50 protein-coding genes, 1 tRNA gene and 1 pseudogene (1 of these 52 running past the window's edge) are annotated in these 56,137 nt (G+C 64.7%); 14 read left to right on the top strand and 38 right to left on the bottom strand.

Annotated features, from left to right (window positions below; all coding sequences use genetic code 11):
* The 8 genes from ACVJ19_RS26325 to ACVJ19_RS26290 all read right to left on the bottom strand — a co-directional run.
* On the bottom strand, positions 1-218 hold the beginning of the coding sequence (locus tag ACVJ19_RS26325) for an ABC transporter ATP-binding protein (RefSeq protein WP_453952012.1). It extends 502 nt beyond the left edge of the window; only the first 218 of its 720 coding nucleotides appear in the window; the start codon lies at positions 216-218; the stop codon falls past the left edge of the window.
* A complete protein-coding gene (locus ACVJ19_RS26320; protein ID WP_453952011.1) occupies positions 215-982 on the bottom strand; it encodes an ABC transporter ATP-binding protein in 768 nt (255 codons plus the stop codon). The genes ACVJ19_RS26325 and ACVJ19_RS26320 overlap by 4 nt, the downstream gene beginning before the upstream one ends.
* Positions 972-1,973 (bottom strand): branched-chain amino acid ABC transporter permease, encoded by a 1,002-nt coding sequence (locus tag ACVJ19_RS26315; protein ID WP_453952010.1) that lies wholly within the window; start codon positions 1,971-1,973, stop codon positions 972-974. Before ACVJ19_RS26315 ends, ACVJ19_RS26320 begins: the two co-directional genes overlap by 11 nt.
* Positions 1,973-2,836: a branched-chain amino acid ABC transporter permease gene (locus tag ACVJ19_RS26310; RefSeq protein WP_453952009.1), complete on the bottom strand. Its 864-nt coding sequence runs from the start codon at positions 2,834-2,836 to the stop codon at positions 1,973-1,975. The genes ACVJ19_RS26315 and ACVJ19_RS26310 overlap by 1 nt, the downstream gene beginning before the upstream one ends.
* A 64-nt stretch (positions 2,837-2,900) precedes the next feature.
* Positions 2,901-4,166, bottom strand: coding sequence for an ABC transporter substrate-binding protein (locus tag ACVJ19_RS26305; RefSeq protein ID WP_453952008.1), 1,266 nt, complete (start codon positions 4,164-4,166; stop codon positions 2,901-2,903).
* Between the two features lie 267 nt (positions 4,167-4,433).
* A complete protein-coding gene (locus ACVJ19_RS26300) occupies positions 4,434-4,796 on the bottom strand; it encodes a DUF1428 domain-containing protein (RefSeq protein WP_453952007.1) in 363 nt (120 codons plus the stop codon).
* A gap of 174 nt (positions 4,797-4,970) precedes the next feature.
* Positions 4,971-5,044, bottom strand: a tRNA-Gln gene (locus ACVJ19_RS26295).
* Positions 5,045-5,218: 174 nt separating this feature from the next.
* Positions 5,219-5,536 (bottom strand): hypothetical protein, encoded by a 318-nt coding sequence (locus ACVJ19_RS26290; RefSeq protein ID WP_453952006.1) that lies wholly within the window; start codon positions 5,534-5,536, stop codon positions 5,219-5,221.
* Between the two features lie 556 nt (positions 5,537-6,092).
* On the opposite strand from ACVJ19_RS26290, the gene ACVJ19_RS26285 reads away from it, so the two are divergent.
* Genes ACVJ19_RS26285 through ACVJ19_RS26275 form a run of 3 tightly spaced genes read left to right on the top strand, consistent with a single transcriptional unit; the run spans position 6,093 to position 10,112 of the window.
* Complete coding sequence (locus ACVJ19_RS26285; RefSeq protein ID WP_453952004.1) at positions 6,093-8,126, top strand: BTAD domain-containing putative transcriptional regulator; 2,034 nt, start codon at positions 6,093-6,095, stop codon at positions 8,124-8,126.
* A gap of 35 nt (positions 8,127-8,161) precedes the next feature.
* Positions 8,162-9,121, top strand: coding sequence for a phosphatase PAP2 family protein (locus tag ACVJ19_RS26280; RefSeq protein WP_453952003.1), 960 nt, complete (start codon positions 8,162-8,164; stop codon positions 9,119-9,121).
* Positions 9,108-10,112 carry a G1 family glutamic endopeptidase gene (locus ACVJ19_RS26275; RefSeq protein ID WP_453952002.1) on the top strand — a complete coding sequence of 335 codons (1,005 nt, stop codon included), beginning with the start codon at positions 9,108-9,110 and terminating at the stop codon, positions 10,110-10,112. The genes ACVJ19_RS26280 and ACVJ19_RS26275 overlap by 14 nt, the downstream gene beginning before the upstream one ends.
* Positions 10,113-10,202: 90 nt before the next feature.
* On the opposite strand, the gene ACVJ19_RS26270 is transcribed toward ACVJ19_RS26275, so the two are convergent.
* Genes ACVJ19_RS26270 through ACVJ19_RS26245 form a run of 6 tightly spaced genes read right to left on the bottom strand, consistent with a single transcriptional unit; the run spans position 10,203 to position 16,910 of the window.
* Complete coding sequence (locus tag ACVJ19_RS26270) at positions 10,203-11,174, bottom strand: Bug family tripartite tricarboxylate transporter substrate binding protein (RefSeq protein ID WP_453952001.1); 972 nt, start codon at positions 11,172-11,174, stop codon at positions 10,203-10,205.
* 58 nt (positions 11,175-11,232) lie between these two features.
* Entirely contained in the window at positions 11,233-12,363 is a 1,131-nt protein-coding gene (locus ACVJ19_RS26265; RefSeq protein ID WP_453952000.1) for an iron-containing alcohol dehydrogenase, read from the bottom strand.
* A 13-nt stretch (positions 12,364-12,376) separates the two neighbouring features.
* Positions 12,377-13,414, bottom strand: a complete 1,038-nt coding sequence (gene pdxA / locus ACVJ19_RS26260) for a 4-hydroxythreonine-4-phosphate dehydrogenase PdxA (RefSeq protein ID WP_453951999.1) — start codon at positions 13,412-13,414, stop codon at positions 12,377-12,379.
* Complete coding sequence (locus ACVJ19_RS26255; protein WP_453951998.1) at positions 13,411-14,517, bottom strand: four-carbon acid sugar kinase family protein; 1,107 nt, start codon at positions 14,515-14,517, stop codon at positions 13,411-13,413. The genes pdxA and ACVJ19_RS26255 overlap by 4 nt, the downstream gene beginning before the upstream one ends.
* A gap of 2 nt (positions 14,518-14,519) precedes the next feature.
* Complete coding sequence (locus ACVJ19_RS26250) at positions 14,520-15,959, bottom strand: FAD-binding oxidoreductase (RefSeq protein WP_453951996.1); 1,440 nt, start codon at positions 15,957-15,959, stop codon at positions 14,520-14,522.
* A gap of 27 nt (positions 15,960-15,986) precedes the next feature.
* Positions 15,987-16,910: a dihydrodipicolinate synthase family protein gene (locus tag ACVJ19_RS26245; protein WP_453951995.1), complete on the bottom strand. Its 924-nt coding sequence runs from the start codon at positions 16,908-16,910 to the stop codon at positions 15,987-15,989.
* A 120-nt stretch (positions 16,911-17,030) separates the two neighbouring features.
* Between ACVJ19_RS26245 and ACVJ19_RS26240 the strand changes: the two genes are divergently transcribed.
* Positions 17,031-17,864: an IclR family transcriptional regulator gene (locus tag ACVJ19_RS26240; RefSeq protein ID WP_453951994.1), complete on the top strand. Its 834-nt coding sequence runs from the start codon at positions 17,031-17,033 to the stop codon at positions 17,862-17,864.
* Positions 17,865-17,976: 112 nt separating this feature from the next.
* Here the strand turns inward: ACVJ19_RS26240 and rnz are convergent, their stop codons facing one another.
* The 5 genes from rnz to ACVJ19_RS26215 all read right to left on the bottom strand — a co-directional run bounded on the left by rnz (position 17,977) and on the right by ACVJ19_RS26215 (position 23,738).
* A complete protein-coding gene (gene rnz, locus ACVJ19_RS26235; RefSeq protein WP_453951993.1) occupies positions 17,977-18,879 on the bottom strand; it encodes a ribonuclease Z in 903 nt (300 codons plus the stop codon).
* Positions 18,880-18,931: 52 nt separating this feature from the next.
* On the bottom strand, positions 18,932-19,915 hold the full coding sequence (locus ACVJ19_RS26230) for an antibiotic biosynthesis monooxygenase (protein WP_453951992.1): 984 nt from the start codon (positions 19,913-19,915) through the stop codon (positions 18,932-18,934).
* Between the two features lie 11 nt (positions 19,916-19,926).
* Positions 19,927-21,324: a guanine deaminase gene (gene guaD / locus ACVJ19_RS26225; protein WP_453951991.1), complete on the bottom strand. Its 1,398-nt coding sequence runs from the start codon at positions 21,322-21,324 to the stop codon at positions 19,927-19,929.
* 15 nt (positions 21,325-21,339) lie between these two features.
* Positions 21,340-22,557: a multidrug effflux MFS transporter gene (locus tag ACVJ19_RS26220; RefSeq protein ID WP_453951990.1), complete on the bottom strand. Its 1,218-nt coding sequence runs from the start codon at positions 22,555-22,557 to the stop codon at positions 21,340-21,342.
* A 407-nt stretch (positions 22,558-22,964) separates the two neighbouring features.
* Complete coding sequence (locus tag ACVJ19_RS26215; RefSeq protein ID WP_453951989.1) at positions 22,965-23,738, bottom strand: alpha/beta fold hydrolase; 774 nt, start codon at positions 23,736-23,738, stop codon at positions 22,965-22,967.
* A 143-nt stretch (positions 23,739-23,881) separates the two neighbouring features.
* On the opposite strand from ACVJ19_RS26215, the gene ACVJ19_RS26210 reads away from it, so the two are divergent.
* The 4 genes from ACVJ19_RS26210 to ACVJ19_RS26195 all read left to right on the top strand — a co-directional run bounded on the left by ACVJ19_RS26210 (position 23,882) and on the right by ACVJ19_RS26195 (position 29,266).
* A complete protein-coding gene (locus ACVJ19_RS26210; protein WP_453955211.1) occupies positions 23,882-24,532 on the top strand; it encodes a GntR family transcriptional regulator in 651 nt (216 codons plus the stop codon).
* Positions 24,529-26,058, top strand: a complete 1,530-nt coding sequence (locus tag ACVJ19_RS26205; protein WP_453951988.1) for an aldehyde dehydrogenase — start codon at positions 24,529-24,531, stop codon at positions 26,056-26,058. The genes ACVJ19_RS26210 and ACVJ19_RS26205 overlap by 4 nt, the downstream gene beginning before the upstream one ends.
* 74 nt (positions 26,059-26,132) lie before the next feature.
* A complete protein-coding gene (locus ACVJ19_RS26200) occupies positions 26,133-27,500 on the top strand; it encodes an MFS transporter (protein WP_453951987.1) in 1,368 nt (455 codons plus the stop codon).
* Between the two features lie 269 nt (positions 27,501-27,769).
* Entirely contained in the window at positions 27,770-29,266 is a 1,497-nt protein-coding gene (locus ACVJ19_RS26195; protein WP_453951986.1) for an amidase, read from the top strand.
* Here ACVJ19_RS26195 and ACVJ19_RS26190 read toward each other — a convergent pair whose 3' ends face one another.
* Positions 29,267-29,872, bottom strand: a complete 606-nt coding sequence (locus ACVJ19_RS26190; RefSeq protein ID WP_453951985.1) for a TetR/AcrR family transcriptional regulator — start codon at positions 29,870-29,872, stop codon at positions 29,267-29,269.
* Between the two features lie 200 nt (positions 29,873-30,072).
* Here ACVJ19_RS26190 and ACVJ19_RS26185 point away from each other — a divergent pair, with 200 nt between their 5' ends.
* Together ACVJ19_RS26185 and ACVJ19_RS26180 are read left to right on the top strand one after the other, a co-directional pair.
* Positions 30,073-31,314 carry an efflux RND transporter periplasmic adaptor subunit gene (locus ACVJ19_RS26185; RefSeq protein WP_453951983.1) on the top strand — a complete coding sequence of 414 codons (1,242 nt, stop codon included), beginning with the start codon at positions 30,073-30,075 and terminating at the stop codon, positions 31,312-31,314.
* A gap of 166 nt (positions 31,315-31,480) precedes the next feature.
* Entirely contained in the window at positions 31,481-34,681 is a 3,201-nt protein-coding gene (locus tag ACVJ19_RS26180) for an efflux RND transporter permease subunit (protein ID WP_453951982.1), read from the top strand.
* Here ACVJ19_RS26180 and ACVJ19_RS26175 read toward each other — a convergent pair.
* The 8 genes from ACVJ19_RS26175 to ACVJ19_RS26140 all read right to left on the bottom strand — a co-directional run bounded on the left by ACVJ19_RS26175 (position 34,678) and on the right by ACVJ19_RS26140 (position 40,757).
* Positions 34,678-34,848: a hypothetical protein gene (locus ACVJ19_RS26175; protein ID WP_453951981.1), complete on the bottom strand. Its 171-nt coding sequence runs from the start codon at positions 34,846-34,848 to the stop codon at positions 34,678-34,680. The two genes, ACVJ19_RS26180 and ACVJ19_RS26175, sit on opposite strands and share 4 nt — an antisense overlap.
* 1 nt (position 34,849) lies before the next feature.
* On the bottom strand, positions 34,850-35,359 hold the full coding sequence (locus tag ACVJ19_RS26170; protein ID WP_453951980.1) for a hypothetical protein: 510 nt from the start codon (positions 35,357-35,359) through the stop codon (positions 34,850-34,852).
* Between the two features lie 88 nt (positions 35,360-35,447).
* Positions 35,448-35,894 (bottom strand): MaoC family dehydratase, encoded by a 447-nt coding sequence (locus tag ACVJ19_RS26165; protein ID WP_453951979.1) that lies wholly within the window; start codon positions 35,892-35,894, stop codon positions 35,448-35,450.
* A 457-nt stretch (positions 35,895-36,351) separates the two neighbouring features.
* The gene (locus ACVJ19_RS26160; protein WP_453951978.1) at positions 36,352-36,774 is read right to left on the bottom strand and encodes a hypothetical protein; all 423 of its coding nucleotides are present in this window, start codon (positions 36,772-36,774) and stop codon (positions 36,352-36,354) included.
* Between the two features lie 12 nt (positions 36,775-36,786).
* The gene (locus ACVJ19_RS26155; protein WP_008137329.1) at positions 36,787-37,008 is read right to left on the bottom strand and encodes a hypothetical protein; all 222 of its coding nucleotides are present in this window, start codon (positions 37,006-37,008) and stop codon (positions 36,787-36,789) included.
* Positions 37,009-37,166: 158 nt separating this feature from the next.
* Positions 37,167-37,982 carry a lytic murein transglycosylase gene (locus ACVJ19_RS26150; RefSeq protein ID WP_453951977.1) on the bottom strand — a complete coding sequence of 272 codons (816 nt, stop codon included), beginning with the start codon at positions 37,980-37,982 and terminating at the stop codon, positions 37,167-37,169.
* Between the two features lie 121 nt (positions 37,983-38,103).
* Positions 38,104-38,907, bottom strand: coding sequence for a shikimate dehydrogenase family protein (locus ACVJ19_RS26145; protein ID WP_453955210.1), 804 nt, complete (start codon positions 38,905-38,907; stop codon positions 38,104-38,106).
* A gap of 5 nt (positions 38,908-38,912) precedes the next feature.
* The gene (locus ACVJ19_RS26140; protein WP_453951976.1) at positions 38,913-40,757 is read right to left on the bottom strand and encodes a flavin-containing monooxygenase; all 1,845 of its coding nucleotides are present in this window, start codon (positions 40,755-40,757) and stop codon (positions 38,913-38,915) included.
* Between the two features lie 176 nt (positions 40,758-40,933).
* Here ACVJ19_RS26140 and ACVJ19_RS26135 point away from each other — a divergent pair, with 176 nt between their 5' ends.
* The 3 genes from ACVJ19_RS26135 (at position 40,934) to ACVJ19_RS26125 (ending at position 45,025) form a co-directional block, all read left to right on the top strand.
* Entirely contained in the window at positions 40,934-42,559 is a 1,626-nt protein-coding gene (locus ACVJ19_RS26135; protein ID WP_453951975.1) for a long-chain fatty acid--CoA ligase, read from the top strand.
* A 102-nt stretch (positions 42,560-42,661) separates the two neighbouring features.
* Positions 42,662-43,780 (top strand): glycoside hydrolase family 172 protein, encoded by a 1,119-nt coding sequence (locus ACVJ19_RS26130; RefSeq protein ID WP_453951974.1) that lies wholly within the window; start codon positions 42,662-42,664, stop codon positions 43,778-43,780.
* Positions 43,781-43,813: 33 nt separating this feature from the next.
* Positions 43,814-45,025 (top strand): acyl-CoA dehydrogenase family protein, encoded by a 1,212-nt coding sequence (locus ACVJ19_RS26125; RefSeq protein ID WP_453951973.1) that lies wholly within the window; start codon positions 43,814-43,816, stop codon positions 45,023-45,025.
* Between the two features lie 659 nt (positions 45,026-45,684).
* On the opposite strand, the gene ACVJ19_RS26120 is transcribed toward ACVJ19_RS26125, so the two are convergent.
* The 9 genes from ACVJ19_RS26120 to ACVJ19_RS26080 all read right to left on the bottom strand — a co-directional run bounded on the left by ACVJ19_RS26120 (position 45,685) and on the right by ACVJ19_RS26080 (position 54,634).
* The gene (locus ACVJ19_RS26120; protein ID WP_453951972.1) at positions 45,685-46,551 is read right to left on the bottom strand and encodes an efflux RND transporter periplasmic adaptor subunit; all 867 of its coding nucleotides are present in this window, start codon (positions 46,549-46,551) and stop codon (positions 45,685-45,687) included.
* Positions 46,548-46,754 (bottom strand): DUF1656 domain-containing protein, encoded by a 207-nt coding sequence (locus ACVJ19_RS26115; RefSeq protein WP_211403254.1) that lies wholly within the window; start codon positions 46,752-46,754, stop codon positions 46,548-46,550. Before ACVJ19_RS26115 ends, ACVJ19_RS26120 begins: the two co-directional genes overlap by 4 nt.
* Positions 46,751-48,799: an FUSC family protein gene (locus ACVJ19_RS26110; RefSeq protein ID WP_453951971.1), complete on the bottom strand. Its 2,049-nt coding sequence runs from the start codon at positions 48,797-48,799 to the stop codon at positions 46,751-46,753. The genes ACVJ19_RS26115 and ACVJ19_RS26110 overlap by 4 nt, the downstream gene beginning before the upstream one ends.
* Positions 48,800-48,801: 2 nt before the next feature.
* The gene (locus ACVJ19_RS26105; protein ID WP_453951970.1) at positions 48,802-49,305 is read right to left on the bottom strand and encodes a MarR family winged helix-turn-helix transcriptional regulator; all 504 of its coding nucleotides are present in this window, start codon (positions 49,303-49,305) and stop codon (positions 48,802-48,804) included.
* 130 nt (positions 49,306-49,435) lie between these two features.
* The gene (locus ACVJ19_RS26100; protein WP_453951969.1) at positions 49,436-50,344 is read right to left on the bottom strand and encodes an amino acid ABC transporter substrate-binding protein; all 909 of its coding nucleotides are present in this window, start codon (positions 50,342-50,344) and stop codon (positions 49,436-49,438) included.
* A gap of 141 nt (positions 50,345-50,485) precedes the next feature.
* The gene (locus ACVJ19_RS26095) at positions 50,486-51,919 is read right to left on the bottom strand and encodes an amidohydrolase family protein (protein ID WP_453951967.1); all 1,434 of its coding nucleotides are present in this window, start codon (positions 51,917-51,919) and stop codon (positions 50,486-50,488) included.
* Between the two features lie 16 nt (positions 51,920-51,935).
* Positions 51,936-52,961 (bottom strand): ABC transporter substrate-binding protein, encoded by a 1,026-nt coding sequence (locus ACVJ19_RS26090; protein ID WP_453951966.1) that lies wholly within the window; start codon positions 52,959-52,961, stop codon positions 51,936-51,938.
* 39 nt (positions 52,962-53,000) lie between these two features.
* Complete coding sequence (locus tag ACVJ19_RS26085; RefSeq protein ID WP_212339035.1) at positions 53,001-53,777, bottom strand: ABC transporter permease; 777 nt, start codon at positions 53,775-53,777, stop codon at positions 53,001-53,003.
* Entirely contained in the window at positions 53,777-54,634 is an 858-nt protein-coding gene (locus tag ACVJ19_RS26080; protein WP_453951965.1) for an ABC transporter ATP-binding protein, read from the bottom strand. The genes ACVJ19_RS26085 and ACVJ19_RS26080 overlap by 1 nt, the downstream gene beginning before the upstream one ends.
* Positions 54,635-54,825: 191 nt before the next feature.
* Between ACVJ19_RS26080 and ACVJ19_RS26075 the strand changes: the two are divergent.
* Positions 54,826-55,588 (top strand): annotated as a pseudogene (locus ACVJ19_RS26075) (GntR family transcriptional regulator).
* Here ACVJ19_RS26075 and ACVJ19_RS26070 read toward each other — a convergent pair.
* The gene (locus ACVJ19_RS26070) at positions 55,585-56,001 is read right to left on the bottom strand and encodes a nuclear transport factor 2 family protein (protein ID WP_453951963.1); all 417 of its coding nucleotides are present in this window, start codon (positions 55,999-56,001) and stop codon (positions 55,585-55,587) included. The pseudogene ACVJ19_RS26075 and the gene ACVJ19_RS26070 sit on opposite strands and share 4 nt — an antisense overlap.
* Positions 56,002-56,137: the final 136 nt, after the last annotated feature.

Below are 56,137 nucleotides of genomic sequence, written 5' to 3'. Positions count from 1 at the left end.
TTCTGGCCCGCGATCTCCTCGCCGCGGAAGCTGATCGAGCCGGAATGCACGGGAATGAGGCCGGCGATGGCGTTCAGCGTCGTGGTCTTGCCGCCGCCATTGGAGCCGAGCAGCGCGACGACGCTGCCCTCCGGCACCTCCAGCGAGACGTCGGAGACGCCGATGAGGTCGCCATAGCGCACCTCGAGGTGCTCGATCCTGAGAAGCGCCCCGCTCATAGGTCCGGCCCGCCCATCAGCTCGACCGGCGTATGGCCGGCGGCGGCTTTCGCGGCGCGTTTTCCGAGATAGGCTTCGATCACAGCCGGGTTCGAGGTGACCTCGCGGGGCGAGCCGCGCGCGATCTCCTTGCCCTGGTGAAACACCATCACGCGGCTCGCCAGCGACATGATCACTTCCATGATGTGCTCGACGATGACGAGCGTGATGCCGGAGCGGTGGATGTCACGGACGAGATCGATCGCGAGCCTCACCTCATGCGCGTTGAGGCCGGCCATAGCCTCGTCGAGCAGCAGCACCTTCGGTTCGGTCGCAAGCGCGCGTGCGATCTCGAGCCGCTTGCGGCCGGGCGTGCCGAGCGAGCGCGCCGGCGCCTCCGCAAGCCTGATCATGCCGACGCGCTCCAGCACGGCGCGTGCCCTGGTCTCGGCCTCCTTGCGATGCGCGGTGCGCAGGAAAGCGCCGATCATGACGTTCTCCAGCACCGTCATGCCCTCGAAGGTCTGCGGCACCTGGAAGGTGCGGGCGAGCCCGAGCCCGGCGCGCTGCTCGGGCGCGACGTCGGTGATGTCGCTCCCCTCGAACAGCACGCGGCCGGAGGTGGTCTTGAGGTCGCCGGTGAGGCAATTGAAGAAAGTGGACTTGCCGGCGCCATTCGGGCCGATCAGGCCGAGGATGTCGCCCTGCTCCAGGGTCACGGAGGCGTCGTCCACCGCCTTGAAGCTACCGAACGCCTTGGTGATGCCGCGCGCTTCAAGGAGCATGGCTTGCTCCCGTGTCGGTCTTCGACGTGTCAGTCTTCAACGTGTCGGTCTTGGGCTTGCCGCGCCGCATGAGCAGGCTGAGCAGCCCACCCGGCTGGAAGCGCGCGATCAGCACGATGATCGCGCCATAGACCACGAAGGTGAGCCCGGCGCCCTTGCCGCCGAGCCAGCTGTTGGAGATCTCCTCCAGCGGCACCAGGATCGCGGCGCCCAGCAGCGGTCCGAACAGCAGCCCCGCCCCGCCCAGCGCGGCCATGATCAGGATCTTGACCGAGATCAGGATCCCGAGCCCGGACTCGGGATCGACGAAGCCGAACATCATCGCATAGAGCGCGCCGGCAACGCTGGTCAGCGCGGCACTCAGCACGTAGGCGTAGAGTTTCGTGCGGCTGGCGGGTGCGCCGAGCGAGCGCGCGGCACGCTCGGAATCCTTGATCGCCCGCAGGTAAAATCCCATCCGGCTGTTGGTCATCCACCAGGTGATCGCAAGCGTGATCGCGAGGATGGCGAGGAAGAGATAGTAGTAGGGCAGCGCCGACAGGAACGAGAGATCGAAGATGTTGCGCGGCACGGTCGGACCGGAAAGGCCGACGGCCGCGCCAAGCCATTCGGTGTTGGTCACGATCAGCCGCATCGTTTCGGCGACCGCGATCGTCGCCATGCTGAAATAGTGGCCTGACAGCCGCAGCGTCGGCACGCCGACGATCGCGGCGAGCCCGACCGCCAGCACGATGCCGCCGGGAATGCCGAACAGCGGCGACAGGCCGAATTTGGCGTAAGCGCCCATCGCGGCATAGGCACCACAGCCGAAATACACGACATGCCCCACCGACACCTGCCCGGCATAGCCGCCGACGATGTTCCAGGCGGAGGCCGCGATCGCATAGAGCAACACCAGCGCGCCGAGGCGTTGCTGGAACGGCGAGGACAGCAGCAGCGGATAGGCGATCGCAAAGGCTGCGACGACCGAGAGCCAGATCCAGCGCCGCATCACATCTTCCCCATCAGGCCCTGTGGCCGGAACCAGAGGAAGAACAGGAACAGGACGTAGACGACGATGTCCTTGTAGATCGCACCGATCAGATAGCCGGAGAGCGACTCGATGACGCCGATCAGGAGTCCTGCGACAAGCGCGCCGGGCACGCTGCCGAAGCCGCCGAGCGACACCGTGACGAAGGCGACGATGCCGAGCGTCTCGCCCACGGTCGGCACGATGTAGAAGAAGTTCGCGATCAGCGCGCCGGCAAGGCCGGTGGCGCCGGCCGCGATCGCCCAAGCGATCGCCTGCATGGTGTCGGGCCGGATGCCCATCAGCTGCGCCGCGGTCGCATCCTCCGCCACCGCCAGCATTTTCGAGCCGAGCGAGGTGCGCGTCAGCAACAGATGCAGGCCGAGCGTCACCAGGAGCGCGACGATGCCCGCGAGCAGCCGCGAGGCCTCGATGCGCAAGCCGGCAAAGGCATAGGTGCCGCCCACGATGTTCGGCGGCATCGACAGGAAGTTGGCGCCGAACCACCAGAACACGGAATAGCGCAGCAAAAGCGCGAGGCCGAAGGTGCCGAGAATCTGCGCCAGCATCGGCCCCTTCATGATGTCGCGGATCAGGCCGAAATAGACCACGATGCCGAGCGTGGCGAGCACCAGGGTTGCCAGCGGCGCACCGAGCAGCGGCCCTCCTCCCATCAGGGTGTAGACGACATAGGCGACGTACATGCCGAGCATGACGAAGTCGCCATGCGCGAAATTGACGATGTTCATCATGCCCCACACCAGCGTGAGGCCCGAGGAAAACAGGGCGTAGACGGCGCCAAGCAGAAGGCCGCCGACGATCACCTGCACGAGAACAAAGGACATGAGCTGCGTTGCTCTACCAAGCCTTGTGAAAAAGGCGGGACCAGCAGGTCCCGCCTTCGCATGATCACCAGCCCTTGTAGGGCAGCAGCGGCGCCTTCTGGGCATTGGCCTTCGGCCACACCGAGACGTAGTTCTCGCCGTCCTGAAGCTGGATGATGTAGGCCGAGGCCAGGATGTTCTGGCCCTTGTCATCGAACTTCACGCCCTTGTAGCCCATGATGAGCTGCTCGGGCTTGAGGTCGGTCGCCTTCAGCGCGGCCTGGATCTTGGCGGGATCGGTCGAGCCGGCGCGGTCGATGGCGTCGACCAGCACGAAGAAGCCCTGCATCTGGCGGCCGACAGTGTCGTCCATCTCCTCGCCGCTCTTCTTCTTGTACATGTCGGCGATGATGGCAGACGGCGATCCGGGCGGACCCACCGCCCAGGACGAGCGATTGAAGACACCTTGCGAGAGCTTGCCGACCGCCTTGATGAAGGACGGATCGGAATAGCCGGCGTCGTCCGCGAGCAGCAGCGGCGGCTTGTAGTCGAGCGACTGCATCGTCTTGGCGAACAGGATCGCGTCTGACGTGTAACTGATCATCAGCACGACATCGGGCTTCTTCTCCTTGAGCTGAAGCACCTGGGCCTGCACGTCGGTGGCGTTGACGGCATAGGCGATGTCGATGACCCCGTTGCGCTCCTTCGCCTTGAATCCGGAAGCGATCGTGTTGGCGACCGAGGTGCCGTATTCGGTGTTGTCATGGACCAGCGCGATGCTGTCGGTCTTGGCGCCGGCCGCTTTCATGTCGGTGAGGAATTCGTCATAGATGCGGACGAAGTCCGGCGCGATCGGCGTGGTGCGGAAGAACCATTTGAAGCCGCGCTCGGTGAGATTGGCGGCAACCGATTCCGGCGTGAGGAACGGGATGCCGTATTTCTCGGCGATCGCGCTCGATGTCAGCGTGATGCCGGACTGATAGGCGCCGAGGATCGCGGCGACCTTCTCTTCGGTGATCAGCCGCAGCGCCTGGTTCTGCCCCGTCGCCGGGCTGCCCTGGTTGTCGGCGAACACCACCTCGACCTTGGCGCCGCCGAGTCCGGCAAGGCCGGCATTCTTCGCGAGCGGGAGACTGCCGAGCTCCGGATGCGCGTTGTTGATGATGTCCATGGCGACCTCGAGCGCCGCCTTGGCGTGCGCGCCGATCGAGGCTGTGCCGCCGGACATCGGCAGGATCGCGCCGATCTTGACGACCTTGTCCTGGTTCTTTTCCTGCGCCTTTGCGCCCGAGACGAGCGCAAGGGACATTGCGGCCGCGCAAAGCAGCCCCGTGACCTGCTTCAATGTCATGAAATCAGACCTCCCAAAGGGTTTCCCCAACCAAGATTTTTTGGAGAGCCTGGGCGAAACGCCCGCCTCCGTTTGATTATGCCTGGCTGCGGGAGGATGGCATGCCAGCTGGCGACCGGCAAGGTGAAACGGTCTGCGACGATGCTGCATGGGGGAGCAGCGATACGTGTCGCCCGGGTGAGCGAAGCGACACCCGGGACAACAGCGGCCGCATCCCCGGATGTCGCTTCGCTCATCCGGGCTACGGGTCTCCCCGATCCACTTCGCTCAACTGATTACGTCGCTTGCCCGCAGCAGTGTCGTGAAGCCGCCATAGATCATGCGCTTGCCGTCGAACGGCATATCGCCGAGCTTGAGCCGCGGGTCCGCCATCACCTTCTTGTTGACGGCGTCGCGCGTCTCCCGGTCGCGATAGACGATCCAGGCGAACACCACGACCTCATCTTCCTTCGCCATCACCGCGCGCGGAAACGACGTCAGCTCGCCATAGGGGACGTCGTCGCCGATGCACTCGACATAGTCGAGCGCACCGTGCTCCATCCAGACCGCGCAGCCCGTTCGCGCCATGGCCTTGTAGGCCTCGATCTTGTCCTTCGGCACGGCCAGCACGAAACCATCGACATAGGGCATCAGGAATCTCCTTGGGTTGTATGTGTCCCAAGGACGACGGCGCCCGCAGCGGGCCGACATCGAAGGCGCGACTTCCACTGAGGCAAACCGTCGCGAGCCCGGCACGACACGCCGGTTTCCAAAATGGTACGGAGCCGCGGCCGACAAAATCAGGACCTGGGAAAGCGCCGGAACTGGCTGGGGAACCTGGATTCGAACCAAGACAAACAGAGTCAGAGTCTGTTGTGCTACCGTTACACCATTCCCCAACGGAATAGTCGAACAAATTCAATGGCTTACTGATTTGTCCGACTGTGGCCGGAAGCGCGTTTGGCGCAAATCACGGCTCAGGCGTGGCAGCGTTCTACCCGCTCACATCTGGGCTGGCAAGCGCTCCGGTGGATGGCTCGTCAGCCCAATGGCGGGACCGGATCGAACGTCCGCTAATGCACGCGGCCGATGCTGACGACGATTTCGCCCCGGCCATGTGCGATCATCACCTGACCATATTCGTCCTGCGGCGGGCTCTCCTCGTAGCGGAGCGGGATCGTGGTGATCTCCTCCCGCGCCGCGCCGGCCGGCTGCTCCGCATTCACATCGAGGATCAGGATCTTCGGATTGATCCCCTGCGGTGAGCGCCTGGTCAGGCGGGCTTGGCCATTGCCCGGGACCCGCACGTCGCCGATCATGATCAGCCTGGGCGGCGCCCCCGGCGCACGGTCAATCCAGGCCTTGAAGGTGTTTCTCAGCAGGACAGTCATGATGCACCTCTCCCTCGCCAAGTTGCGCGATCCTTCGATCGCGGGCGAACCATAGGCGGGCGAAGCGAAGCGAAACGTGAATGGCCCGTGAATCGGGCGAGCCGGCGGGCTCCCGCAGCGAAGACCAGGCCCCTGCCACCACACGATACCGACCGGGCCGAGCTTGTGCCGGACCGCGACACATGCCGGCCGGCGACCAAGTCAGACCGGACTCGCGCGTGGGTTGCCGATTGCTTGCGACCGCATCGCGCGCTTGGTGCAGTTGAGCGAAAACTCGCCATTCACGCTCATTTCACGCCCGTCGGCTCCAAGTGAGGAACGATTTTCATTTCGCCCGCAAGGTCGCATTCCGATCGTTCAGCAACCCTTGACCGTCTGACAACCCAAGATGTACCATTTCTGCATTGCACCAGATCCGGCGGGCTGCATTCCTGAGCTCACGAGTCATTGGCTTCGCGGACAACGCGAGCCGATTATCAGCATTTCACCAAGCCTCAGCTCCCGGGACCTGCCCTCCTGTATTGTCGTCGACGATGTCGACGGGGGATGGGACGAGATGTCGGGAGTTGGCGGCGACAAGGCGGCAGGCGGGAGCACGACCGGCCGCCTGCGGCTGAATATAATCGAAGCATTTTCAGCATCGGTGGACGGACACGAGATCGCGCTCGGCCGAAAAGCGCAAGCGCTTCTCGGCTACATGGTGCTCTCCTCCGCACGCCAGTTGCCCAGAACCAAACTGGTCGGCCTGCTCTGGAGCGAGAAGGAAGATCCGCTTGCCAAGGGTTCGCTGCGTCAATCGCTGAGCCAGATCCAGCGCGAACTGAAGACACACGGCTGCACGCATTTCCATGCCGATCAGATGCACGTGGCACTCGATATCGAACGGGTGGCGTGTGACCTGACGGAAATCATCGCGGATGCCGAGCGCGGCATCGTCCATCCCACCCTGCTCGCACACGAACGCCTGACCGACAACATTCTCGACGACCTGGAAGGTGTCGATCCCGCGTTTTCGGATTGGCTTGCAGAGACGCGACCGCTGATCCACGAACGGCTGATCGATGCCCTGACGAGGCTGCTTCCCGACGAGGGCCAAGCCGATGTCACGGCCACCGCGGAGGCTGCAGCGAAGGCCATCTACCGGCTGGATTCCGAGAACGAGCGTGCCATTCGCGTTCTCATCAGGAGCCACATCGCGGCCGGAAGCATCGGTGCCGCGCTCGCGATCTATGCGCGGCTCTGGCGCCAGCTCGAAGACACCTACGACATCGAGCCGCACAAGCTCACGCAGGAGCTGATTGCCGGCCTGCGACAGCAGCAACCCGAGACGGTCACGCGGCCGGTCGTGTCGGCGGCAACAGCCCCCGCGGTCAGCCTGGCCGGATTTGCCGTCAGCCGGCCATCGGTCGCCGTTCTGCCCTTCCGCGCGCTGTCGCCGACGCTCGAGCCGCAATTCACGATCGGTATCGTCGACAGCGTCGTGCAGGCCCTGTCGAGCCTGAAAGAGCTGTTCGTGATCTCGCGCGGCTCGACCATGATTCCGATGTCGCAGACACCGGATCTGCGCGCGATCGGCCGCGATCTCAATGCGCAATATCTGCTGCACGGAAGCATTCAGCGCGCCGGCGACCAGATTCGAATCTCGACCGAGCTCGTTGCCGCCGAAACGGTCGAAGTCGTTCGTGTCGATCGCCTCAGCGGGACTGCAGCCGACGTCTTCGACCTGCAGGACCGCATCGCCGTCGAGGTCATACGCTCGCTGGCGCCTCAAGTTCGCGACCGGGAGCTACATCGCGCAATGCAAAAGAGGCCGGACGATCTCGACGCATACCAGTTGGCCCTGGTCGGCTACGACCAGATGTTCAGCCCGGACTACACGACCTTCGTGACGGCGCGAACCAACTTCGAGCGTGCGCACATGCTCAGCCCCAATTGGGCTCCGCCGCTGTCCTACAGCGCGATCTGGCACATGCAGCGCGTGGCGCGCGGATGGTCCGCGAATGCGTCGATCGAGCTCGAAACGGCGCGGGGGCTCGCCGAACGAGCGCTCGAGCGCAACTCGGCCGATCCGCTCGCCAATGCCGTGGGCGGCTACGCGCTGTCGCAATGCAGGCATGACCATGTCGGCGCTCTCAAACAGCTCGACCGCGCCATCGAGCTCACCCCGAACCTCGCGCTCGCATTCGCATACCGGGCTGCCGTGCATGTTCGCTGCGAAAGATATGCGGACGCACTCGGCGATGCGGCCATCAATCTACGCCTGTCGCCGCGAGACCGGCACGCCTGGTTCGCAGAGATGATTTCGGCTCAGGCCCACTTTGCCATGAACGATTTGAACCCGGCCATCGAACACGCGACACGGGTCGCGACGCTGCTGCCCAGCAACCAGGTGAACCTGCGCGTTCTCGTTGCTGCGCTCGTGGAAAGCGAACGTCTCGACGATGCACAGACTTTTGCGCGGCCGCTGATCACGGACGGCCATCTCGACCTGAAATGGATCGCGACGTCGCCATGGCCAAAGCCGACCCTGGCGCGCATCGAAGCAGCACTTTCACGGCTGGCGTCGACACTCCGGCACGGAAACACCTGAGGCAGCACCGACAAATCGCAACAGAGGAGGCACATATGGCGGGCGGATATGGCGGATATGGCGGATATGGCGGTTATGGCGGATACGGGGGGTATGGCGGGTATGGAGGATACGGCAGTACGGGCGGATCGGGCGGCGCCATGTTCGCCGACCGCGTCGATCGCCCGTTCGTAAGCGAACGCGACGTCAAAGGCGCCAGGTTCGACGCCACCGGCTTTGGCATGAGGCTCTGGTCGACCCGGTGGTACGCGTGGGTCGTGATGTCCGATCTTGCCAGTCAGGGCGATTGGCTCAAAAGGCTCGGCGGTTTTGCCCTGCTCGGCAAAGGCCCAACCCCATGGAAGGCGACTCTCGACGACGACATTGCCATCTTGAGAAACATGGCCGTCAATGAACGCGCGACTGCCATGGATGAAATCGTCACCGAGGCCGACGAATTCATCAGCAAATTCCTGCATCTCGTGTCAGCGACGGCGACGACACACCCGGCGACCTCGCGCATGCTGATCGTCGCCGACGCGCTCACCGCGCTGATCACGATGCACTACAAGGCGCATTTCAATCGCCCGCGCCCCACGCAGGTGGTCCCCGGATTCATGTCGCCGATCCAGCACGGTGGACATGCCTCATTCCCGAGCGGTCACGCCACTCAGGCCCACGTCTTCGCAGCGCTTCTGACCAAAGTCATGCCGCGAACACTTGGTATTTCCGATCCGAGCGCCGCGGGTCGCACAACGATCGACAAGACACTCGGCGCTCTTGCCGACAGGATTTCGCGAAACCGGGAAATCGCCGGCCTTCACTATCCGTTCGATACGAAGGCCGGAGTGAAACTCGCAAAGGCAATCATCGACAATATTCTCCTGGACGAGGCCTACCTGCCGAAGTTCACAAAGCTCGTCGAGAACGCCAAAGCCGAGTGGGAGAACACCGGCGTCTTCGACGAAGAGAAGGACACCGGCATCTCCGCGGGAGAGAAATATGTCCGAGATTGATCGGTGTGGCCTCTACGAAGTCGTGCCTGACGGCTTCGACCTGCGCAATGCGTCCCCCGCCGAGCTCGATCGCTACGGCATTCCGCAAAAGCCGGATGCCGTCACGGAGCCGGAACTGTTCCAGTTCTGGACAGAGCTTGTCTCGGAGCAATTTTCGGCGAAGCAGCCGACCTTCGCCAGCATCGATCCCCCGTCCAGCGGGGGAGCGCTTCAATCGATGCTGAATTGGTCGGGGGCGCTCATTTCCACGCCCTGGCCCCAGCAGATCGTCTTTGCGGCAGCCGGATGGAATGTGCCGGACGTGCGCCAGCCATCCGCGTCGGCCCTGGGCACGCACGCGGACGATCCAAAATCGCTGCTGTGGGTGGGACTCGACGGCCGCAACGGCGTGCTGCCGAATATTTCCCTGCCTCAAATCGGCACCGGCCACTGGCCCAACCGCAAGCCCAAGCACTTTGCGTGGTGGGATTGGTGGCATAACACGCAGCCGGATGAGGCGACCGGCAAGTCAGCAGCGCCTCCGGAGCCACAAGCGATTACGTTGATCGACAATCTGCCAATCAAGGAAGGCAACAAGATCCTCGCCGGTCTGGCGGTTCAGGTCAGCGGAGACATTCTGTATTTCATCAAGAACCAGAGCACCGGCGAGTTCCGCTCGTTCCTCGTCCCACCGCCACCCGGCGAGATCGAACCGCTCGGATCATCCGTGGAATGGGTGATGGAGCGGCCGACGGACCCGAAGAGCCGCGACCTGTTCCCGCTTCCGGAATACGATCCCGTGAACTTCAGGTACTGCGTGGCCCGAGCTGCGGATGGGGCGATTGAAGCAGGCCGTCTGATGACGCTCGAAGACAACGCGCTCATGATCGAGATGCGGGAGTCGTTTGCCAATCCTGACCGTACCGTCATTGTGTCCCGCCCGGAGCTGCGGCAGGAGATTCCAAACGGGCCGATCGGCGTCACCTGTACTTTCCAGGATCCCCTGATGTGAACGAACGGAACGCGTTTCGGGCCGGACCGCGCAGAAGCGGCCAAGTCGTGATCCGGCCCATCTCAGGTATCGCAAGATTAGCGATGCGCCCTACTCCAGCTTGATGTTCGCCGCCTCGATCACCTTCTTCCAACGCGCCGTCTCGGAGGCGATGTAGGCCGCGAAAGGCTCGGAATCCACCGCAACCGCGGCGGCGCCGAGCTCGGCCATCTTCTGCACCGTCTCCGGCTGCTGCATGAAGGCGCGGATCTCGGCCGAGAGCTTTTCGACGATCGGCTTCGGCGTGCCGGCCGGAACGAAGAAGCCATGCCAGGCCACGGCCTCGAAGCCCGGCAGGAATTCGGCGACCGCGGGGACCTGCGGATCGAAGTCGGCGCGCTTGGGCGTTGCGGTCGCGAGCATCGCGAGCTGGCCGGTCTTCACCTGCGGCAGCAGCAGCGGCACGTTGTCGAAGGCGAGATCGATCTGGCCGCTGAGCAGGTCCGTCAGCATCTGGCTCGAGCCCTTGTAGGGCACGTGCACCATCCTGGTGCCGGTCATCTGCTGAAACAGCTCGCTGGCGAGATGCTGCGAGGTCCCGACGCCGGCAGAGCCGAACGAGACCTTGTCCGGGTTGGCCTTCAGGTAGGCGATCAGCTCCGGCACGGTGCGCGCCTTGATCTTGTTGGGATTGACCACGAGCACGTTGGGCACGACGCTGATCTGGGCAACCGGGATCAGATCCTTGTCCGGCTGATAGCTCAGCTTCGGGCCGTAGAGCGACGGGTTGATCGCGAGCGCGGAGGTGCTGGCAAGGCCGAGCGTGATGCCGTCAGGCGCCGACTTCGCCAGCCGCGTCACGCCGAGGATCGAGCCGGCGCCGCCGACATTCTCGACCACGAAGGGCTTGCCGAGCTTCACCTGCAAATGGTTCGACACCATGCGCGCAAAAATGTCAGCGGTGCCGCCGGCGGCGAAGGGAACGATCACCGTCACCTGCTTGGATGGATAGCCGTCCTGCGCCTGCACCGGTGACGTCGCCAGCAGCACTGCCGACACAAGACCAAGCCACATCGATCTCATCGAAGTTTCCTCTGTTTTCACTGTGTTGTTGATTGGCTGCCGCGCGCGGCCGAGATGGCTAGAACGCGACCTCGTACATGTTCAGAATCGCATCCCGGCTCAAATCGCGCGGGTTGTTGTCGAGCAGGCGGCGAATGGCGTGAGCCTCATCCGCCATCACGCCGAGATCGTTCCTGGGTACGCCGAGTGCGGACAGCCGCATCTCGATGCCGAGTTCGTTGCAGAACTTGTAGGTCGCGTCGAACGCGAATTTCTGATCGCGTTGCTCGGGCAGCCCCAGCGCACCCAGCACCGCAACTGTCTTCTCTTCTACCGCCGGCATGTTGAAGGCGAGCGTGTGCGGGAAGATGACCGCGCAGGCGAGACCGTGCGCGACATGGTGGCGTGTGCCGAGCGGATAGGCCACCGCGTGGCCCGCGGTGGTATTCACCGGCCCGAGGCAATAGCCGCCATAGAGCGAGGCCAGGGACAGGCCCGCGCGCGCCTCGCGGTCGCTGCCGTCGGCCACCGCGCGCTTGAGATAGCGTCCGACCAGCCGCGCGCCTTCGAGCGCGTAGAGGTCGATCGTCGGATGCGCCTTGCGGCTGGTGTAGGCCTCGACACAATGCGCCAGCGCGTCGACACCGGTCGCTGCAGTGACCTCCTTCGGCACGGTCATGGTCAGGTCCGGATCGACGATGGCGATGTCGGCGAGCATGAAGCGGCTCTGCACCGCCTGCTTGTTCTGGCTGACGGGATCGGTGACCAGCGCGCGGGTGCCGGCTTCGCTGCCCGTGCCCGACGTGGTCGGGATCTGCATCAGCGCGACGCTGCGGCCGGCGACCTTCTCCGGCCCGACGATGTCGGCAAAGGGCACGTCAGAGGTGCACATCACCGCGACCAGCTTGGCGAGATCCATGGCGCTGCCGCCACCGAAGCCGACGACGAGATCGGGCTTGGCCTCCTTCGCCATTCCCACCGCCTTCTCGAGATTGGGCAGGTCCGGCTCGGGCTTGACGTCGCCGAACACCTTCACGGCCCCCGGCAGCGCCAGCGTGTCGACGCGGCGCGCATTGAACGGATCGGAAATCACCAGCGGCCGCCTGGCGCCGATCCGCTCGGCAAAGCGCGCCGCAGCGGTGATCGTGCCGTTGCCGAACTCCAGGATGGTGGGGCGTTGGATTTCGATGGGCGTGAAGGCGTTGGTCATCGTGCGTTCGATCTCATGATTTGGCTGCGGAGGCGCCGGCAGCGAGCCGCTCGGCATAATCGATGGCCTCGATCAGGCTGTGCTCGTTGGCGATGCCCTTGCCGGCAATGTCGAAGGCGGTGCCGTGATCGACGGAGGTGCGGATGATCGGAAGGCCCAGCGTGATGTTGACACCGGAGAGCTCCTGCCAGCGGCCGGTCGCCGGATCGACCTGGAAGCCGAGCAGCTTGACGGGAATGTGCCCCTGGTCGTGATACATCGCGACCGCGGCATCGAACTGGCCGGCACGCAGCTTGACGAAGATGGTGTCGCCCGGCACCGGGCCGACGACGTCGAGGCCGTCTGCGACCGCTTTCGCGATCGTCGGCGCAGATACGTCGATATCCTGGCGGCCGAACAGGCCGCCCTCGCCCGCGTGCGGATTGAGCGCGGCGATCGCGATCTTGGGCTTTGCAATGCCGAGCCGGCGCAATGCGTCATTGGTGAGATCGATCACCATACGCAGGCGCTCCGGCGTCAGGCGCTTCGGCACGTCTTCCAAGGCAACATGGGTCGAGACATGGCTGACGCGCATGTTGCCATGGGCCAGCAGCATCACCGAGCCGCGCACGCCGGTGAGATGCGCCAGCATCTCGGTATGGCCAGGGAAATGATAGCCGGCCTTGTTGAGGGCTTCCTTGTTGAGCGGCGCGGTCACGATCGCCGCGGTGCGGCCGGCCTGCGTCAGGCGCACGCCCTGTTCGATCGCCTTGTAGGCAAAGCGGCCGCCATCGGCGCTGAGCACGCCCGGCTTGATCGGATCACCCTCGGCGTCCGCTTGCAGGTAACAGAGGTTTGGCCATTCGCGATCGTCGGCCGTCACCTCCGGGATCGCGACGTCGACGCCGAGTGCGGCCTTCGCGCCTTCCAGCGCCGCGCCGCTGCCGATCACGAGCAGGCGCAGATCGCCTTTCGCGATCCGGTCCTTCAGCCCGACACAGGCCTTGACGATGATCTCCGGCCCGATCCCGGCCGGATCGCCCATGGTGATGGCAAGGTGACGAGAGGTCATATCGGACTCTCCATTTTGAGCAGATGATTGTCCCGGAGCAGGTCACGCCACAGCTCGCTGGGCCCGAATGCACCGGATTTCGAGATGACATCTACGCCGGACCAGCGCCCGCCTTGCAGGATCGAGCGCGGCAATCCCGGCACGATGCGTCCTGTCACCTGGAGCGCATGCGCGCCAAGGGCAACACATGCGGCTTTCAGGGTCTCGCCGCCGGCGACGATCAGTGTACCGGGCGGATCGAGCGCCGCAATCAATGCCGCCATTTCGCGCGCAATCCGCCGCGCCGCTTCAGTGCGTGACAGGCCCTCAGCGAGAGCGAATTTGACCATGGCTACACCGTCGTCGCCGAGCTTGCGCTGGACGCGCGTCGCGCCCTCGCCTTCCGCAAGCGCAATCGTCGCCTCGCCGCACGCAGCCAGCTGCGAGGCGGTGGCGGGCTGGTCGGAGCCGAACAGCCCCAGCACCGGCAACTTCAATTGGCTCGGCGCATCGGCACGGTGACTACGCGCAAGCGCGCCGGCCAATCCGCCGCTTCCGCACCACAGCACAGGCCCCGGCATGCGCCGCCCCATCTCGACGACGCGGTCCAGGTCGAAGTCGCTCTCGGCATCGAACACCTGAACACCGCCCTGCGACAGCGTATCGGAGCTACCCTGCCGCGCCTCGATGCCGTCTTGCCTCAACTGATCCACCAGATTGTCGCCGACCCGATGCCACTCGCCTTGCACCGTGCGTGCGAATTGCTGGCCGCCTGCGGTGCGGCGCCCCTGATAGTCGAACGCGGGCGCGACCACGCAGGATGCCCAATGGCCGCCGTGCAGGCAGGCGCCGAGCTCGGCCGCCCACGCCCCACGCAGGAGGCTGTCGACCTTCTTGTAGGCGATCGTCGCCCCCTCAAGCTGCGGCGCCAGCCGCCCGACGATCTCGACGCTCTCAGCCTTCGAGCGCTCGCGGGTACCGCTGTCGATCGCAAGGCTCCGCGAGCCATGCGCCGCCGGAGCTTCCGGCCAGGTGACGTCGAACGGTCCGCACAAGCCGACGAACTCCGCCGCGGTGTCGAGCGCACCGGTCAGATCGTCAGCAAGCAGCCGGACGTTCGTCATCGTCATCTCGCTCCCGCGGCAAAAATCTTGCCGGGATTCATCAACCCATTCGGATCGAGCAATTGCTTGATGTCGCGCATCAGCTCGATATCGAGCGGATCGGCAACGCGGGCAAGCCTGCCGCGATTGGTGATGCCGATGCCGTGCTCGGCACTGATCGCCCCGCCTTGCGCCGCGGTCTCGTCATCGACGATCTCGTTGATATCAGCCACGAGCCGCGCCGTCGCATCCGGGTCCTGGCAATGCCCCCGGTCGATCAGAGCCACGACGTGGATGTTGCCGTCGCCGATATGGCCGTGCATCACGACGTTCGCATGCGGGACCGCCGACTTGATCCGCGCCTCGACATTGTTGACGAAGACCGCCTGACGCTCCAGCGGCACCACGCTGTCATGCGAGACTACATAGCCGCTGCGCTTGTTGCCTTCGGACACGCTGTGCCTGACAGCCCAGATGGCTTTTGCCTGTGCCAGATTGGAAGCCAATATGGCGTCTTCAGCGAGCCCCGCTTCCATGGCATCCGCGAGGACGGCAGCCAGTGGCTCGTTGAGGTCAACGCCTGCGAGCGTGTCGGTCAGCTCGACGATCAGATACCATGGCGTCGTCAGCTCGAAGGGAATGGTGACATGCGGCACCGTCGCGGCGATCGCCTCGATCTGCGAGCGCGACATGATCTCGAGGCTGCCGAGCCGGTCGCCGACTGCGCCGCGCAGGCGCTGCATGATCTCGAGCGCCTGCTCCACGCCTTGCAGCTTCAACAGCGCCAGGGCCGAGCTGCGCGGCGGCGCGAACAGTTTCAGCACCGCCGCTGTGACGATGCCGAGTGTGCCCTCCGCGCCGATGAAGAGCTGCTTGAGCGCGTAGCCCGTGTTGTCCTTGCGCAGCGCACGCAGGCCGTTGAAGACACGGCCATCGGGGAGCACGACCTCCAGCCCGAGCACGAGATCGCGCGTCGGACCGTAGCGCAGCACGGCAGTGCCGCCGGCATTGGTCGAGATGTTGCCGCCGATCTGGCAGGAGCCCTCGGCGCCGAGGCTCAAGGGAAAGTAGCGATCGACGTCGCGCGCCGCCTTCTGCACCTCGGCAAGGATGCAGCCGGCCTCCACCGTGATGGTGTTGGCGAGCGGGCTGACGTCACGCACAGTGCGCATGCGATCGAGCCGGATCACGACATTACCCGCGTGATCGTCGGGCGTCGCCGCCCCGCACATGCCGGTGTTGCCGCCCTGCGGCACGATTGCGAGCCGCCTAGCGGCGCAGAATTTCACGACAGCGGCGACCTCGGCGGTCGAGCCCGGCTTTACCACCGCGACCGCACGTCCGTGATAGCGCCCGCGCCAGTCCACCACATAGGGCTCCTGGTCGGGGCCGGACGCGATGACGTGCTTGTCGCCGACGATCGCGGCGAGCCCGGCCAACGCATCCTGGAAAGAATCGGACATCGGTTCGCCTCGTCGCCCGGTCCAGGTCTAGACGGCCGCGGCAGCGAATGCTGCAGCATCCGCAAGCAGCTCTTTCGCTTGAGCCGGCGGCAGCGACTCCAGTGGCGGCCGCAGGCGCTGCCATCCGGCATGGCCGGTGCGCTCGGCGACGATCGCCTTCAGCGAGGGCATCTGCGGGAAGCGCGAGACCAGCTCGCGCGCTTTCACGATGCGCGCCTGTGCCGCCTTGAGCACCGCGTCATCGTCGCTGTCGCGAAAATGCTTGTAGACATAGGCAAGGTCGCGCGCAACGAGATTGGATGTCGCGGTGATGCACCCCGCTCCGCCCTTGCGCAGCAGCGGCAGGAGCAGCGGATCTGCCCCGACGAGAACCGAGAAGCCCGGGAAGCGCTCGACCATCGCGGTCATGTTGGCGAAGTCGCCGGAGGAATCCTTGATGCCGGTGAAAGTCGCCGGATAGGCCTTGCGCAGCCGCTCGATCAGCGCATGCGAGATCGGCTGCGCCGACATCTGCGGGATGTGATAGAGCACGACCTTGAGCCGGGCATCGCCGATGCGCTGCACGACTTCGCTGTAGGACGCGTAGATGCCGTCGTCGCTGACGCCCTTGTAGTAGAACGGCGGCAACATCACCACGGTGTCGACACCGACCGAGAGCGCGTGACGCGTCAGCGCAATGGTCTCGGTAAGCGCGGCGACGCCCGTTCCGGGGAGAAGCCGCTGCGGCGCGATGCCCGCGGCCACCACCGCCTCGAGCAGGGCCATCCGCTCGGCCGCGGAGAAGGAATTCGCCTCGCCGGTGGTCCCCAGCAGCGCGATGCCGTCGCAGCCTTCGTCCAGCAAGTAACGGCAATGCGCGACGAAGCGCGCGTGATCGGGGGCGAGCTCGGCGTCGAGGGGCGTCAACGCGGCGGAGAACACACCATGAGGGTGCAGCGATGATGTCGACAAACTTCCTCCGATCGTCAAATCGATGTTGTTCGGAATGCGAACATTTGTTATGATCTGCCCCGTTGGTAAGATCAGGCTGCCGCCGCGTCAAGGGCAGCTGTCATGGCGGGGCATTCGGGCATGGCCAAGATTGATAGCAAGGCCGCAAAGCGCAAACCTGAAGCGACACCGAAAAATCCAAAGAATTACGTCGCTTCCGTCGGCAAGGCGTTTGCCGTGCTCAAAAGTTTCACCAGCGAGGCCTTCGAGCTCACCCTGAGTGAGATTGCCGCACGGGCCGATCTCGATCGCGGGACCGCGTTCCGGCTGATCCAGACCCTGATCGAGCTCGGATACCTCCAGGCGGTTCCGCAGAGCCGCCGGTTCCGCCTCGGCATCGCCTGCCTCGAACTCGGCTACACCGTGCTGTCGCACGGATCCTTGCGGACCATCGTCGAGCCGCTGCTGCGCGAGCTCGTGCCTGCAGTGGGCGATGCCGCTTCGCTCGGCATCCTCGACGGCGGCGACGTGGTCTATCTTGCGCGCGTCGGTGCCGGCCTCGATCGCCACAAGATGGATCGCCGCCCGGGCACGCGCATCCCGGCCTACAGCGCTGCGCTCGGCCACGTCATGATGGCGCATCTGGCGCGCGACGAGCAGATCGCGCGGCTTGAGCTGCGCCCCCGCGTGAAGCTGTCGGAGCGCACGCTCACCGACCTCGATGCCCTGCTCGCCCGGCTCGATCAGGTGAAGAAGAAAGGCCACGCCGTCTCCGACGGCGAGAACGCCTATGGCCTGCGCACGCTGGCGACGCCGATCTTCGATGCCCAAGGCCTTGTGATCGCCGCATTGAGCGTCACCGTCGATGCGATGCGGATGGACATGCCGGCCTTTCGCGACCAGGCGCTGCCGCGTCTGGTGCAGGTGACGAAGCAGGCGCAGGATCTCGCGATCAAGTCGGGATTGTCGAGTTGAGCACGGTCGCGGCGAAAGCGCGATGAGATTGCGATGAATCGCCATCGCGCTTTAGGTTATTGTTTGAGCATGATCTTTCGGAAAACCGCTGCGCACTTTTCCGGATCATGCTCTAGATGACCACATGGTCGAAGTCGGCGGCGATCCGGCTGTTCGGAAAGATCCTTGCCGCTTCAGTCAGGATCTCCTCGTCTTCGTAGCGTCCTGACATATGGGTCAGCACGAGCTGGCCGACGTTATTGGCGGCTGCAAAGGATGCCGCCTCTGCCGCGGTGAGATGGCCGTAATTCCGCGCGGTCGGCGCGTCGCGATCGAGGAACGTTGCCTCGATCACCAGCATGTCGGCATCGGCGACATGTTTGGAGAGTCCATCCGTCGTCTCGGTGTCGCCGATCACGACGAGCTTTTTGCCGCCGCTCGGCGGCCCCAACACATCTTCCGGATCGACCGTGCGGCCATCGATGACGATTGGCCGGCCGGCGGCCAGCTCGCCGCGCAAGGGACCGTCGGGGACACCGAGCGTAGCGAGGCGATCGGACTGAAGATGGCGGCGAGCAGGGCTTTTGAAGACAAAGCCAAAACTGTTGGTGTCGCGGTGGCGGACCGGAAAGCAGTCGATGGTGAAGTCGCCGGCGTCGATGACCTGCCCTTCGGTGAGGGCTGCGAATTCCACCGGGATCGGCGCCCTGCCCGCGCCCCACAGGCCTGCGAGCATGCGGATGACGATGTCGAGCGTGCCTTCCCCGCCGTGAATGGTCATGACGTCGGAGGTTTGCCGCAAGCCCAGCGTCGAGAACAGGCCGGGGATGCCGAGCACGTGATCGAGATGCGCGTGCGTCAGCAGGATGCGGTCGAGTCGCCGAAAGCCAGCGCCGCTGCGCAGCAGCTGGCGTTGCGTGCCCTCACCGCAATCGACCAGAATGCGCTGGCCCGCGGCCTCCACCAGGAGGGCCGGATGATTGCGTTCCGCCGAGGGAACGCTGGCCGAGGTGCCAAGAAATGTCAGGGCGAACATAGTCGTCGATGTCCAGCGACCGCCCTTCTCCACGACAACACGGTGGACGGTCTCACCGTCCCCAATGCCACGCGAGCAGCAGCGCGTACAGGCCCATCGAGGCGGCATAGAGCACGGCAAGCAGCGCGTAGCCGGCGATCTGGCGACTGATCGCCGCCTTCGGCGTCACCCACCAGTCCAGCGCCCTGAAGGCGGCCGGCACGAGCCACCAGCCAAGCAGCTGGGTGCTGACGAGATTACCAACGAAGAGCGACAGCCAGACCGGCACGCCGTGGCTGTCGATCAGCGGATGGCTGATGAAATAACCCCAGAGATAGACCACGGGATAGAGCACCAGCAGGACGATGAGGTTGCTCTTCCAAATGAAGCCTGGCCCCTGCTCCGGAGCCTGGGTCTTGCCGGCTGGAAACCAGAAATTGAAGCCGTAGCTCGCCCGCTTCACGTTCATGCCGGCGTTGAAGCGCGCGCCCTCCTTGAGAAGGGTCTGCCGCAACGGCGAGTCGAGCCAGGCATTGAGATTGGCATCGCTGTCGAACGACAGGATGATGATCCACTCGTCATGCAGGCCGGGAATCGGCCGCTCGATCTTGTGGCGCAAAAACCCCTTGAACTCGGCTTCGGCGGCCTGGATACGTTGCTGCCATTTCAGGAACGCGTCCTCGAGCCCGTCGGGGACCTTGAAGGAGATGACGGCAGACACCGCGTTGTCGCGCTGAACGCCGGTGTCGGGCAGGATGTGAACGTCCTCCGAGCCGACAAAGAAGCGTTGCACGTCCGCGATCAGCTTCGCCCGCACCTCGCTCTGAAGCCAGGCTCGTGCTGCGGCCGGGCTCGCAAAGCGCAGGATCGTCACCCAATCCACATGCGCGGGCGGCTGCGGCGGCACCACCTCCTGGCTGAGGAAGCCAGGCCAGGTCTTGAGCACCTCGCCGACCTCACCGTTCCAACGTGCGAACGCGGCAAAGCCGTCGTCCGCGATGCGGCGCTGGATGACGAGGGCGACCGGCTGGCCGGCTGTGTCAGGAGATGCGCTCATGAGCGATCGCTTCAGCTCTTCTTGTAGAGACGCTTGCCCATCACCCAGGTCTCGTCGACGCAGCGGTCGTCGCCGACCATCATGACGGCGAACAGCATGCTCGCGACTTCGTCCATCGTGCGCGGACCGGCGCCGTCGGCGATCAGCGACTGATGCCAGGCTTGCGCGATCTGCCCGCCGTTCGGATCGAGCGCGACGAAGTCAGCCTCCTTGCCGGGCTCGAAATTGCCGAGCTTGTCGTCGATGTAGAGGCCTTCGGCGCCGCCGAGCGTGATCGACCAGAAGCCGCGATAGGGCGAGAGCTTGTTGCGCTCGGCTTCCGCAAGGTCCTTGCGCGCCGGATCGATGCTGCCGTCGAGCAGCGTGTTGTTGCACATGCCGACCTTGTAGGCGTCGTCGAGCACGGAGATCATCGAGAAGCGGTTGCCGCCGCCGACATCGGTGCCGAACGACATCTTCACGCGGTGCTCGGGATCGGTGGCGCGGCCGAGCCGGAAGAGGCCGCTGCCGAGGAACAGGTTCGAGCACGGGCAGAACACCACCGCCGCGCCCTTCTTCGACATGCGGCGGAACTCGTTGTTGGAGAGGTAGACGCCGTGGCCGCCGGAGAACTTTGGCCCCACCAGGTCGAACTTCTCGTAGACGCCGAGATAGTCCTGGCAGTCGGGATGCTCGACCAGCACACCGCTGCATTCGGCGGGGTTCTCGGAGATGTGGGTGTTGACCCAGCAATCCGGATGCTCGTGCTTGAGGCGCTGGCACGCCTTTAGCAATTCCGGCGAAGCACCGAAGGCGAAGCGCGGCGTGATGGCGTAGAGATTGCGGCCCTTGTTGTGGTACTGCGCGATCAGCCGCTTGCTGTCGCGATAGAAATTCTCCGGGGTATCGATGAAATCGGCCGGCGCGTTGCGATCGATCCCGGTGAGGCCCGCGATGACGCGCATGTTGCGCCTGCTCGCTTCCTCGAACAGCTCTTCGGTCGAGACCGGCGAGGAGCTCGTGAAGGCCTGGCAGGTGGTTGTGCCGCCGGCGAGCAACGCGTCGAGGAAACGCTTCACGCCCTCGCGCGCGTAGTTGCGATCCCGGTATTTGAGCTCTTCCGGATAGACCCACTTCTGCAGCCACGGCAGCAGCTGCTCGCCATAGGCACCGAGCACGCGGGTCTGCGGCAGATGGATGTGGCCGTCGATGAAGCCGGGGACGATGATGCGGTCCTTGATGTGGGTGATCTCCACGCCCGGATGCGCGGCGGCGATCTTGTCATAAGGGCCGAACGCCTTGATGACGCCGTCCGTGACGACCATGAGGCCGTCCTGATGAAAGCGGGCTGCGGCCTGCTCGTTGCCGACATGCTTCCAGGGGTCGTCGACGAAGTCGAAGAACGTGCCGCGAATACCAACAGTGGCCATGGTCTGGTTCCTTCCTTAAGTCTGTGTGGCCTGCCGCGCCGAGGGCAGCGAGATCGCAAGCAGCGTGCCCGCGACGGCGCAGAGGCCGAGATAAAGCCATCCGATCGGCGCTTGCGTTGCCTCCGGCAGCACCGCCGCGATCGCCATGGCGCCGCTGACGGCGAGATAGCAGAGCGCGCTGATGAGGCCGCCGATCAGACCGTGGTCGCACTCGAACAGGCCGAGCGCCATGCCGTACATCATCGGGCACAGCACGCCGCAGCCGCCGAGCACCAGCGCGCCGCCGATCGTGATCGACATGAAATCGAGGCCGAGGGTCATGCCTGTTACGGTCAGGACCACCGAGCCGGCGAGAAACAGCGCGAAGGCACCGAAGCCCATCACGCGGGCCGGCATGAAGCGCGCGAAATGCGCGCAGCCGAGCTCGCCGGCGAGATTGACGCCGCCGAGGCCGAGCGCAACGAGGCCGTAGATGGCCGCCGAATAGCCGAGACCGGTCTGGTAGAAGAACGGCGCGACGACGCCGAACGCCAGTTGCGCGCTCGCGGCTGCGGCAAACACCAGCACGAAAGCCAGGAAGCCCGGACGCACCAGTGCATCGCGCAAGATGCCGGCGGTGCGGCGCGGATCGAACGGCGCGCGCCGCTCGGCCGGCAATGTTTCGGGCAGAAGGAACACGACGATCGTGGCAACGATCGCCGCCGCGATGGCGATGACGACGAAGACGCCACGCCACGAGGTCAGCTCGACGATGAAGCCGCCGGCCGCAGGCGCAAGCACGGGTGCAAGCCCCCACGCAGCACCAAGCAGGCCGGAGATCGCGGTGAGCTCGCGGCCGCGAAAACAATCGGCGGCGACCGCATAGGCGACGACGAGACAGGTGCAGCCGCCGATGCCTTGCAGGAAGCGCAAGCCCAGCAGCAGCGAGGCGCTGGTGGCGAGCGCGCAGGCGATGCTCATCGCGATCAGCACCGACAGTCCCGCGAGCAGGACGTTGCGGCGACCGAGCGTATCGGAGGCGATGCCGACCGGCACCAGCGCCAGACTCATGCCGAGCATATAGGCGGTGACGGTGTTCTGCATCGAGGCGGGATCGGCGGCGAGATCCACCACCATCTGCGGCAGGCCGGGCGTATAGGCGTCGAGCGGAATCTGGCTGAATGGCACGACGCACAACAGGATCGGCACGATCCCACCCTTGGCGCGGCCGGCGTCCGAAGCAAGTGCTGTCATGGCTCACGCCCCCTCGATGCCCGCGGGCCCTGTCTTTTCGTGCGCGCAATGAGAGGCGACGACGCAGGTTGCGGCTATGGACGCGCGGAACGTGCCAGAACTGTGTGTAAAAACTCTTAGGGGTGGCCCTCTCGGTACGGACGTTGATGGCTGACGTTCCGCCCCGGGAACCTTCAAACAAAAAACGCGAAAACAACCCCGTGCACAGTACAAATCATTGAGGAATTTCGCGCGGCATGGCGCGAGCCCGGCGAGCACTGGCGTTTGACACGTCGGGCAAAACAGACGCCGGATGGCACGATGGCCGGTTGAGTGTTCGCCGCCGAGCCGCTCCCATTAACTCTTCGAAAGCCATCGCTGCTTCGAACGCAAGGCGCTGCGCTTTGGCACGAGGCGCCAAGCAGCGATCAAAGCAGGAAGCCCTCGAGAGCTGCGAGGAACTGCCGCGGCGACTGAAGCTGCGGCACGTGCGCGCAACCCGGAATGATCTTGAGTGCGGCCCGCGGCAATGCGGCGGCCAGCTCATGCGACATCGGCGGAGGCGTCGCCTCGTCGTGCTCTCCGACCAGAACGAGCACCGGAACCTTCACCGCGGCAAGTTCAGCGCGGAGATCAAGGCCGGCTAACGCATCGCACGCGGCGCGAAACACGTCGGGATCCGTCCGCAGAAACGCCTCACGACGGTCCCGCATCAACTCGGGGTGCCGCTCCTGAAACTCGGGTGCGAACAGGCGGCGCATCGCGACGTCGGTGATGGCCTGCAGCCCCTTTTCCCGCGAGGCCTTAGCCATGTTGCGAAACGCCTCGCGGCCGGGCTCGGAGAATGCTGCGCCGCTATCGGCGAGAATGAGCTTGCTGACGATCGCCGGATGCCGGATCGCCATCTGCAAGGCGACGAAGCCACCATAGCCGTTGCCGAGCACGATCGCCGGCGCACCGCCAGCGCCATCCCGCACAGCCTCCGCCATCCGGTCCGCGACAGCGACAAGTCCGCCCTCCACTGCGCGTGAGCGGCCGAACCCCGGCAACTCCGGCACGATGACCTGAAACGATCCCTGAAGCGCGGGCACGATCGCATCGAAGCTGGCCCGATCCGACAACAGCGAGTGGAACAGAAACAGCGGCGGTCCGTCGCCCGATTGCGCGGCGTTGACGGTCCCGTTGGCAAGAAGCCTGTCCATGTCCGGTCTTCCCTCACTTCATCGCTCGTTCGCGTGCCCCGAAGGCCCCGACTGATAAATCAACTGTCAGGGAATTCAAGCATTTGGCTCTTGACGTAAAATATCACGACTGAGATATTAGCGCCAGGGAGACCAGAACTATGATGCTTTTGCGCGAGAATATCTATGATCGTCTCAGATCTGATATTTTAGCTTGTCGCTTCGCTCCAGGCGATGAAATGCGCGAGCAGGACCTGGCCGAACGCTATGACGTGAGCCGGCAGCCGGTTCGGGATGCGCTGCTGCGGCTGCAGCGCGAGCACCTCGTCACGGTGCAGCCGCGCCAGGGCTACCGGGTCACGCCGATCTCGCTCTCGGACGCCCGCGACCTGCTGCGCTTCCGTCTTGCGCTGGAGCCGGCCTGTGTCGCCGAAGCCATCGAGAGCGCGCCCGACAGCGTCTTGAAGTCGCTCGACGAATTCCGCCGCTTCTCCGGCAACCACGAGGATTTCATCGCCTACAATCGCGCCTTTCACAGCGCGCTCGCCCATGCCTCCGGCAATCGCCGTATGGCGACGGCGTTGTGCGACCTGATCGGACAGGCCGACCGGCTGGTCCGGGTCAGCATTTCCAATCTGAAGGGCCACGATCCGGCAAAACTCGTGGCTGAGCACGTCGCCCTGATCGATGCCATGCAGCGGCGCGAGACGCGAACCGCCGCGCGCATCATCAAGGCCCATATCGGGGCCACCGAAAAACGCGTCCTGCCGGCGCTCAAGCGCAACGCCGTCATCGTGGAAGAGAGGTCGTCATGAACATCCCGTCAAAACCCGCGTCGATCGACGTCGAAGTCCACGGCAATTTCGTCGATGGCCGTGAAGTCGAAGCCGGCAACGGCGCGATGCTTGATATCCGCAATCCCGCGACCGGCGACGTGATCGCCCGCATTCCCAATTCGACCGCCGAAGACATCGACCGCGCCATGAAAAGCGCGCGCGCCGCGTTCGAAGGCAGGGCCTGGGGCGGCATGGACACGCGTGCGCGAGCCCGGCTGGTCAACAGGCTCGCCGATGCGTTCGAGGCCAATCTCGACAGCCTGTACCGGCTGGAGACCCTCAACAACGGCCGCCCGGTCAACGAGACCCGCGCCCAGCTCTCCCGCCTGCCCGATTTCTTCCGCTACTTTGCCGGCGTCGCGCTGTCGCGCCGCGACTCCGTGATTCCGGTCGAAGGCGCGTATCTGAACTACACGCTCCGCACCCCGATCGGCATCGTCGCCAATTGCACCCCGTTCAACCATCCGCTGATGATCCTGTGCAAGTCGCTTGCCGTGGTGCTGGCGACCGGCTGCGTCACCGTGGTCAAGCCGTCCGAATACACGCCGCTGACCACCTTGAAGCTCGCGCAGATCTTCACCGAAGCGGGCCTGCCGCCCGGCGTCTTCAATATCGTCCTCGGCCTCGGCCAGAGCGCGGGCAAGATGCTGGCCGAACACGGCGACATCAACAAGCTGGTCCTGACCGGCGGCACCGAGGCCGGCCGCATCGCCGGCAGCGCGGCCGCAAAGGTGTTCGCGCATCAGACCATGGAGCTCGGCGGCAAGACGCCTGTGATGGTGTTCGACGATTTCGACGTCGACCGCGCCGTCAATTACGCCGCGTTCGGCGCCTTCATCGGCGCAGGTCAGACCTGCGTCTGCGCCTCGCGCCATCTGGTCCAGGCCTCGATCTATGACGAATTCGTCGAGAAGCTGCAGGCCAAGACCCGCACGATCCGCGTCGGCGATCCCTTCGATCCCAGCACCCAGATGGGGCCCGTGATCTCCGCCAAGCAGCGCGACCGCGTTCTCACCTACGCCGGCTACGGTCACGCGGACGGCGCGCGTCTCGTTACCGGCGGCGTTGCCGCGAAGGTGCCGGGCCACGACAACGGCTATTTCGTCGAGCCGACGGTGTTCGCCGACGTCAGATCCGACATGCGGATCTTCCAGGAGGAGGTGTTCGGGCCGTTCACTTCGGTGACGCCGTTCAACGACGAGGCCGATGCGCTTCGGCTTGCCAACGACTCGCCGTTCGGCCTCGCGGCCGCGATCCGCACCCGCGACGTCGCGCGCGCCCACCGTGTCGCCGCCTCCGTCAAGGCCGGCATCGTCTGGATCAACGATCATCACCGGCTCGACCCGGCCTCCCCCTGGGGCGGCGTCGACGATTCCGGCATCGGCCGCGAATGCGGCACCGAGAGCTTCAACGACCATTTCAACACCAAGAGCGTGATGGTCGCGACCCACGAGCAGCCATTCGACTGGTACCGCGACACGGCCAATCAGAAGCGACTGAACTAGCAAAACTGCAAGCGGCTGACCGCCCACAGAAGGCGAGCCGCATCAACGGGGATAACAGTCAAGGGAGAGCGTCAATGTCGACATCGGTGAACGCAGGCGGCCGTCTGGATCGGCTTCCGATCGGGCCATTCCATCGCCGCATCATGCTGCTGATCGGCATCGGCATGTTCTTCGACGGTTTCGACATCTATATCGCCGGGACCGTGCTCAGCGTGACGCTGAAGACCGGCTTTTCGACCCTCGCCCAGAACGCGGCCTTCATCTCGGCGACCTTCGTCGGCATGATGCTGGGATCGTTCGGCACCGGCTTCCTCGGCGACCGCTACGGACGCCGCTTCACGTATCAATTCAATTTGCTGCTTTTCGGCATCGCCTCCCTCGCCGCCGCGTTCTCGCCGAACATGGCTTTCCTGATCGCCTGCCGCTTCGTGATGGGCGTCGGCCTTGGCGCAGAAAACGTCGTCGGCTATTCGACGATGACCGAGTTCGTGCCCGCGCGCACCCGCGGCAAATGGCTCGGCTTCACGGCCGTGTGCGTCGTAACCGGCCTGCCCGCGGCGCTGCTGGTCGCATCCGTGCTGGTGCCGCAATTCGGCTGGCGCTCGATGTTCGTGCTCGGCGGCGTCGGCGCGCTCGTCGTGTGGTACATGCGCAAATCGCTGCCGGAATCGCCGCGCTGGCTGGAGGCCGTGGGTCGCACCGCGGAAGCGGAAGCGCTGATGCAAGCGATCGAGAAGGAGGCGGCGCAGGGCCACCCCTTGCCGCCCCCGGCACCCACCACACCCGCCCCGGTCGCGCCCGATCTCGGCACGCTGTTCACCGCCCCCTTGCTGTCGCGGATGATCGTCGGCGCCGTCTGCCTGATCACGATCAACACCCTGCTCTACGGCTTCGTGACCTGGCTGCCCGTGTTCTTCGTCAAGCAGGGCCTCTCGATCGCAACCTCGTTCGGCTATTCGCTGCTGATGGCGCTCGGTGCGCCGATCGGCTCGGCCATCGGTGCCTTGACCGCGGACCGCTGGGGCCGCAAGCCGACCATCATTGGCGCATCGCTGATCGCGGTGGTGCTCGGCATCCTCTACCCCATGATCTCGGACCCGATCCTGCTGCCGGCCGTGGGCTTCGCGCTGACCGTGCCGATCTACGTGCTGGTCGCCCTTCTGTTCGGCATCTACATCCCCGAGCTGTTTCCGACCGAGGTCCGTCTGCGCGCTTCCGGCATCGTCAACACGCTGGGGCGCGGCGCCACCATCGTCACGCCGTTCCTCGTGGTCTCGCTGTTCGAGTCGCGCGGCGTCGCCGGCGTGATGGCGCTGATGATTGGACTGCTGGTGGTGCAGATCATCACGGTCTGGGCCCTCGGCATCGAGCCGCGGCATCGCAGTCTCGAGGAGCTGAAGGCGGAGGAAACGGCTTCGCCGGTGCTGAAGGAAGCCTCCTGAGAGGCTGCTGGACGAGCACGGCCTGCATGGTTCGAGACGCCCGCTTTGGCGGGCTCCTCACCATGAGGGTCTGATATCCTGCCGCAAAACGCGACCTCATCCTGAGGGCCCGCCGCAGGCGGGCGTCTCGAAGGATGAGCCGCAGGCGAGCTTGCCCGGATGAAGCGATAGCGTAATCCGGGTTCTGCATCCGCGTCGGGACATGTCCCGGATTGCGCTACGCTCCATCCGGGCTACAAGGTCTCGGCCGGGATACAATGGAGCGCGTGATGACCGCAGACGCAGCTTACCTGAACTATGGCTCGATCGGCGCACTCCTTGGCGCCCTGCACGCGCGCAAAATATCTGCGTCCGAGCTGCTCGCGCATACCATCGCCCGCATCGAAGCGCTGGACGGGCCGATCAACGCGATCATCGTTCGCGATTTCGACCGCGCCAGAGAGGCCGCGCGCGCCGCCGATGCCGCGCTTGGCCGCGGCGAGCGGCTGCCGTTGCTCGGCATTCCCGTGACCTTGAAGGAACCGTTCAACGTTGCCGGCCTGCCGACGACATGGGGCTTTCCGCATTTCAGGGATTTTCAACCGGCCGAAGATGCCCTCGTCGTCTCGCGATTGAAGGCGGCCGGCGCCATCATCATCGGCAAGACCAACATCCCGATCGGCTTACGGGATTTTCAGAGCTACAACGAGATCCACGGGACGACGAACAATCCGTGGGATCTCGGCCGCTCGCCCGGCGGCTCCTCGGGCGGATCGGGAGCGGCGCTGGCCGCAGGGTTCGGTCCGCTCTCGATCGGCTCGGATATCGGCGGGTCGATCCGGGTGCCCTCGCATTTCTGCGGCGTGTTCGGACACAAGCCGAGTCTCGGCCTCCTCCCGCTGCGTGGATATAGTTTGCCGCCGGCGCCGCCCGTGCCTGGCCAAGGGGATCTCGCCGTCGTCGGGCCGATGGCGCGCACCGCCCCGGACCTTGCCTTGTCGCTCGACGTGATCGCCGGCCCCGACGAAACGCGCGACGGGATCGGCTATCGCCTTGCGCTGCCGGCCCCGCGGCATGAGCAGCTCAGGGATTTCAGGATCCTCGTGATCGATACTCACCCGCTGATGCCGACGGGTGACGCTGTGCGTTCCGCCATCAGACGATTGGCCGAACGACTCGAACGATCGGGGGCGCAAGTCGCGCGCGCGAGCGCATCGCTGCCCGATCTCGCCGAGTCCGCGCGGCTCTACATGAGGCTGCTCAACGCCGCGCGAAGTCCGCGCCTGACACCGGCCGCACTCGCAGAGGCGCAAGGACATGCTGCAGCGCTCGCGCCCGACGATCGCAGCTTGCAGGCCGAGCGTGCCCGCGGCTGGGGCATGATCCATCGTGACTGGCTCGCGGCCGACGCGGCCCGCTTGCAACTTCAGCAACGGTGGCAGCAGTTCTTCCGCGAGTTCGACGCGGCGATCTACCCGGCCGCCGCCGTGCCGGCCTTTCCGCATGATCACTCCGAACCGTTCGATGCGCGGCAGCTGGACATCGATGGCAAGCCCCACAACTACTCCGATGCATGCTTCATCTGGGCCGACCCCGCTTCGACCTGCGGACTGCCTGCGACCGCCGTGCCGATCGAGCGCACGGCGTCAGGCTTGCCGATCGGCGTCCAGATCATCGGGCCTTATCTCGAGGACCGCACGACGATTGCACTGGCCGGACTGATCGAGCGCGAGTTCGGCGGCTTCGTGCCACCGCCGGCACTGGCTGCAATGCAATCTGCGAAATAGCTACGTTCTGTCCGCCGACTGAGCCTCGACCGCCTGCACGGCGACATCAGCCACCTGTCGCAGCGCTTCGCGGTCCGCGCCTGACGACGCCATCACGCCCATGCCGACGGACACCGCCGAGACATAGCGCGCGAGCGCGGCGGGATCCGACGTCGGCTTGAGATCACCTTCGGCCTTGGCCCGAATGAAACGGTCGCGGAGCTGGTCCTCGTTCTGGGCTCTCCGGGCGGCGAGCTCGAAGGGGACGTTCTCGGAGCCGGTGCCGCAGGCGATGCCGCCCTGCACGAGCAGGCAGCCGGGCGGATTGGCGGGATCGGTCTGCTTGTCGGCGATGCCCATCAGCATCCGCTCGGCGACGTCGCGGGCGGTTGGGGCAGCAACCACCTCGTCCATCCAGGCGCCGCGCAGCTTGGTGTAACGATCGAGCGCGGCCTTCAGCAGGCCTTCCTTATTGCCGAAGCAGGCATAGAGGCTCGGCGGGTTGATGCCCATGGCCTCGGTGAGCTGGGCAATCGTGGCGCCCTCATAGCCATGGCGCCAAAACACTTCCATCGCCTGGTCCAACGCCACATCGGCATCGAATTCGCGGGGGCGTCCCATGCCCATGTCTTCAGTCTCCTCACAATCGGCGCTTCGCCCCAATCAACGCCCGATGCTATCTAATTGTTCTCGCTTTATTTTCTCTTTCGCCTTCCCATTCTTGCGGTAAGCGGCTACAATTTTCTTAGCGAACGGTACATAAGTATCTTGCGCTGCGATATCCAGCTCCACATCTGTAGTGAACACTACATATCTGGAGCGCGCAAATGCCCCCCTCCCAAAATACCTCCCGCGCCGGCCGTATCCGCCGCCTTCTCGGCGGCGTCGCCATCGTGGGCGCCCTCGCCGTAGCCGGCTCGATCGCGACCGGCCACTACTTCCATGCCGCCCAGGCGACCGCAACGGCGGCCGCGGCTGAACAGGCCGTCCCCGTGACGGTCGCGCTGATCGAGCCAAAGCAGACCGTGCTGTGGGATGACTTCTCCGGCCGGCTCGAGGCGATCCAACGCGTCGAGCTTCGTCCGCGCGTGGCCGGCGCGATCCTGTCGACCAACTTCACCGAAGGCGCGCTGGTGAAGGCCGGCGACCTGCTGTTCAAGATCGACCCAGCGCCTTATGCGGCCGAGGTCGACAAGGCCGCCGCCCAGCTCGAAGCTGCGAAAGCGCGCGTCGTCTTCACCCAGAGCGAGCTCGAGCGCGGTGCGCAGCTGGTCGGCAATGCCGTGGTCACCCGGCGTGACTACGACCAGCGCGACAACGCCAATCGCGAGGCGATCGCCAATGTGAAAGCCGCCGAAGCGACGCTCCAGACCGCAAAGCTCAATCTCGACTACACCGAGGTGCGCGCGCCGGTGGACGGCCGCGTCGGCAAGATCGAGATCACCGTCGGCAATCTCGTCGCCGCCGGCACCGCCTCCCCCGTGCTGACCACGCTGGTCTCGGTCAATCCGATCTATGCCTCCTTCGATGCCGATGAAGAGGTCGTGCTGCGCGCGCTGAACTCGATCGCAGATGCATCGGGCCAGCGCGGCAAGCTCGACCAGATCCCGGTGGAGATGGCGACGTCAGGCGGACTCTCGGCGAAGGGCCACATCCAGCTCATCGACAACCAGGTCAACGGCCAGAGCGGGACGATCCGTGTCCGCGCCGTGTTTGGGAACGAGGACGGACGTCTCATCCCCGGCCAGTTCGCCCGCGTGCGCATGGGACAGCCGAAGCAGCAGACATTGGTGATGATCGACGAGCGCGCGATCGGCACCGATCAAGACAAGAAGTTCGTGATGGCGGTCGGCGACGACAGCCGCGCGGTCTACCGGCCGATCACGCTCGGCGGCGCCGTCGATGGTCTTCGCATCGTCACTACCGGCCTGAAGCCCGGCGATCGCATCGTGGTCAACGGCCTGCAGCGCGTGCGCCCCGGCGCCCTCCTCAAGACCGAGGTCGCGGCGATGGGCGCGCGTGGACAACAGGCCTCGAACCACAGCAACCAGGACGTGGTGCAACGCTAGTCTAGTTACGTCATTCCGGGGCGCGCATAGCGCGAACCCGGAATCCAGCAGTTTGGAAACTCCGACCACCTCACCTCCAGATTCCGGGTTCGCGCGCTTAGCGCGCGCCCCGGAATGACGGGGGGAGTTGGCGGAGACACGCAGGATATTGCCCAGGGGCAAAGCCATGAATCTCTCAAAGTTCTTCATCGATCGTCCGATTTTCGCCGGCGTGCTGTCGGTCCTGATCTTCCTGGCCGGCCTGATCTCGCTGTTCGCGATGCCGATCTCGGAATATCCCGATGTCGTGCCGCCCTCCGTCGTGGTGCGCGCGACCTATCCCGGCGCAAACCCCAAGGTGATCGCGGAGACGGTGGCAACGCCGATCGAGGAGCAGATCAACGGCGTCGAGAACATGCTGTACATGTCGAGCCAAGCCACCACCGACGGCGCGATGACGCTGACGGTGACGTTCCGCCTCGGCACCGATCCTGACAAGGCGACGCAGCTGGTGCAGAACCGCGTGCAACAGGCCGAGCCGCGCCTGCCGGCCGTGGTGCGCCAGCTCGGCATCATCACCAAGAAGTCCTCGCCCGACCTCACCATGGTCGTGCATCTGCTGTCGCCGAACGGCCGCTACGACATGACGTATTTGCGCAACTACGCGGTGCTCAACGTCAAGGACCGCCTCGCGCGGATCGATGGTGTCGGCGACGTCCAGCTCTATGGCGCCGGCGACTATTCGATGCGCGTCTGGGTCGATCCGCAGAAGGCGGCGGAGCATGGGCTCACTGCAAGCGACATCGTCAAGGCGATCCAGGCGCAGAACGTCGAGGCCGCCGCCGGCGTGGTCGGATCCTCCCCGAACGTTAGGGGTATCGATCTCCAGCTCTCGGTCAATGCTGAGGGCCGGCTCGCCAACGAAGAACAGTTCGGCGACATCGTGGTCAAGACCGGCACCCGCGGCGAAGTCGTCCGCTTGCGCGACCTCGCGCGCATCGAGCTCGGGGCGTCCGAATACGGCCTGCGCTCGCTGCTCGACAACAAGCAGGCGGTGGCGATCCCGATCTTCCAGGCGCCCGGCTCCAATGCGCTGCAGATCTCCGACAACGTCCGCGCCACCATGAACGAGATCAAGAAGAACATGCCGGAGGGCGTGTCCTACCAGATCGTCTACGACCCCACCCAGTTCGTGCGCTCCTCGATCGAGGCCGTGATCCATACGCTGCTTGAAGCGATCGCGCTGGTGGTGCTGGTGGTGATCCTGTTCCTGCAGACCTGGCGCGCCTCGATCATCCCGCTGCTCGCGGTGCCGGTCTCGATCGTCGGCACCTTTGCGGTGATGCACGTGTTCGGCTTCTCCATCAACGCGCTCAGCCTGTTCGGCCTCGTGCTCGCGATCGGCATCGTCGTCGACGACGCCATCGTCGTGGTCGAGAACGTCGAGCGCAACATCGAAGCCGGGCTGTCGCCGCGCGATGCCACCTATCAGGCGATGCGCGAGGTCTCCGGTCCGATCATCGCCATCGCGATGGTGCTGATCGCCGTGTTCGTGCCGCTCGCCTTCATCTCCGGCCTCACCGGGCAGTTCTACAAGCAGTTCGCGCTGACCATCGCGATCTCGACCGTGATCTCGGCCGTCAACTCGCTGACGCTGTCGCCGGCGCTATCTGCCTTGTTGCTCAAGGGGCACAACGAGCCGAAGGACAAGCTCACGATCATCATGGAGAAGAGCCTTGGCTGGTTCTTCCGCCGCTTCAACCGGGCGTTCACCTACTCCTCGCAGAGTTACAGCGGCACCGTCACCAAGGTGATCTCGGGCAAGGCCGCGGTGATGGGGCTCTATGTGGTGCTCGTCGGCCTCACCGCCCTGCTGTTCCAGCAGGTGCCGAGCGGTTTCGTGCCGGGCCAGGACAAGCAATATCTGGTCGGCTTCGCGCGCCTGCCCGACGGCGCAACGCTCGACCGCACCGAAGAGGTGATCCGCAAGATGAGCGACGTCGCTCTGACCCAGCCCGGTGTCGAGAGCTCGGTTGCCTTCCCGGGCCTGTCGATCTCCGGCTTCACCAACTCCTCCAATGCCGGCATCGTGTTCTCGACGCTGAAACCGTTCGACGAGCGCAAGGGTCCGGAACTGAGCGGCAATGCCATCGCGGCCGAGCTGAACAAGAAATACGCCGGCATCCAGGAGGCCTTCATCGCCATGTTCCCGCCGCCGCCGGTCAACGGCCTCGGCACCATCGGTGGCTTCAAGCTGCAGATCGAGGATCGGGCGGGCCTGGGCTATGACGCGCTGAACGAGGCGACCAAGGCGTTCATGGCGGCGATGCAGAAGGCGCCGGAGATCGCCGGCGTGTTCTCGAGCTTCCAGGTCAACGTGCCCCAGCTGTTCGCCGACATCGACCGCACCAAGGCGCTGCAGCTGGGCGTGCCCGTGACGGAAGTGTTCAACACGCTGCAGATTTACCTCGGGTCCTACTACGTCAACGACTTCAACAAGTTTGGCCGCACCTACTCAGTCCGTGTTCAGGCCGACGCGCCGTTCCGCGCGCGCGCCGACGACATCAGGCAGCTGAAGGTGCGCTCCTCCTCGGGTGACATGGTGCCGCTGTCGGCGCTGCTCAAGATCCGCCAGAGCGCGGGGCCCGAGCGCGCGATCCGCTACAACGGCTTCCTGTCGTCCGACATCAACGCGGCGGCTGCGCCCGGCTTCTCCTCGGGACAGGCGCAGGAGGTGGCGACGCGGATCGCGGCGGAGGTGCTGCCGCCGGGCTTTGCCTTCGAATGGACCGACCTGACCTATCAGGAGTTCATCGCCGGCAATTCCGGCATCTGGGTGTTCCCGCTGGCGATCCTGCTGGTGTTCCTGGTGCTGGCCGCGCTCTATGAGAGCCTGACCCTGCCGCTCTCGATCATCATGATCGTGCCGATGGGCCTGCTCGCTGCCATGTTCGGCGTCTGGATCACCAAGGGCGACAACAACGTCTTCACCCAGATCGGACTCATCGTTCTCGTCGGCCTGTCCGCCAAGAACGCGATCCTGATCGTCGAATTCGCGCGCGAGCTCGAATTCGCAGGCCGCACGCCGTTCCGCGCGGCGATCGAAGCGAGCCGGCTGCGGTTGCGTCCGATCCTGATGACGTCGATGGCGTTCATCATGGGCGTGCTGCCGCTGGTGCTCTCGACCGGCGCCGGCTCGGAGATGCGGCGGGCGATGGGCGTTGCGGTGTTCTCCGGCATGATCGGCGTCACCGTGTTCGGCCTGTTCCTGACGCCGGTGTTCTATGTGCTGCTGCGGACCGTCACCGGCAACAAGCCGCTGGTGCATCACGGCAGCGACATCAGCGCGGCGCCGGTCCAGGGCGTGAGCCACGAGACCGGTCACTAAATCAGGGAAATCCCCGAGATCAGCAACAGAACGAGCACGGTCTTGCGAAAGACCGTCTCGTTGACGCGGTGAAAGGCGATCCCCCCTAGCGCGGAGCCGGCGAACAGCGCCGGCAGCCCGCTGCGGCCTGTTGCATGGACGCCGATCCTGACGGCCGGCGTCGACAAGTTACTTCCGGTTCTCCTCGCAGAACTTCAGCGCGGCGAGCGCCTCGCCGGCACGCGGAATCTGCATCTCGATGCTGTCGTCGTCATCCTCGAAATCGAGCGTGAGGCGCTTGGCCTTGGAGAGGCGGTCCATGATCGACTGGTCGTACTCGAAAATGCCGCGCACGGTGGTCTTGTCCATGACCTCCCACTTCGCCTTCTTCATGATCTCGGCGTCATCGGTGCCGACATCGGCCCGGAGGATCTCGCCGACCTTGTCCCATTCCCAGCCGTCGTAGATCATCACGATCACGATCGCCTTGTCGGAATAGGTGATGACGATGACGTAGTCGCGGTTCTCGTCCTCCTTGTCCTTGTAGCCGCGACTCGCATTGCAATGCGTGTCCTGGGTACGCTTCTCGATGGTCCAGTCGCCGACCTTGGATTGTTGCGCAAGCGCGGGCCTCGAGCTCAAGGCGGCTGCGCTCAAGGCGCCTGCGAGAATTCCGGCGGCGAGAAGAGATCGTTTCATGTCGGCCTCCAGCGCGTTCCCCGCGCCGAGATGACCATCTCTGCCGGCGGCTCGCAAGGGCTTCGGGCCGGTAAGGCGAACAGCGTCCCTACCCCCGTCGCGGCACGATCGCGATCGGGGTGAAGCTGTAAACCTCCTCGCCGTTCTGGTTGAACATCGTCCATTTCACCAGCGCGATGCCCTGCGGCTTCGACTTCGAAGGCGTCAGGCTCATGACCTCGCCGACCAGATGCAGGCGGTCGTTGGGCCGAACCGGCATGGTCCAGCGCAGCCCGTCGACACCGGCGCCGATCAGCGGATGTGGGCCGAAGGGGCGGGTCTGGATCGCGAGCTTCATGGCGATCGCGGCGGTGTGCCATCCCGAGGCAGCGAGCCCCTTGAACAGGGTCTCCTTCGCCGCCTCATGGTCGAGATGCATCGGCTGCGGATCGTACTCGGCGGCGAAGCGCTTGATGTCGGCCTCGGTGACCTGAACTTCCGGGGATTTGAACCGCATTCCGATGGTGAGATCGTCGAACCACTCGACCTGCGCCATGATTTTGCCTCGCAATTTGGTGCGCCGCTGCCGGGACCGCGCGACTCAAAGAATTTAGCGAAATTGCGATCTAACGGGTCCGCGGCGCACAAACCAGCCCGGGGTTCCCCCGCGAAACCTCTTTCCCGATGCGACGAAACACGCCTGAAACAGATCGCCGGTTAAGTCGTTGTCAAAATAAATACAGGGACGGCCACCATGCAATTTCTCCTCGACCTGATCTACGACTATGCCTGCTGCCAGAACCTCGTCGCGCAATCGCCACGGGAGGACGAGCTATGATCGAGCTGATCTCCGCCCTGCTCGGACTTTGCAGCATCGGCATCTTTGCGGCGCATGCGCTGGATGCCTATCGCACCACGCATTACTGAGCGCTTGCTCTTCGTTTGAGCATGATCTTTTCGGAAAACCGCAGCACACTTTGCGCTAACGCGGCCCTTCGGGTCCGGGTCATGCTCTAGAACGGCCGCCGGTAAAAATGCTCTGAATGCGTTGCCGGCGGAAACCGGTTGGCGAGCGCGAGCGCGGCCTTTTCATCCGTCTCGAGCGCGATCTTCTGCGCGAGCATCACGTCGCCGGGCACGAGGAAGCCTGAGGGGACGAAGCACCACCCCATCGTCGCGTGACCGGCGTCATCGACCTCGTGGACGTTGGCGGCCGTGCCATAATGAATGCGATACTTCTTGCCGGTATCGCAGCCGATGACGTCGAAATACCGGTGCTGCTCGAACTGTGCGCGTTGCGCCGGCGTCAGCCACTCGGCCAGAAGCCGGCGGCCCCGCGCATCGGGCGTGTTCTCGCCGAAGAAGCGCCGGTAGAGTTCGCGCAGCGCGTGCAAACGGGCACGCGCGGGCGCGCGGAACCACAATGCCGCGAACATGAGCAGCTCAGATCAGCCGCCGACCAAGCGGGGATAGAACAGCGTTTCCTGCGCGGTCGGATCGAACGACTTGATACGGGTGACTTCGCCGGGTCCGGTTCGGAAGGCGGCGGTGAAGCCGGCTCCGGTCAGCTCCCGAAAGCGCTGCTCGGCTCGCGCCAGCGCTTCGGCATTGCCAGGATCAAACTCGTGGCGGGTGTCGCCAGTCTGGTCCATCACGATCTGGGTTGCCATAGTTGAGTCTCCTCATGCCCAGCCCTGAAACGGATCAAAGCAAACCTCGTGCCGTCGGTTCCCGATAGCAACAACTTTCTCGCACCAGTGTATCACGCCTTGCTGAGCAAGAGCGTTTTTCTAGCGGAGCGGACGCCGGTTCGCGTGACGGGCTCTCGTCAGCGCGAGGCCGCCGCCCCTCCCCCCTCGTCAATCTGCCGGCCCATCAGCGCGATTGCCTTCTGATAGACGCCGGCAGCATTCCAGGCCTCGATCGCCGCGAAATTCGGTTCGCCCGGCTGGTAACCGGCTCCCGCACGCCAGCCATGGGCCTTGAGGAAATTGGCGGTCGAGTTCAATGCATTGGCGGCAACCTCGAGATTGCCGGTGCCATAAGCCAGGATGTTCTTGGGCATGAACTGGGTCTGGCCGACCTCGCCATGCATGGAGCCGCGGGTTGATCCCGACAGCGTGCCGCGGTCGATCAGCTTCAGCGCGGCATAGAGCTGGTCGGTGAAGAATTCGGGACGGCGGCAGTCATAGGCGAGCGTCGCGATCGAGGAGAGCATGTTCTGGTTGCCGCGCTGGCTGCCGAAGCCGGTCTCCATGCCCCAGATCGCGATCAGCGGCCCGGGCGGGACACCGTAACGCTGCTGGATCGAGGCAAACAGAGCGGCCTGCGACTGCTTGAGCTGCCGCCCCTTGGCGACGATGGTGGTGGCGCCGCGCTTGGCCAGGAACTGGTCGAGCGACAGCGAGAAGCTGCGCTGGCCGCGGTCGGCGGCGATGGTCGCGCTGGCGTAATTGGTTTGCATCAGGGCGCCGATTGCGGTCGGGCCGATGCCCTTTCCTTGCGCCTCCGCGCTGAACTCGCGCTTCCAGGCCTCGAAGCCGGCCGGCGAGCTGCCGCATTGCGCGGCCTCGGCCATGGGCACGGAGAGAAGCAGCGCGGTCGCGCCAATCACTGCCGTCGCGACTGTCCTGCCCATGACCATTGCCCGTTCCTCTCCCTGACTGCACGACCGGCTCGTGCGAGCGCATGATCCTACGCCCGTTGCAATCGCTCAAGTCCCGACAGATACAATCAATCCAAGCAAGGCCCTTGACACCGGCGCCTTACGTCCCCTCCGCGCCCAGTAGAAAATCCACCATGATGCTCTGGTGCTGCTGGTACATGTCCGTGCCGGTCCCGGTCACGCAGCCGATGCTGCGGGCAGCTGCGATGAACGGTGAAACTTCAGGCTTGGTGATGACGCAGCCGCAATAGGTCGACGACGAAAGCCGCGCGACGTCGACCGGCAGCGGGTCGCCATCCTTCATTCCGGCGGGGCTGGCATTGGCGACGAAGTCGAAGCCGGCCGGATCCGCAGAGCCGGCCCGCACCGACGCTTTGCCCAGCCTGTTGAGTTGGCCGACCAGTGTGTCACGGCGCTCGATTGCACTGTCATGGATCGCAAGCTCGCGGGCACCGGCCTCGACCAGCTCAAGTGCGATCGCCGATCCCGCACCGCCCGCACCGACCAGCAGCGCCCGCATGCCCTTCGGATCGATGCCCTTCGCCCGCGCCGCGCCGACGAAGCCGAGGCCGTCCACCATGTCGCCGTGCCATGAGCCGTCGGGACGCCGGCGCATCAGGTTCACGGTCCGCAGGAAATGCGCGCGCGCCGTCGCGCTCGCACAGGCCTGGTAGCAGGCGAATTTGTGCGGGATGGTCACGACAATGCCGTCGAGGTTCTTCAGCCGCCTTGCCACGGAGAGGAAGTCGGCCAAATCCCCTGGTGCCACCTGAACAGGCACGAGAATGCCGTCGTGCCCGCGCGCGGCAAAGGCGGCCGACACGCCAGCCGGCGAGCGCACCTGCGCGATGGGATCGCCGACGATGACGTGGAGCCGCGTGGCGCCTGTTGGAGCCGGGATCATGTCGCTCAAGCCCAGGCCTCCGCGGCCGTCCCGTAACTCAATTCCAGACCATCCAGATTGCCCTCCTTGCGCCATTTGTCGAGCAGCCGCAGGAACGCCACCGGTCCGCGCCAGTACTGGCTGTTTCTGGCCGCGATCGGATCGAACACGCCTTCATTGTTGTAATAGCCGGGCGTGCATTCGGCGAGATAGGTCTGACGGCCGATCGCGGCCTTGACCACCTCCTCGACCCAGGCGTTCTCGGCCGCGAGCGTCGGCTCCAGCGTCCGGGCGCCACGCTTGCGCGCCTGATCGATGACATAGGCGATGTGCTGCGACTGTTCGTCGATGATGTGCGGGAAGTTCGCGCTCTGGCCGGCCTGCACCGTGACGATCAGGAAGCAGTTCGGAAAGCCGCGGCTGTAGAAGCCGTGCATGGTCTTGACGCCGTCGCGCCAGCGCTCGGACAGGCTGATGCCGTCGCGGCCATAGACCTCAAAGCCCATGCGGCGGGCGTAGTCGGTGCCGACCTCGAAACCGCTGGCATAGATCAGGCAGTCGAGCTCATAGGCCTTGCCGTCGACCACGACCGCATTCTCGGTGATGCGCTCGACGCCCTGCCCTTTGGTATCGACGAGATGCACATTGGATTGATTAAAAGTGTCGAGATATTCGTCATGGAAGCACGGGCGCTTGCAGAACGCTTTATACCAGGGTTTTAGCGCCGCAGCGGCTGCTTCGTCCCTTACAACAGCGTCCACGCGGGCGCGGATCTCCTCCATCTTGCGATAGTCGGCCTGCTCGATGACCTTCAGCACCTCTTCCATCGAGGTCACCGGCTGCGGCTGCCGGCGCGGTGCCAGCAGGATCTCGCCGAGGAGACCGGTCCAGCCGTCCTGCACCAGATCCTTTTCGAACGGCTCGCCCGAGATCACGGCGGTGAAATTGTCCATGCGCTCGCGCTGCCAGCCGGGCTTGAGGCCCTGCACCCAGGCTTGGTCCGTCGGCCGGTCGTCGCGCACGCCGATTGCCGATGGCGTGCGCTGGAAGACATAAAGCTCCTTCGCGGAGCGGCCGAGATGCGGCACACATTGCACGGCGGTGGCGCCGGTGCCGATGATGCCAACGCGCTTGCCGGCAAGGCCCGTGAGATCACCCTCAGCGGTGCCGCCGGTGTAGGCGTAGTCCCAGCGGCTGGTATGGAAGCTGTGCCCCCTGAACGTCTCGATGCCGGGAATCCCCGGCAGCTTCGGCCGGCTCAGCGGACCGCCGGCCAGGATGACGAAGCGCGCGCGGATCTGGTCGCCGCGATCGGTCTCGACCAGCCAGCGCGCCTCCTGCTCCTGCCATTCCATGCGCGAGATGACGGTCTGAAACAGCGTGCGCTCATAGAGCAAGAAGTGCCGGCCGATGCGGCGGGAGTGCTCGTAGATCTCCGGCGCCCGCGCATATTTTCGCACCGGCATGTAGCCGGTCTCTTCCAGGAGTGGCAGGTAGATGTAGCTCTCGGTATCGCAGGCAGCTCCAGGATAGCGATTCCAGTACCAGGTACCGCCGAAATCGGCGGCCTTTTCCACGATACGAAAATCCGCGATGCCGGCTTCGCGCAGACGCGCGCCGCAGAGCAGGCCGCCAAAGCCGCCGCCGACGATCAGCACTTCGGTCTGCTCGCTGACGGCCTCGCGCGCAAAACCGGGATCGGCCCAGGGATCGTCGAGATAGCGGCCGAATTCGCCCGTGACCTCGACATACTGCGCCTTGCCCTCGGCGCGCAGACGGCGGTCGCGCTCGTCGCGATAGCGCGCACGGAGTGCGGAAATATCGACGGTAGATGAGCCGGCCGTACCGGTCTTGTGTCTTTCCGCTGACATTCATTTCCTCCACGGCGGACGCTGCTTCGCCGACAGCTCTCCTCAAATTAGCCCCGAAAAAGTGACGCATGCAATCACGTCCGCTGTTTTTTGCGTGAACGCCGCGTGACGTTCAGCTACCCTCGCGCAAATCACAAGCCTACGCCATGCAACGACATGGCGGCCCGGAGGAGACCATGCAGGGATTGATGATGGACATGCCGCTGCTGATCAGCGGCCTGATCCAGTACGCCGCCGATTATCACGGCGAAGCGGAGATCGTCGCGCGCGAGATCGAGGGCGACGTCCATCGCTACACCTATGCGGACGCGCATCCGCGCATCAAGCGCATGGCGCTAGCACTAAAGCGGCTCGGCATGAAGCACGGCGACCGCGTGGGCACGCTGGCCTGGAATACGCACCGGCATTTCGAGATGTTCTATGCGGCGCCGGGCATGGGCTACGTGCTGCACACCGTCAACCCGCGGCTATTTCCCGAGCAGCTCGTCTACATCATCAACCACGCCGAAGATCGCCTGCTGTTCATCGACCGCGCCACGCTGCCGATCGTGGAAGCGATCGCGCCGCAGCTGAGGACGGTCGAAGCCTATATCGTGATGTCCTCGCGCGAGCGGATGCCGGAGACGAAGCTTGCCAACGTCCATTGCTACGAGGAATTGCTGGGACGAGAGAACGACGCCGGGTTTGCCTGGCCGGAGTTCGACGAAAAGTCCGCGTCCACCATCTGCTACACCTCGGGCACGACCGGCAATCCCAAGGGCGTGATCTATTCGCACCGCGCCGCGATCCTGCAAACCATGACCTGCTGCAACTTCGACTTCCTGCCGGGCCATGTCGAAGGCGTGCGCGAAGTGATGATGCCGATGGCGCCGCTGTTTCACGGCAATGGCTGGAACATGCCGTTCACCGCGCCCTACACCGGCTCGAAGCTGGTGCTGCCCGGCCGCAACTACGAGCCCGACAAGCTGTACGAGCTGCTCGAAGGCGAGAAGGTGACGCTGTCGGCGGGCGTACCGAGCTTCTGGCTGATCCTGCTCGACTGGCTCGGTCGCACCGGCAACAAATTCTCGACGTTGCGCGCGACGTTGTCGTCGGGCTCGGCGCCGCCGCGCGCCATGGTCGAGAAGCTCAAGCGCGAGTACAATGTCGACTATATCCAGGCCTGGGGCATGACCGAGGCGCTGGGCTGCTCGATGCCGGGTCTGCGCCCCGGCTCGGAGCATCTCGGCGAGAAGGAGAAGTTCGACCGGCGCCAGGTCTCCGGCCGCGCCTGTTTCGGCACCGCTCTGCGCATCGTCGACGACGCCGGCAATGAGCTGCCGCGCGACGGCAAGACGGTCGGTCATTTGCGCGCCCGCGGGCCATGGGTCGCCTCCGGCTACATGAAGTTGGAGGAAGGCCTCGACCGCGACGGCTGGCTGATTACCGGCGACATGGCCGTGATCGACAGCCAAGGCCACGTCACGCTGACCGACCGCTCCAAGGACGTGATCAAGTCCGGCGGCGAATGGATCTCCTCGATCCAGCTCGAGGATATCGCCTTGTCGCATCCCGACGTGCTGCAAGCCGCCGTCGTCGCCATCGCGCATGAGAAATGGCAGGAGCGCCCCCTGCTCCTCGTCGTCCGCAAGAAGGGCGCCACCGTCGACGGCAAGACGCTGCTCGAGCACATGCGGCCGAAGATCGCGAGCTGGTGGCTGCCCGACGCCGTCGAATTCCTCGACGAATTCCCGATGACCGGCACCGGCAAGGTGCTGAAATCGGCGTTGCGCGAGAAATTTAGGGAGTACCGCGTCGCATGACGGCACCCGACCGCGTGCGGACAATTCAGCGCGCGGTTTTTATCTTTTGGTCAATTCGGGAGCGATATCTTGAGGCCTCGCTCACCTTGGATCGAGGACATCATGACGTTTTCCGGATTGGGCATGCATCTCGGCAATCTGTCGCGCCTGTCGAATGCGCTGACGCGCTCGATCAGCCCGGAGAACTTCACCGGCGAGAAGGGCAAAGGCGGCATGTCCGTCGACGGCCCCGCCGCGCGTCAGGCCCGCGATCTCGGCCAGGGCTGGAAGGTCTCGCCTTACGTCGTCATCGAGCCCGGCACGACCTTCACGCTCGCCGACATCGAGGGCCAGGGCGCGATCCAGCAGATCTGGATGACGCTGGCGCGCGGACGTCTGCGCCATTCGATCCTGCGCGTCTACTGGGATGACCAAACGCTGCCGAGCGTGGAATGTCCGGCCGGCGATTTCTTCGCCTGCGGGTGGGAGGAGTTCGCGCAGGTCTCCTCGCTCGCGGTCTGCGTCAATCCCGGCCGCGCCTTCAACTGCTACTGGGAAATGCCGTTCCGCAAACGCGCGCGCTTCACGCTGGAGAACCGCAGCGAGGAGCAGCTCACGATCTACTACCAGATCAACTACACGCTGACCGATGTGCCTGAGGACTGCGCCTATTTCCATGCCCAATTCCGCCGCACCAACCCGCTTCCTTTCAAGGAGGTCTACACCATCCTCGATGGCGTCAAGGGCACAGGCCACTATGTCGGCACCTACATGGCCTGGGGCGTCCACAACAATGGCTGGTGGGGCGAAGGCGAGATCAAGTTCTTCATCGACGGCGACGGAGCGTTCCCGACCATCTGCGGCACCGGCACCGAGGACTATTTCTGCGGCGCCTACAATTTCGATCCCCATGTCGCCCATGCCAGCCAGGGTCCTGCACAGCAATCGCGCTATCAGGAGTTCACCACGCCCTATGCCGGTCTGCCGCAGGTGATCCGCCCCGACGGCGTCTACCGATCGCAGCAGCGCTTTGGCCTCTATCGCTGGCACATCCCCGATCCCGTCCGCTTCCGAAGCGATCTGCGCGTGACGATCCAGGCGCTGGGCTGGCTGCCCGGCGCGAGGGACGGAAAATATCTTCCGTTACAGGACGACATCGCCTCGGTCGCGTTCTGGTACCAGATGCTGCCGACGGCGCCCTTCCCGACGCTGCCCGGGCCGGACTATCTGGAAATCGCCTAGCCGCGGTTGCTGTCCGATCAAGGAGACGAAAGAATGCTCTATCCGATGTCGCCCAAAGTCGTTGAGCTCAAGCGCAAGCTCGAAAGTTTCATGGACCGGCACATCTATCCGAACGAGGAACGCTTCTATCGCGAGGCCGAAGAGCTCGGACCGTGGAAGGTCTATCCCGTCGTCGAGGAGCTGAAGCCGCTGGCGCGCGCTGAGGGTCTCTGGAATCTGTTTCTACCGGAGTCCGGCCACGGCGCCGGGCTCACCAATCTCGAATATGCTCCGCTCTGCGAGGTGATGGGCCGCTCGCACCTTGCGCCCGAAGTGTTCAACTGCTCCGCGCCCGACACCGGCAACATGGAGGTGCTGGAACGCTACGGCTCGGAGAAGGACAAGGAGCGCTGGCTGAAGCCGCTGCTCGCGGGTGAAATCCGCTCCTGCTTCGCCATGACCGAGCCGGCGGTCGCCTCGTCCGACGCGACCAACATCGAGAGCTCGATCGTGCGCGACGGCGACCATTACGTCATCAACGGCCGCAAATGGTACACGACGAATGCGACCGACCCGCGCTGCAAGATCTGCATCTTCATGGGCAAGACCGATCCTGACAATCCGGATCGCCACAAGCAGCAATCCATGGTCCTGGTGCCGATGGACACGCCGGGCATCGAGGTCAAGCGACCCCTGCCCGTGTTCGGCTTCTACGGCGTGCCGGACCGCGCCTCGGAAGTCGTCTTCACCAATGTGCGGGTGCCCAAGGAGAACATGTTGCTCGGCGAAGGTCGCGGTTTCGAGATCGCGCAGGGCCGCCTCGGCCCCGGCCGCATCCATCACTGCATGCGCCTGATTGGCCTTGCCGAACGCACGCTGGAAAAGATGTGCCGCCGCGTCCGCAGCCGCATCGCCTTCGGCAAGCCGGTCTCGGAGCAGACGGTGACGCAGGAGCGCATCGCGGAAGCCCGCATCATGATCGAGCAGGCCCGGCTGCTGACGCTGAACGCGGCTTACGCGATGGACACGGTCGGCAACAAGGTCGCGAAAGCCGAGATCGCGATGATCAAGGTCGCCGTGCCGAACATGGCCTGCCAGATCATCGACTGGGCGATCCAGGCGCACGGTGGTGGCGGCACCTCGAACGATTTCGGTTTGACGCAGGCTTATGCCACCGCGCGCCTGCTGCGTCTTGCCGACGGACCGGACGAGGTGCATCGGAATCAGATCGCGCGATTCGAGCTGAGGAAATACTCGAATGTCTAAGCCGATGCTGGCGCGTCAGTACTAGAGGCTGCGCAAGGGGATCGGCGTCTAGTCGAAGCTCGGCGGCTCCTGGATGGGCGCAGATACATTCTGATTCAAAATCGCTTCGAGCATCGCTCCGAAAATGATGATCGGCAGATAGAACGCAAGCATGATCGTATTCCTCCTGCTGTGACAACCCTGGCTCGCAGGGCCAGGTTCCTCAAATTGACGCTCGCCCGCCTCGGAACATTTTCGGCGCTTACCGAGCTACCGACGAAACCGAATCGCAGGCCGTATCAAGAACGCATCGCGTCAATCGCATGGGCGATCAGAACGACAGCGCTTGCGGCAATGAGAAACACAAACAACCAGCTCACGTCCGCCTCCGATCCCGGAGTGAACGCGTTCATCCATGCACAGTCAAAAACCATCGCTCTGGAACCGCAATTCCGCGGCTCGCTGATGCTTCGCAGCAACAATTGCATCTGCTATCGGCGCTATCGGCAGAACGCCAAAAGGAGCAACGCGGCGACGACACAGGCTGCTAGGACTAAAAACCAAACGCCCATACAGTCCCCCGACTCAACACACGCGAGTCAGGATTAGCCTTAAGATTTGGCATTGAAACGCTTGTCGCCGGTTTTCCCCAGGCCAAGCGCGATCATCTGCTCGCTGCGTTAGTCCAATACCTCCACCGTCGCGGAACGTCCCGCCACCAGTGACAAGGCTTCAGGCACCGGGTCCAGCGCAATGCGCACCGGCACGCGTTGCGCCAGCCGCACCCAGCTAAACGTCGGGTTGACGTTGGCGAGCATGCTCGCGCCTTCCGCGCGGTCGCGATCCTCGATCCCGGCGGCGATGCTTTCGACGTGACCAGTGAGCGTGGTCTTCTCGCCCATCAAACGCACCTGCACCTTGTCGCCGATGCGGATGCGCGCGAGCTTTGTCTCCTCGAAATAGCCTTCGACATGCAGCGTGTCGGTGTCGACCAGGGCCATCACGCCCTTCCCGGCGGTGACATAGGCACCGGGGCGCAGATCCATGTTGGTGATCACCCCGTTCACGGAGGCGCGGACCTCGCTGCGGTCGAGGTTGAGCTGCGCCACCGCGCGGTCGGCGACGGCCGCATCGAAGGCCGCCTTGGCCTGCAGCTGGGTGGCCAGCACCTGCTCCTGCTTCTGCTGCGACACCGCATCGGTCGTGAGCGTGCTGTAGCGCTTCAGATCGGCATTGGCCTGGTCGAGCGTCGCCTGATGGCCGGCCACCGACGCATCGGCCTGCCGCAGCGCCAGCGCAAACCGCTCGCGGTCGATCCGGAACAACACGTCGCCGCGACGGACCTTCTGGTTGTCCTTGACCAGCACCTCGGTGACGAAGCCGGAGACATCGGGCGCGACCTGGACCACATCGGCGCGCACGCGGCCGTCACGGGTCCACGGCGATTCCATGTAGTAGACCCAGAGCTCGCGTCCGACGACGAGCGCAAGCATGACGGCAATGACGGTCAGCGCGATGCGTCCGAACCAGGCAAGATTCCCCTTCATGTGAGGTACTCCGAGAGATAGACGACGCCGCCGAGCAGGCAGACGAAGATGGCAAAATCGAACAGCGCGCGGTGCCAGACCAGCCGGTAGAGGTCGAAGCGCTGCATCAGCCGGCGCAAAAGCGCGCTGAGGACGTAGGCGATGATGATCCACAGCAGCAGCGCCGGCACCAGCACACCGTAGATGTCGATCACATATCTCATGCCGCAACACTCTCTGCGCGCGGCCGATAGGCCGGCGCGTCCGGAAACAGGCCGCGGCGGATACCGACGAGACCGATCAGGGCGTCTTCGCGCGCGCTGTCATTGGGATCCTTGACTGCCTGGGCCAGTGCCCGATCGACGCTCGTGAGCAGCTGGGTCGGCATGCCATTCCCCGCATAGTTGCGGCAGGCCATGGCGAGCTGGTCGAGCATGTCGTCGATGACGGCAATGGTGGAGGCCGCAAGCCCGTAACGGGCGCGGCGCAGGTCGATGATGTTGATGCCGATGCGGAGCTGGACCAGGCTGTCGGCGTCGCGGCGATCGCTTTCCGAGAGGAACGCGATACGCTGCACCAGGAGCCCGAGCCGGTGCAGCATGAGGCCTGCGAACTCCGCGCGGTCGCGCTTGCCGCGGCGTTCGGCAGCGACCGCGAGCGTCTTCCAGTTCGACAGCACCAGGCGATTGGCGATCCATTCGGCGCCCACCCCGCGCGCAATCCGCGTCACCAGCTCGGCGATGACGACACCGACGAAGAAGGCGACGGCCGAATTGGCATAGGCCGCAAAATCCGCGCTGTAGGTCGATTGCAGCGCCAACAGCGTCGCGGTGTTCGCCGCGAGCGCCATGCCGGTGCCCGCCGTCGCCGGCCGGCTGATCAGGAAGCCATAAACGAGGAAGGTCGGCGCCAGCGCGACGATCAGGACCTCGAGATGGGAGATCGCGGGCACCAGCGCGAACAGATAGACCGCAACGACGACGATCGCGACCAACGACCACATGCCAAAGCTGCGGATGAAACGCGCCGGCTCGTCCTGCGCGGCGAAGAACGAGCAGGCGACCGCCGCCATCATCGGCGCCGACGCGCCGTCCGGCCAGCCGGTGCCGATCCAGAATGCGCAGCAGATCAGGATGGCCGTGGCGGCGCCGGCCGCCGACCACAGCGCAAGGCCGCGATCTCTGTGGCGCGCCGGCGCGGCGCCGGCCTCGGAATGGAAGGCCAGATCGATGGTCGAGACGTTGCGGTTCGCGGCGATCGCCTCGGTCAGCTCACGGCAGTCGCGCGAGAGGTCGACGAGTTCGCGCAGCCGCAACAGCAGGCTTGTGGTGATGATCCGTTCCCAGTCAGCGCTGTCGTCGAGCACCGCCTGCTGCTCCGCGATCGCGGTGCGGATCCGGTCGGCCGGTTGCCGTGCGCTGACGTCGCTCACGATCCATTGCGCGATGTCTCCCAGCAGTCGCTCCAGCTCGGGCTGCCGCCGCATTGCTTCCTCGCCCAGTGCAGCCAGCCGGTCCTCGAGCGAAGCGATCACCGGCAGCAGCGTCAACATCCGGAGCCGGATTTCGCCAAGGCCCGTCACCGCGTTGCGGTCGGTTAGGCGGTCATAAGCAAGATGGGTCGAGAGCGTGTCGATCTCGACGATGTCGGTCGCAAGCTTGAGACGCTTGCTGCGGCGAAATTCGTCATTGCCCTCTCGCAGCAGCACCGCCTGGCTCAGGCGGCGCGCATCCAATAGCCATGTGTCGACGCGATGGGCGACCGCAGGCGCGACGCTGCGGGGAAACACGATGGTCGAGACCAGGCTGGCGCAGATGATGCCGAGCGAGATTTCCTCGAGCCTTGCCACCGCGGTGTCGAAGATGGCACCGGGCTCGGACACCGAGGGGAAGCCGATCAGCGCCACCGTGTACCCGGCCAGCATGAAGACATAGCTGCGCGGCGTGCCGTCGAGCAGCGACAGATAGAGACAAAGCCCGACCCACAGCGCGATGGCGAGACAGAGCAGCTCCGGCGCGTCGATCAGGTTCGGCACCAGCACCACGGTCATGACGGCCCCGACCAGCGTGCCCATCACGCGGAAGAAGGCCTTGGAGCTGGTGGCCCCCGCCAGCGGCTGCGAGGTGATGTAGACGGTCGCCATCGCCCAATAGGGCCGCGGCAGGTCCATCGCGAGCGCGATGACGAGCGCCAGCATCGACGCGGCGAACGTCTTCAAAGCAAAAATGAGGTCCGCGTGGCGGACCAGGAACGGCTCGTCTGCGCGCATGGCTATTTCGCCTCGGGACCAGTCTTCTCAGGACCAGTCTTCTCAAGACCGATCTTGGGCTCTTGCAGGCGACTGGCCCGCTGTTCGATGCGCTGAAGAGTCTCGAATGTTATCGCAAGTTCCTCGGGCCCGATATCCTTCAGGAGGCTGGCCCGCACCCGGCGCAGCACCCGGTTGGTCTCCTCGACCTTGGCCGCGCCCGCTTTCGTCAAATGTAACGTTTTGGCACGACGGTCGGTGGGATCTTCCCGGCGTTCGACCAGACCCTCGGCCTGGAGCAGATCGATCAGGCGCACCAGCGAGGGCCCCTCGATGCCGAGCTCATCCGCGAGCACGCCTTGCCGGACATTCTCGCCCTGGCGCGACAGCACAAGAAGCGGAATCGCGGTCGCATAGGACAGGCCGTGCTTGGACAGGGCAGTGTCGGACTCGCGCCGCCACATCCGGCCCAGGCGCGTGATGAGCCGACCGATTTCGGCGTGGATGTGAGCCTGCGACGGCGCCATGCCGATTAGATAGGAAGCTATCTATTCGTTCACAATCTAAAGCCGATCACGAAATGGCGACCGGGCCTAGTGGAGCTCCCGAACGCCGGCGCGCCGCCCGAGCGACACGCCGCGCGCCAGCACCCTCGCCTCACTTCACCAGATACACGTCCGGATCGGCGCTCGAGCTCGGGGTCTTGAAGGCGCTGCGCAGGGCCGGCGACATCGGGACGTTGTAGTTGAGGCCGTTCGGCGGCGTCGGCGACTCCAGCCACTTCCTGTAGAGCACCTCGATCTCCGGGCTCGCATAGAGCTCCGCGGTGGCGCGATCGGCCAGCGCCTTGAACGGTGCATCCTCCCGCCGCAGCATGATGCCGTAGGGCTCGGGCTTCGAGAACGTCTCCTCGCTGATCATGAACGCTTGCGGCTCCTTCGAGCGCGCGATCGCGACCGCGAGCTGGACGTCGTCGAGCGCGTAGGCCTGGGCCCGGTCGGTCTCCAGCAACAGGAACGCCTCGGCCTGGTCCTTGGCCGGCATTATGTTGATGCCGAGATTGCGCTCGGTGTTGACCTTGGCGAGCTGCGTCAGGTTGACCGAGCCGGCCACCGCCGTGACCGCCTTGCCCTTGAGATCGTCGATGGTGTTGATCTTCGCCGCCCTCCTGGCCGCGAACCGCGTCGCGCTGAGGAAGTGCGTGTTGGTGAAGGCAACTTGCTTCTGGCGGTCGGCGTTGTTGGTGGTTGCAGAACAATGCAGGTCGAGCGTGCCGTTGACCATCAGCGGGATGCGGTTCGACGACGTCACCGCGAGGGTCTCGACGGAAATGTCGGGCATGTTGAGCTGCTTCTTCACGGCATCGACGATCCTGAGGCAGATGTCCATGGCAAAGCCGACCGGCTTCTGGTTGCCGTCGAGATAGCTGAACGGGACCGAGGCTTCCTGATAGCCCAGCGTGATCTTTTTGGTCTCCTTCACCTTCTGGAGCGTGCCCGTGAGGTCTTCGGCCGAAGCCGCGCCCGCAAGACAAGTCACGGCCAGAAGAATGGTGGGTAGACGCATCGGAGGGCTCCTCAAGGGGGTCTTCGACGGATGTCGAGACGCAATCGCGGAGCTGATAGCGTATAGACGCATCGGGCGCCAGACGAGGCAGGGTTTACCAGCTATCGCCTTTTTATATACATCCCGGCGGGGCGAGCCGCCTCATTGACAGGTCAGCTGCTGTTCGAACCAGCCGCCCAGCCGTTCCGACAGCGGCGGCCACATCCGCTGGAAGCTTTCGAGCTTGACGACATTGGCGCGGTACATCGCCCGCAACTCCTGTTCGATGGCCGGCAGGTCAACACCCATACAGACCCCGTCCCGCGCGATCGTCTTGCCGGCGACGACGACCTCCTTCACCAGAGATGCGTTGCCGCGCGCGAACAGCAGCGCCATGGGATCGACCGGCATGATCCGGTCGCGATCGAGCCGGTCGAGGTCGATCACGACGAAGTCGGCGGGGTTGCCGGCAGCGAGCTCCCCGCTCCCCGGCGCGCCGGTGGCGCGGCGTCCGTTGCGGACGGCGAGCGAAAACATCTCGGCCGGCGTCCATGTCGCCTTGAAGCCGAGACCGCCATGGGCCATCTGCACCAGCCGCATCTCGCGCAGGATGTCGTCGTCCTCGTCCAGCGCCAGCCCGTCGACGCCGACAGTGATGGCGCAGCCGCACTTGTGCGCGGCGGCGATCGGGGCGAGGCCCGAGCGCAGATGCATGTTCGAGCTGAAATTGGTGACGATGCGCGCGCCGGAGGTTGCGATCATCTCCAGCTCGTCGGGACGGGCGTGGATGCAGTGCGCCAGCGTCAGCCGCTCCGAGAGGAAGCCGATGTCGCGCAGCCAGCGCACCATGTCGGGAAAATGCTGGTCGGCCCAGGCGCGCTGGTACACGGTTTCCAGGAGGTGCATGTGAATGCGCCGGCCGGTCCGCGCGGAGTTCTCGGCGACCGCCTCCAGCAGCGGCTTCGAACACCATTGCACGCCGGCGGGCCCGAGCTGCACGTCCATCATCGGGCCGGCGATCGCGGCCGCAATGGCATCGGTCAGCTCGATATACGCTTTGGGCGACATCGGCGCGCGGACGAAGAGATCCTCGATGGACTTGCGATCGTCGCGGCCAAGCCCTGCGAGCACCGGCTCGGCATCGCCGTAGACGATCGGATTCTGGTCACGCACGGCCATCGCAAACGCGATGCGGATGCCGACCTCGGATGCAGCCTTTGCGATGGCTTTGGCTTCCTCCACCAAGGGCATCGTTCCGCTCGGGCGGGTATAGTGCACCATCATGGCCGCGCAGCCGGCCTTGGCGGAACGAGCCAGGGCAGAGGCCGCGGCGAGGTAGGGATCAACAGGTGTGCCGAGCGCCGTGCGCAGGATCCAGCTTTCCAGGGGCATGCCGACCGCACCGAAGGACGAGGCTGTGGCGCGGGCATGATCATGGGCGTTGACGAACGCCGGAATGACGAAGGAGCGAGGCCCCGGCCCCGCTCGTTCCGAGATATCGGTGATCACACCGCCGTCGTGCCGCAGCACGACATTATCGCTGACGCCGCGGTCAGGGCCACGGAACAGGCTGGATGCCGAAATGTCCGTGGCCATGGCTGTCCCTCCGAAATCAGTTGGCAGTATACACCAGCTCCCGCTCTGCGCGCGGCGGCAGGAATTCGCGCGAGAATACCTCTGCAGGCGTCGGCGCGCGGGCGAGCTGATAGCCCTCGACCACGATGCCGATGGCGCGCGTCATGCGGTCGTCCTTGATGTCGCCGATGCCGATCTCCTTCATCTCCGGCGAGACGATCAGCTTCTCGAAGGAATATTGCAGCCGGCGCTTCTCGACATCGGCGTTGATGAGGTTGTCGTAATTCAGCGCCGCCTTCATGCCGGCATTCTGGTCCTTGGCGACCGCGATCGCGCCCTTGTTGATGGCGCGCACGAGACCCGCGACGGCCTTCGGGTTCGACGCGATCAGCTTCTTCGAGACCATCACGCCGTTGGAATAGAGATCGAGACCGTACTCACCGAACGAGAACCATTTGAAGTCCTTGTCCGGGTCCTGGCGGTTGAGCACCAGGTTGAAGTAGCTGGTGATGTTGAAGACGAGCGCAGCGTCGATGTCGCCCTTGATCAGCATCGGCTCCTGTAGGTTCGGCGCCATGTTGGAGATCTTGATCTTCTCGCCGTCGAGCCCGTTCTTGCGGGTGAACACCGGCAAAAGGCGTGTCGTCGGCGTGCCCTGCGCGCCGCCGAGGGTGTGACCTTCGAAATCCTTGATGGTGTTGATGCCGCTGGTCTTCTTGGCGACGATCGCGAATGGCGGTTGGTTCCACATCATGTAGACCATGACGGGTGCCTCCTGCGGCTTGCTCGAGGCGTTCTGGATGATGGCGTTGACATCGCCGAAGCCGGCATCATAGGCCCCGGACATCACGCGCGTGACGGTGGCGCCGGAGCCCTCGCCCTGGTCGATGACGACGTTGAGGCCCTCCTCCTTGAAGAAGCCGTTGTCCTTGGCATAGAAGAACGCGGCGTCGCTGCCTTGCGTCTTCCAGCCCAGCGTGAACTTGATCGTGGTGTCTTCCGCCATGGCGGCGCCTGCGGACAGGGCCAATCCCAGCAGCGCGGCAGTTACGTTTCTCAACATCGAGACCTCCTCAAGCTTCGTTGCGTGACGGTTTGAAAATCAGGTGGCGATCACGTCGTTCTTGCGCGTTGCCCAGCCGGTGACCTGTCCTTCGATCAGCGAGAACACGACGTAGAGCGCGACGCCGAGACCGGCGAGCACGAACAGGCCGGCGAACACCAGCGGCACGTTGAAATTGGAGGACGCGGTCATCATGACGTTGCCGATGCCGCGGTTGGAGGCGACCGTCTCCGACAGCACCGCGCCGACGAAAGCGTAGGAGATCGCAACCTTCAGCGAGGCGAAGAAGAATGGCATGGTCCGGGGCAGACCGACATTCCAGAGGATGTCGAGCTTGCTGGCGCCCAGCGCCTTCAGCACGTCCTCGAGCTCGGGCTCGGTGGTCGCCAAGCCCGTGGCGATATTGACGACGATCGGGAAGAAGCAGATCGACAGTGCCGTCAGCACCGCCGGCACCGTGCCGGAGCCGAACCACAGCACGAAGATCGGCACCACCGCGACCTTGGGAATCGAGGAGAAGCCGATCAGAAGCGGATAGCAGGTGTCGTAGGCGGTCTTGGACACACCGATGATCGCGCCAAGGGCGACGCCGAGCGCAACGCCAAGGACGAAGCCGAACATGGTGGTGGCGAGCGTCTGCACGATGTGCGGCCACAGCACCGGGAAGCGCTGAACGAGCGTCACAAACACCTGCGAGGGTCGCGGCAGCACCAGGTCCGACATGCCCGTCATCAGGCAGAACAGCTCCCAGGCGACGAAGAACAGCACGATCAGCCCCGCCGACCACGCCTTCTGCCTGATATCGATCCCGAACATCAGCCTGCTCCCTGCTGCGCTGCGCTGCGCGCATCCTCGATGAAGGCGCGCAGCTTCTGATTCAGCGCGACGAAATCCGGCTCGAAGGTCATGGCGACCGTGCGCGGCCGCGCGAACTCGACGCGGCTGTCGTCGAGGATGCGGCCGGGTCGCGCGCTCATCACGCAGATGCGGCTCGCAAGGAAGCCGGCCTCGCGCAGGTCATGGGTGACCAGCAGCACGGTCGGCTTGTGCGTCATCCAGAGGTTCTGGAGGATCGCCCACAGCTCCTCGCGCGTGAACTGGTCGAGCGCGCCGAAGGGCTCATCTAGCAGCAGCATGCGCGGCTCGTGGATCAGCGCGCGGCAGAGATTGGCGCGCTGAAGCATGCCGCCGGAAAGCTGCCAGGGATAGCGGTTGCCAAATCCCCGGAGGCCGACCTGCTCGAGCAGTGCGTTGGCCTTGTCGCGGAATTCGGTCTTGCGCAGCTTGCGGAAGTTGGAGCGGAACGGCTCGACGATCTTCAGCGGCAGCATGATGTTCCGCTCGATCGTCATCCACGGCAGCATGGTCGGGTTCTGGAACGCCATCCCGACCCGCATCGCCCGCGCCGCGACCTCGCGGCCGCCGACGATGACGACACCGCTGGTCGGCTGCACCAGGCCGCTGACGAGCCGCAAAATGGTCGATTTGCCGCATCCGGACGGGCCGACCAGTGCGACAAACTCGCCGTCGGCGATCCTCAAGCTGGTCTTCGACAAAGCCGGCACGGCGCGGTCGCCGCGTCCGAAGGTCACGGACGCCTCGGACAGCTCGATGGCGGTCGCGCCTTCCGGAACGGGCTGGCCGTCAAACTGGGACTTGGGTTGCATGCGCATCACACCAAAAGTGCATGCAAGCTGGGTGCCAGCCGCCGATACCCGCGAAATCAATGATTTGGCCAAATCGCCCGCCGAATGGCCGGATTCGATTTAGGCAATCCAGACACCAAACTGCATGCAATTGGAGCGCTGGATTGGCGCAAGCCTGTGCTAAAGAGAGGTTTCGACCTTCCCTCAAGGATTCGCCGATGGCGGCGCGCGCGAGCACCAAGACTTCTGAATCGTCGGACAAGGTCAGCGTGATCTGCCGCGCGTTGCGGCGTGCCATCATCGAGCCAGCAGGCGCTCGAGCCCGGCGCCAAGCTGCCGGAGGATGCGCTCGGCGAACGCTTCGGCGTCAGCCGCACCATTGCCCGCCATGCGCTGGGGCAGCTCGCCGCCGAGGGCCTCGTCGAGCTCCGCCGCAACCGGATCGCGGTGGTGGCGACGCCGAGCTGGCAGGAGGCGCGCGACGCCTTCGACATCCGCATCGAGCTCGAGCGCCTCGTCGTCCGTCAGCTCGCGGGCAAGCTGACCAAGGCGCAGATCGCCGAGCTGAATGCCCATGTCGACGCCGAGGATCGCGCCCGCGGCGGCACGGATGCGGTCTCGATCCGGCTCGCCACCGAATTCCACATCCTGCTCGCCCACATGACGAACAGCCCGATCCTGGTGCGCTATGTCAGCGAGGTCGCCTATCGCTGCTGCCTGACGCTGTCGCTCTACAGCCGGCCGCATTCCACCGAATGCGCCATCAATGAGCATCGCGCGATCATTTCAGCGCTCGCCAAGGGCGACGAGGCCAAGGTGATGGATTTGATGCATCATCACCTGGATTCCGTGGCCAATCGCGCATTGGTCGCTCCCACTCCGCAGCGCGGCCGTGATCTCCTCGATATTCTTGCGCCCTACGCCGATGAGGTGACGAGCGACCGCGTCGTCAAGCTGCCGAAGGTCGCGCGAAGAAGCTAGGCTTCAATCCCGCGCTGGACGAGGATGCGCTCGGCGCTGTCGTTCCAGACGTCCATTTTCACGATCTGGCCGCCCCTCACGACGAAGCGATCGACATAGCGATTGCCCTCGAACGGGGTGCCGTCCATCCACTCGCCATAGAGCGTGCCGACGCTGTAGACCACGGTCTCGTCCGCGCCCGGACAGACGTCGAACCGGTCCATCTTCTTCTTGACCCAGCGATAGCGCCTGGCGTTGAAGCCAGTCGGCCCGCGCGGATGATCGAACTCGCGCCCGCCGGTGAACGTGATCGCCGTGCCGGGCTTCATGTAGGCCGCGGCGGCGTCGGGATCGGGTATCATCGAGGCCGTCAGGTAAGCCTCCACGATCTCGGCGTCGGTCATCGGGCGTTCGGCTTTGGCGGGAGCGGACATGGGGTTCTCCGAGGGTGCCGACATTCTACAATTCAGGCCTCAAAGTGCATGCACATTTTTTGAACAATCCGACACCTTGGCTGCACACAATCTGGAGCTGCCCGCTCCCTCGGCTTCCGCTAGGCTACCACACCTG

The organism is Bradyrhizobium sp. USDA 376 (assembly GCF_054063675.1).
This window is presented reverse-complemented; position numbering and strand designations above follow the sequence as displayed.

Excerpts from the sequence above, each read along its gene's own strand:
- ACVJ19_RS26320 (WP_453952011.1), bottom strand. The coding sequence starts at position 982 with ATGCTCCTTGAAGCGCGCGGCATCACCAAGGCGTTCGGTAGCTTCAAG.
- ACVJ19_RS26315 (WP_453952010.1), bottom strand. The coding sequence starts at position 1,973 with ATGCGGCGCTGGATCTGGCTCTCGGTCGTCGCAGCCTTTGCGATCGCC.
- ACVJ19_RS26310 (WP_453952009.1), bottom strand. The coding sequence starts at position 2,836 with ATGTCCTTTGTTCTCGTGCAGGTGATCGTCGGCGGCCTTCTGCTTGGC.
- ACVJ19_RS26305 (WP_453952008.1), bottom strand. The coding sequence starts at position 4,166 with ATGACATTGAAGCAGGTCACGGGGCTGCTTTGCGCGGCCGCAATGTCC.
- ACVJ19_RS26300 (WP_453952007.1), bottom strand. The coding sequence starts at position 4,796 with ATGCCCTATGTCGATGGTTTCGTGCTGGCCGTGCCGAAGGACAAGATC.
- ACVJ19_RS26290 (WP_453952006.1), bottom strand. The coding sequence starts at position 5,536 with ATGACTGTCCTGCTGAGAAACACCTTCAAGGCCTGGATTGACCGTGCG.
- ACVJ19_RS26285 (WP_453952004.1), top strand. The coding sequence starts at position 6,093 with ATGTCGGGAGTTGGCGGCGACAAGGCGGCAGGCGGGAGCACGACCGGC.
- ACVJ19_RS26280 (WP_453952003.1), top strand. The coding sequence starts at position 8,162 with ATGGCGGGCGGATATGGCGGATATGGCGGATATGGCGGTTATGGCGGA.
- ACVJ19_RS26275 (WP_453952002.1), top strand. The coding sequence starts at position 9,108 with ATGTCCGAGATTGATCGGTGTGGCCTCTACGAAGTCGTGCCTGACGGC.
- ACVJ19_RS26270 (WP_453952001.1), bottom strand. The coding sequence starts at position 11,174 with ATGAGATCGATGTGGCTTGGTCTTGTGTCGGCAGTGCTGCTGGCGACG.
- ACVJ19_RS26265 (WP_453952000.1), bottom strand. The coding sequence starts at position 12,363 with ATGACCAACGCCTTCACGCCCATCGAAATCCAACGCCCCACCATCCTG.
- pdxA (WP_453951999.1), bottom strand. The coding sequence starts at position 13,414 with ATGACCTCTCGTCACCTTGCCATCACCATGGGCGATCCGGCCGGGATC.
- ACVJ19_RS26255 (WP_453951998.1), bottom strand. The coding sequence starts at position 14,517 with ATGACGAACGTCCGGCTGCTTGCTGACGATCTGACCGGTGCGCTCGAC.
- ACVJ19_RS26250 (WP_453951996.1), bottom strand. The coding sequence starts at position 15,959 with ATGTCCGATTCTTTCCAGGATGCGTTGGCCGGGCTCGCCGCGATCGTC.
- ACVJ19_RS26240 (WP_453951994.1), top strand. The coding sequence starts at position 17,031 with ATGGCCAAGATTGATAGCAAGGCCGCAAAGCGCAAACCTGAAGCGACA.
- rnz (WP_453951993.1), bottom strand. The coding sequence starts at position 18,879 with ATGTTCGCCCTGACATTTCTTGGCACCTCGGCCAGCGTTCCCTCGGCG.
- ACVJ19_RS26230 (WP_453951992.1), bottom strand. The coding sequence starts at position 19,915 with ATGAGCGCATCTCCTGACACAGCCGGCCAGCCGGTCGCCCTCGTCATC.
- guaD (WP_453951991.1), bottom strand. The coding sequence starts at position 21,324 with ATGGCCACTGTTGGTATTCGCGGCACGTTCTTCGACTTCGTCGACGAC.
- ACVJ19_RS26220 (WP_453951990.1), bottom strand. The coding sequence starts at position 22,557 with ATGACAGCACTTGCTTCGGACGCCGGCCGCGCCAAGGGTGGGATCGTG.
- ACVJ19_RS26215 (WP_453951989.1), bottom strand. The coding sequence starts at position 23,738 with ATGGACAGGCTTCTTGCCAACGGGACCGTCAACGCCGCGCAATCGGGC.
- ACVJ19_RS26210 (WP_453955211.1), top strand. The coding sequence starts at position 23,882 with ATGCTTTTGCGCGAGAATATCTATGATCGTCTCAGATCTGATATTTTA.
- ACVJ19_RS26205 (WP_453951988.1), top strand. The coding sequence starts at position 24,529 with ATGAACATCCCGTCAAAACCCGCGTCGATCGACGTCGAAGTCCACGGC.
- ACVJ19_RS26200 (WP_453951987.1), top strand. The coding sequence starts at position 26,133 with ATGTCGACATCGGTGAACGCAGGCGGCCGTCTGGATCGGCTTCCGATC.
- ACVJ19_RS26195 (WP_453951986.1), top strand. The coding sequence starts at position 27,770 with ATGACCGCAGACGCAGCTTACCTGAACTATGGCTCGATCGGCGCACTC.
- ACVJ19_RS26190 (WP_453951985.1), bottom strand. The coding sequence starts at position 29,872 with ATGGGCATGGGACGCCCCCGCGAATTCGATGCCGATGTGGCGTTGGAC.
- ACVJ19_RS26185 (WP_453951983.1), top strand. The coding sequence starts at position 30,073 with ATGCCCCCCTCCCAAAATACCTCCCGCGCCGGCCGTATCCGCCGCCTT.
- ACVJ19_RS26180 (WP_453951982.1), top strand. The coding sequence starts at position 31,481 with ATGAATCTCTCAAAGTTCTTCATCGATCGTCCGATTTTCGCCGGCGTG.
- ACVJ19_RS26170 (WP_453951980.1), bottom strand. The coding sequence starts at position 35,359 with ATGAAACGATCTCTTCTCGCCGCCGGAATTCTCGCAGGCGCCTTGAGC.
- ACVJ19_RS26165 (WP_453951979.1), bottom strand. The coding sequence starts at position 35,894 with ATGGCGCAGGTCGAGTGGTTCGACGATCTCACCATCGGAATGCGGTTC.
- ACVJ19_RS26160 (WP_453951978.1), bottom strand. The coding sequence starts at position 36,774 with ATGTTCGCGGCATTGTGGTTCCGCGCGCCCGCGCGTGCCCGTTTGCAC.
- ACVJ19_RS26155 (WP_008137329.1), bottom strand. The coding sequence starts at position 37,008 with ATGGCAACCCAGATCGTGATGGACCAGACTGGCGACACCCGCCACGAG.
- ACVJ19_RS26150 (WP_453951977.1), bottom strand. The coding sequence starts at position 37,982 with ATGGTCATGGGCAGGACAGTCGCGACGGCAGTGATTGGCGCGACCGCG.
- ACVJ19_RS26145 (WP_453955210.1), bottom strand. The coding sequence starts at position 38,907 with ATGATCCCGGCTCCAACAGGCGCCACGCGGCTCCACGTCATCGTCGGC.
- ACVJ19_RS26140 (WP_453951976.1), bottom strand. The coding sequence starts at position 40,757 with ATGTCAGCGGAAAGACACAAGACCGGTACGGCCGGCTCATCTACCGTC.
- ACVJ19_RS26135 (WP_453951975.1), top strand. The coding sequence starts at position 40,934 with ATGCAGGGATTGATGATGGACATGCCGCTGCTGATCAGCGGCCTGATC.
- ACVJ19_RS26130 (WP_453951974.1), top strand. The coding sequence starts at position 42,662 with ATGACGTTTTCCGGATTGGGCATGCATCTCGGCAATCTGTCGCGCCTG.
- ACVJ19_RS26125 (WP_453951973.1), top strand. The coding sequence starts at position 43,814 with ATGCTCTATCCGATGTCGCCCAAAGTCGTTGAGCTCAAGCGCAAGCTC.
- ACVJ19_RS26120 (WP_453951972.1), bottom strand. The coding sequence starts at position 46,551 with ATGAAGGGGAATCTTGCCTGGTTCGGACGCATCGCGCTGACCGTCATT.
- ACVJ19_RS26115 (WP_211403254.1), bottom strand. The coding sequence starts at position 46,754 with ATGAGATATGTGATCGACATCTACGGTGTGCTGGTGCCGGCGCTGCTG.
- ACVJ19_RS26110 (WP_453951971.1), bottom strand. The coding sequence starts at position 48,799 with ATGCGCGCAGACGAGCCGTTCCTGGTCCGCCACGCGGACCTCATTTTT.
- ACVJ19_RS26105 (WP_453951970.1), bottom strand. The coding sequence starts at position 49,305 with ATGGCGCCGTCGCAGGCTCACATCCACGCCGAAATCGGTCGGCTCATC.
- ACVJ19_RS26100 (WP_453951969.1), bottom strand. The coding sequence starts at position 50,344 with ATGCGTCTACCCACCATTCTTCTGGCCGTGACTTGTCTTGCGGGCGCG.
- ACVJ19_RS26095 (WP_453951967.1), bottom strand. The coding sequence starts at position 51,919 with ATGGCCACGGACATTTCGGCATCCAGCCTGTTCCGTGGCCCTGACCGC.
- ACVJ19_RS26090 (WP_453951966.1), bottom strand. The coding sequence starts at position 52,961 with ATGTTGAGAAACGTAACTGCCGCGCTGCTGGGATTGGCCCTGTCCGCA.
- ACVJ19_RS26085 (WP_212339035.1), bottom strand. The coding sequence starts at position 53,777 with ATGTTCGGGATCGATATCAGGCAGAAGGCGTGGTCGGCGGGGCTGATC.
- ACVJ19_RS26080 (WP_453951965.1), bottom strand. The coding sequence starts at position 54,634 with ATGCGCATGCAACCCAAGTCCCAGTTTGACGGCCAGCCCGTTCCGGAA.
- ACVJ19_RS26070 (WP_453951963.1), bottom strand. The coding sequence starts at position 56,001 with ATGTCCGCTCCCGCCAAAGCCGAACGCCCGATGACCGACGCCGAGATC.